The 49,152-nt window shown below is 39.7% G+C and carries 48 protein-coding genes, 1 tRNA gene and 1 pseudogene; 27 read left to right on the top strand and 23 right to left on the bottom strand.

From position 1 onward, the window contains the following. Window positions 1-80 precede the first annotated feature (80 nt). From Q1A31_RS17330 to Q1A31_RS17320, 3 genes are all read right to left on the bottom strand, one after another. Window positions 81-980 carry a DMT family transporter gene (locus Q1A31_RS17330; protein ID WP_299879712.1) on the bottom strand — a complete coding sequence of 300 codons (900 nt, stop codon included), beginning with the start codon at window positions 978-980 and terminating at the stop codon, window positions 81-83. A 100-nt stretch (window positions 981-1,080) separates the two neighbouring features. Beyond that, on the bottom strand, window positions 1,081-1,710 hold the full coding sequence (locus Q1A31_RS17325; protein ID WP_299879709.1) for a MarC family protein: 630 nt from the start codon (window positions 1,708-1,710) through the stop codon (window positions 1,081-1,083). Between the two features lie 213 nt (window positions 1,711-1,923). After that, complete coding sequence (locus Q1A31_RS17320) at window positions 1,924-2,718, bottom strand: inositol monophosphatase family protein (protein ID WP_299879706.1); 795 nt, start codon at window positions 2,716-2,718, stop codon at window positions 1,924-1,926. A gap of 112 nt (window positions 2,719-2,830) precedes the next feature. Here Q1A31_RS17320 and trmJ point away from each other — a divergent pair, with 112 nt between their 5' ends. Together trmJ and Q1A31_RS17310 are read left to right on the top strand one after the other, a co-directional pair. Next, on the top strand, window positions 2,831-3,592 hold the full coding sequence (gene trmJ / locus Q1A31_RS17315; RefSeq protein WP_299879703.1) for a tRNA (cytosine(32)/uridine(32)-2'-O)-methyltransferase TrmJ: 762 nt from the start codon (window positions 2,831-2,833) through the stop codon (window positions 3,590-3,592). A 220-nt stretch (window positions 3,593-3,812) separates the two neighbouring features. Continuing rightward, entirely contained in the window at window positions 3,813-4,391 is a 579-nt protein-coding gene (locus Q1A31_RS17310; protein ID WP_299879700.1) for a hypothetical protein, read from the top strand. 29 nt (window positions 4,392-4,420) lie between these two features. On the opposite strand, the gene glnD is transcribed toward Q1A31_RS17310, so the two are convergent. Further along, window positions 4,421-7,093, bottom strand: a complete 2,673-nt coding sequence (glnD, locus tag Q1A31_RS17305) for a [protein-PII] uridylyltransferase (protein ID WP_299879697.1) — start codon at window positions 7,091-7,093, stop codon at window positions 4,421-4,423. Between the two features lie 264 nt (window positions 7,094-7,357). On the opposite strand from glnD, the gene der reads away from it, so the two are divergent. Then, window positions 7,358-8,809, top strand: coding sequence for a ribosome biogenesis GTPase Der (gene der / locus Q1A31_RS17300; protein WP_299879694.1), 1,452 nt, complete (start codon window positions 7,358-7,360; stop codon window positions 8,807-8,809). Window positions 8,810-8,956: 147 nt separating this feature from the next. Further along, complete coding sequence (locus tag Q1A31_RS17295; RefSeq protein WP_299879691.1) at window positions 8,957-10,555, top strand: hypothetical protein; 1,599 nt, start codon at window positions 8,957-8,959, stop codon at window positions 10,553-10,555. 98 nt (window positions 10,556-10,653) lie between these two features. Here the strand turns inward: Q1A31_RS17295 and Q1A31_RS17290 are convergent, their stop codons facing one another. After that, window positions 10,654-11,556, bottom strand: coding sequence for a LysR family transcriptional regulator (locus Q1A31_RS17290; protein ID WP_299879688.1), 903 nt, complete (start codon window positions 11,554-11,556; stop codon window positions 10,654-10,656). A gap of 195 nt (window positions 11,557-11,751) precedes the next feature. On the opposite strand from Q1A31_RS17290, the gene Q1A31_RS17285 reads away from it, so the two are divergent. From Q1A31_RS17285 to Q1A31_RS17275, 3 genes are all read left to right on the top strand, one after another. Next, a complete protein-coding gene (locus Q1A31_RS17285) occupies window positions 11,752-12,183 on the top strand; it encodes a LexA family transcriptional regulator (RefSeq protein WP_299879685.1) in 432 nt (143 codons plus the stop codon). 13 nt (window positions 12,184-12,196) lie between these two features. Further along, the gene (locus tag Q1A31_RS17280; RefSeq protein WP_299879682.1) at window positions 12,197-13,450 is read left to right on the top strand and encodes a Y-family DNA polymerase; all 1,254 of its coding nucleotides are present in this window, start codon (window positions 12,197-12,199) and stop codon (window positions 13,448-13,450) included. Window positions 13,451-13,842: 392 nt separating this feature from the next. Next, complete coding sequence (locus tag Q1A31_RS17275) at window positions 13,843-14,037, top strand: hypothetical protein (protein ID WP_299879679.1); 195 nt, start codon at window positions 13,843-13,845, stop codon at window positions 14,035-14,037. Window positions 14,038-14,395: 358 nt separating this feature from the next. Here Q1A31_RS17275 and Q1A31_RS17270 read toward each other — a convergent pair. After that, window positions 14,396-14,485 (bottom strand) — tRNA-Ser (locus tag Q1A31_RS17270). Between the two features lie 222 nt (window positions 14,486-14,707). On the opposite strand from Q1A31_RS17270, the gene raiA reads away from it, so the two are divergent. The 3 genes from raiA to Q1A31_RS17255 all read left to right on the top strand — a co-directional run bounded on the left by raiA (window position 14,708) and on the right by Q1A31_RS17255 (window position 16,141). Further along, on the top strand, window positions 14,708-15,034 hold the full coding sequence (gene raiA / locus Q1A31_RS17265; protein WP_299879676.1) for a ribosome-associated translation inhibitor RaiA: 327 nt from the start codon (window positions 14,708-14,710) through the stop codon (window positions 15,032-15,034). Window positions 15,035-15,084: 50 nt separating this feature from the next. Continuing rightward, entirely contained in the window at window positions 15,085-15,552 is a 468-nt protein-coding gene (locus Q1A31_RS17260; RefSeq protein WP_299879673.1) for a TerB family tellurite resistance protein, read from the top strand. 385 nt (window positions 15,553-15,937) lie between these two features. Beyond that, window positions 15,938-16,141, top strand: a complete 204-nt coding sequence (locus Q1A31_RS17255; protein WP_131907012.1) for a cold-shock protein — start codon at window positions 15,938-15,940, stop codon at window positions 16,139-16,141. A 105-nt stretch (window positions 16,142-16,246) separates the two neighbouring features. On the opposite strand, the gene Q1A31_RS17250 is transcribed toward Q1A31_RS17255, so the two are convergent. The 4 genes from Q1A31_RS17250 to crcB all read right to left on the bottom strand — a co-directional run bounded on the left by Q1A31_RS17250 (window position 16,247) and on the right by crcB (window position 20,915). Then, window positions 16,247-17,926 (bottom strand): glutamine--tRNA ligase/YqeY domain fusion protein, encoded by a 1,680-nt coding sequence (locus Q1A31_RS17250; RefSeq protein ID WP_299879666.1) that lies wholly within the window; start codon window positions 17,924-17,926, stop codon window positions 16,247-16,249. A 124-nt stretch (window positions 17,927-18,050) separates the two neighbouring features. Continuing rightward, window positions 18,051-18,902, bottom strand: coding sequence for an ion transporter (locus Q1A31_RS17245; protein ID WP_299879663.1), 852 nt, complete (start codon window positions 18,900-18,902; stop codon window positions 18,051-18,053). Between the two features lie 294 nt (window positions 18,903-19,196). Continuing rightward, window positions 19,197-20,483, bottom strand: coding sequence for a serine--tRNA ligase (gene serS / locus Q1A31_RS17240; protein WP_299879660.1), 1,287 nt, complete (start codon window positions 20,481-20,483; stop codon window positions 19,197-19,199). Between the two features lie 30 nt (window positions 20,484-20,513). Continuing rightward, a complete protein-coding gene (crcB, locus tag Q1A31_RS17235) occupies window positions 20,514-20,915 on the bottom strand; it encodes a fluoride efflux transporter CrcB (RefSeq protein ID WP_299879658.1) in 402 nt (133 codons plus the stop codon). Between the two features lie 65 nt (window positions 20,916-20,980). On the opposite strand from crcB, the gene Q1A31_RS17230 reads away from it, so the two are divergent. The 3 genes from Q1A31_RS17230 to glcF all read left to right on the top strand — a co-directional run bounded on the left by Q1A31_RS17230 (window position 20,981) and on the right by glcF (window position 24,872). Then, window positions 20,981-22,450 (top strand): FAD-linked oxidase C-terminal domain-containing protein, encoded by a 1,470-nt coding sequence (locus Q1A31_RS17230; protein ID WP_299879656.1) that lies wholly within the window; start codon window positions 20,981-20,983, stop codon window positions 22,448-22,450. Between the two features lie 121 nt (window positions 22,451-22,571). Then, window positions 22,572-23,648 carry a glycolate oxidase subunit GlcE gene (gene glcE, locus Q1A31_RS17225; RefSeq protein WP_299879654.1) on the top strand — a complete coding sequence of 359 codons (1,077 nt, stop codon included), beginning with the start codon at window positions 22,572-22,574 and terminating at the stop codon, window positions 23,646-23,648. 18 nt (window positions 23,649-23,666) lie between these two features. Beyond that, a complete protein-coding gene (glcF, locus tag Q1A31_RS17220; RefSeq protein ID WP_299879652.1) occupies window positions 23,667-24,872 on the top strand; it encodes a glycolate oxidase subunit GlcF in 1,206 nt (401 codons plus the stop codon). An 87-nt stretch (window positions 24,873-24,959) separates the two neighbouring features. Here the strand turns inward: glcF and Q1A31_RS17215 are convergent, their stop codons facing one another. Together Q1A31_RS17215 and Q1A31_RS17210 are read right to left on the bottom strand one after the other, a co-directional pair. Further along, entirely contained in the window at window positions 24,960-26,084 is a 1,125-nt protein-coding gene (locus Q1A31_RS17215) for a FimV/HubP family polar landmark protein (protein WP_299879650.1), read from the bottom strand. 189 nt (window positions 26,085-26,273) lie between these two features. Then, window positions 26,274-27,209 (bottom strand): porin, encoded by a 936-nt coding sequence (locus Q1A31_RS17210; protein ID WP_299879648.1) that lies wholly within the window; start codon window positions 27,207-27,209, stop codon window positions 26,274-26,276. A 263-nt stretch (window positions 27,210-27,472) separates the two neighbouring features. On the opposite strand from Q1A31_RS17210, the gene Q1A31_RS17205 reads away from it, so the two are divergent. After that, window positions 27,473-28,294, top strand: coding sequence for a sulfotransferase domain-containing protein (locus tag Q1A31_RS17205; protein ID WP_299879646.1), 822 nt, complete (start codon window positions 27,473-27,475; stop codon window positions 28,292-28,294). 101 nt (window positions 28,295-28,395) lie between these two features. On the opposite strand, the gene Q1A31_RS17200 is transcribed toward Q1A31_RS17205, so the two are convergent. Next, window positions 28,396-29,541 carry a serine/threonine-protein kinase gene (locus Q1A31_RS17200; RefSeq protein WP_299879644.1) on the bottom strand — a complete coding sequence of 382 codons (1,146 nt, stop codon included), beginning with the start codon at window positions 29,539-29,541 and terminating at the stop codon, window positions 28,396-28,398. A 279-nt stretch (window positions 29,542-29,820) separates the two neighbouring features. Between Q1A31_RS17200 and rpsF the strand changes: the two genes are divergently transcribed. The 5 genes and pseudogenes from rpsF (at window position 29,821) to Q1A31_RS17175 (ending at window position 32,614) form a co-directional block, all read left to right on the top strand. Beyond that, entirely contained in the window at window positions 29,821-30,171 is a 351-nt protein-coding gene (gene rpsF / locus Q1A31_RS17195; protein ID WP_131907023.1) for a 30S ribosomal protein S6, read from the top strand. A gap of 12 nt (window positions 30,172-30,183) precedes the next feature. Next, window positions 30,184-30,414 (top strand): 30S ribosomal protein S18, encoded by a 231-nt coding sequence (rpsR, locus tag Q1A31_RS17190; RefSeq protein WP_131907024.1) that lies wholly within the window; start codon window positions 30,184-30,186, stop codon window positions 30,412-30,414. A gap of 26 nt (window positions 30,415-30,440) precedes the next feature. Beyond that, window positions 30,441-31,334, top strand: a complete 894-nt coding sequence (locus Q1A31_RS17185) for a DUF2232 domain-containing protein (protein WP_299879638.1) — start codon at window positions 30,441-30,443, stop codon at window positions 31,332-31,334. A gap of 63 nt (window positions 31,335-31,397) precedes the next feature. After that, window positions 31,398-31,835 (top strand): annotated as a pseudogene (rplI, locus tag Q1A31_RS17180) (50S ribosomal protein L9); the annotation flags it as partial. Between the two features lie 389 nt (window positions 31,836-32,224). Beyond that, window positions 32,225-32,614 carry a DUF3461 family protein gene (locus Q1A31_RS17175; protein WP_299879636.1) on the top strand — a complete coding sequence of 130 codons (390 nt, stop codon included), beginning with the start codon at window positions 32,225-32,227 and terminating at the stop codon, window positions 32,612-32,614. A 34-nt stretch (window positions 32,615-32,648) separates the two neighbouring features. On the opposite strand, the gene Q1A31_RS17170 is transcribed toward Q1A31_RS17175, so the two are convergent. Then, on the bottom strand, window positions 32,649-33,392 hold the full coding sequence (locus Q1A31_RS17170; RefSeq protein WP_299879634.1) for a DUF1461 domain-containing protein: 744 nt from the start codon (window positions 33,390-33,392) through the stop codon (window positions 32,649-32,651). 34 nt (window positions 33,393-33,426) lie between these two features. Next, complete coding sequence (locus Q1A31_RS17165) at window positions 33,427-34,236, bottom strand: inositol monophosphatase (RefSeq protein ID WP_299879632.1); 810 nt, start codon at window positions 34,234-34,236, stop codon at window positions 33,427-33,429. A 69-nt stretch (window positions 34,237-34,305) separates the two neighbouring features. Here Q1A31_RS17165 and Q1A31_RS17160 point away from each other — a divergent pair, with 69 nt between their 5' ends. The 5 genes from Q1A31_RS17160 (at window position 34,306) to Q1A31_RS17140 (ending at window position 36,806) form a co-directional block, all read left to right on the top strand. Further along, the gene (locus Q1A31_RS17160; RefSeq protein ID WP_299879630.1) at window positions 34,306-34,626 is read left to right on the top strand and encodes a DUF3301 domain-containing protein; all 321 of its coding nucleotides are present in this window, start codon (window positions 34,306-34,308) and stop codon (window positions 34,624-34,626) included. 177 nt (window positions 34,627-34,803) lie between these two features. After that, window positions 34,804-35,004, top strand: a complete 201-nt coding sequence (locus Q1A31_RS17155; RefSeq protein ID WP_299879628.1) for a dodecin family protein — start codon at window positions 34,804-34,806, stop codon at window positions 35,002-35,004. A gap of 215 nt (window positions 35,005-35,219) precedes the next feature. Next, window positions 35,220-36,026: an enoyl-ACP reductase gene (locus Q1A31_RS17150; RefSeq protein WP_299879626.1), complete on the top strand. Its 807-nt coding sequence runs from the start codon at window positions 35,220-35,222 to the stop codon at window positions 36,024-36,026. Next, window positions 36,019-36,534, top strand: a complete 516-nt coding sequence (locus Q1A31_RS17145) for a cupin domain-containing protein (protein ID WP_299879624.1) — start codon at window positions 36,019-36,021, stop codon at window positions 36,532-36,534. The genes Q1A31_RS17150 and Q1A31_RS17145 overlap by 8 nt, the downstream gene beginning before the upstream one ends. Next, window positions 36,534-36,806, top strand: coding sequence for a Rho-binding antiterminator (locus tag Q1A31_RS17140; RefSeq protein WP_299879622.1), 273 nt, complete (start codon window positions 36,534-36,536; stop codon window positions 36,804-36,806). The genes Q1A31_RS17145 and Q1A31_RS17140 overlap by 1 nt, the downstream gene beginning before the upstream one ends. Window positions 36,807-36,855: 49 nt before the next feature. Here the strand turns inward: Q1A31_RS17140 and Q1A31_RS17135 are convergent, their stop codons facing one another. From Q1A31_RS17135 to Q1A31_RS17110, 6 genes are all read right to left on the bottom strand, one after another. Beyond that, window positions 36,856-37,749, bottom strand: coding sequence for a hypothetical protein (locus Q1A31_RS17135; protein WP_299879620.1), 894 nt, complete (start codon window positions 37,747-37,749; stop codon window positions 36,856-36,858). 94 nt (window positions 37,750-37,843) lie between these two features. Continuing rightward, the gene (mutT, locus tag Q1A31_RS17130) at window positions 37,844-38,248 is read right to left on the bottom strand and encodes an 8-oxo-dGTP diphosphatase MutT (RefSeq protein WP_299879618.1); all 405 of its coding nucleotides are present in this window, start codon (window positions 38,246-38,248) and stop codon (window positions 37,844-37,846) included. A 14-nt stretch (window positions 38,249-38,262) separates the two neighbouring features. Beyond that, window positions 38,263-39,003: a polysaccharide deacetylase family protein gene (locus tag Q1A31_RS17125; RefSeq protein ID WP_299879615.1), complete on the bottom strand. Its 741-nt coding sequence runs from the start codon at window positions 39,001-39,003 to the stop codon at window positions 38,263-38,265. Between the two features lie 316 nt (window positions 39,004-39,319). Further along, a complete protein-coding gene (gene argJ, locus Q1A31_RS17120) occupies window positions 39,320-40,531 on the bottom strand; it encodes a bifunctional glutamate N-acetyltransferase/amino-acid acetyltransferase ArgJ (protein WP_299879613.1) in 1,212 nt (403 codons plus the stop codon). Beyond that, window positions 40,532-43,276 carry a preprotein translocase subunit SecA gene (gene secA / locus Q1A31_RS17115; RefSeq protein WP_299879610.1) on the bottom strand — a complete coding sequence of 915 codons (2,745 nt, stop codon included), beginning with the start codon at window positions 43,274-43,276 and terminating at the stop codon, window positions 40,532-40,534. A gap of 364 nt (window positions 43,277-43,640) precedes the next feature. Beyond that, the gene (locus Q1A31_RS17110; protein WP_299879606.1) at window positions 43,641-44,555 is read right to left on the bottom strand and encodes a M23 family metallopeptidase; all 915 of its coding nucleotides are present in this window, start codon (window positions 44,553-44,555) and stop codon (window positions 43,641-43,643) included. A gap of 44 nt (window positions 44,556-44,599) precedes the next feature. On the opposite strand from Q1A31_RS17110, the gene Q1A31_RS17105 reads away from it, so the two are divergent. Continuing rightward, window positions 44,600-45,016 carry a hypothetical protein gene (locus Q1A31_RS17105; RefSeq protein WP_299879603.1) on the top strand — a complete coding sequence of 139 codons (417 nt, stop codon included), beginning with the start codon at window positions 44,600-44,602 and terminating at the stop codon, window positions 45,014-45,016. A gap of 126 nt (window positions 45,017-45,142) precedes the next feature. On the opposite strand, the gene lpxC is transcribed toward Q1A31_RS17105, so the two are convergent. Together lpxC and prmB are read right to left on the bottom strand one after the other, a co-directional pair. Beyond that, window positions 45,143-46,057 (bottom strand): UDP-3-O-acyl-N-acetylglucosamine deacetylase, encoded by a 915-nt coding sequence (lpxC, locus tag Q1A31_RS17100; protein WP_299879600.1) that lies wholly within the window; start codon window positions 46,055-46,057, stop codon window positions 45,143-45,145. A 186-nt stretch (window positions 46,058-46,243) separates the two neighbouring features. Further along, window positions 46,244-47,170: a 50S ribosomal protein L3 N(5)-glutamine methyltransferase gene (gene prmB, locus Q1A31_RS17095; RefSeq protein WP_299879597.1), complete on the bottom strand. Its 927-nt coding sequence runs from the start codon at window positions 47,168-47,170 to the stop codon at window positions 46,244-46,246. 82 nt (window positions 47,171-47,252) lie between these two features. On the opposite strand from prmB, the gene asd reads away from it, so the two are divergent. Next, window positions 47,253-48,104, top strand: a complete 852-nt coding sequence (gene asd, locus Q1A31_RS17090) for an archaetidylserine decarboxylase (RefSeq protein ID WP_299879594.1) — start codon at window positions 47,253-47,255, stop codon at window positions 48,102-48,104. A gap of 179 nt (window positions 48,105-48,283) precedes the next feature. Further along, window positions 48,284-48,589 (top strand): hypothetical protein, encoded by a 306-nt coding sequence (locus Q1A31_RS17085; RefSeq protein WP_299879591.1) that lies wholly within the window; start codon window positions 48,284-48,286, stop codon window positions 48,587-48,589. Window positions 48,590-49,152: the final 563 nt, after the last annotated feature.

The raw sequence follows: 49,152 nt of genomic DNA, 5'->3' as shown, positions 1-49,152 counted from the left end.
TAAAGAACTATTGATAGAATTATCTTATGAAAAAACTCTCAATTGATCTTAAGAGTGAACATACAAGGTGGGGGGTGTGTTTATTTATTTTTATCGAACACTATCTGTTTTTGTTCTGCTTTAATCCGACTGATTCGTCTATCGGTCATCGCTAAAACGCCCGCAAAGACAATAATCATGATGCCAATTATGGTTTTGTAATCCAGGACTTCATTCCAGATTATCCAACCGAATAAAGCGGCAAAAGCCACTGATGTATAGGTGTATGGGCCAAGTTGACCAGCAGGTGCGTGGCTATAAGCTTTGCTCAATGCCAATTGTCCAATTGTTGAGAAGGCCGCGATACCCGCTAAAGCACCTAGTTGAACCCAGCTTAAACTCACCCAGTTTACCAGCGCTGGAATTGCTGAAACCAAGGTACCAATAAGCGCAAAGTAAAACACAATGCGTCCTGGGGTTTCTGTGGCAGTCATTTTACGAATAATTACTTTAGCAAGCCCTGCCAACATCGCCCCAATTAATGCCAATAGAACCACCGCGTTGAATTCTCCCGCACCGGGGTTAATGATTAATACAACACCAAGAAATCCAACTACAATGGCGACAATCGTTTTCAAACCAATACTTTCTTTGATCCAGAAAAAGGCGAAAATCGGAATGAAAATCGGTGATGTTTGTTTTAATAACGAAGCCTGTGCAAGCGGCAAATGCCCCCAGGAGTAAAATAAACAAACCATTGCGGTCAAACCAACCAGACTTCTAGCGATGTGGAGCCCAATATGTTTGGTGTGTAGTCGTGAAATACCTTTCTGCATCAACCATGGCAACAATATTAATAGGCCCACAAAATTTCTGACAAAGACAATTTGCTCAATAGATACTTCAGCAGATATGGTTTTGATTATCATTCCTGTGGCGAGTATCGCCAGTTCAGACAGGACGATTAAAAAGGCACCAAGGGCGATATTATGGGATTGCATAGAGCGATTACTTCTCTTTGATTAAGGTGCTTGCTTCTTATTTATGCTTAGTTATATTTTTTATAGAACCAATCAAAGCGAACAAATCAGAATTTTTCAGTTATGAAATCAAACCACTATGTTTGATGCCATCAAACATAAACTGAACGGCTAATGCGCAAAGAATAACGCCAAAAACACGAGTGATTACTTGCAAGCCGGTAACACCAATAAATCTATGCAACTGGCTCGCACCAATCAGTGAAATATAGGTAATTAACATGATGCTTAATAGACCTAAAATCACCATACTTTGCTGTGCAATATCACCTTGAACATTGGCCATCAGTAAGATAACAGCGCCCATTGCTCCAGGACCTGCAATAAGCGGAGTGGCTACGGGAAACACACTGATATCCTGGCTGCTTTCCGCTTCTTCCACTTCATCTTCTGTTGCCGAAGTACCGCCAGAATGTCGGGCAAAGACCATATCAATGCCTATCAGCAACAATAAGATACCACCAGCCACGCGTAATGCAGGAAGCGTTATACCCAGCGAACTCAATATAGCCTCACCGAGAAAAGCAAATGCCAAAAGGATAGTGGTTGCAATCATCACCCCTTTAAAGGCAATTTTACTTTTAGTGCGCGCACTTCGTTGAGACGTTAGCCCCGCAAATACTGCAGCCACGTCGATAGGTCCGACAGTCGCGAAGAATGTTGTTAGTGCAAGAATGTAGGTTTCGAACATAATAAATAGCTACTAAAGAATTGCTTATACAAGCACTAAATAAATCCTGGATACAAAAAACACCCATAAGTAGGGGGTGTGTTTTATTTCATCTATTGTAGTTGGATATATAAATTTTGCCCGTGAATAATATTATTTTTAAGTTAAATATTTTTTAAGTATTCTTTTTAGCCATGCACTTTTTAGCTAAGCGCGCTTTTAAGCTAAGAATGCTTATTTAAGCACACCATGTAGACGTTTGATCATATCTTTGAAAACTTTTGGGTTTGCTGCAACGATATCACCAGACTGCATGTGCATTTCGCCACCTTGCATATCACCCACAAGACCACCTGCTTCTTGTACTAATAGTACACCTGCAGCGATATCCCACTCATGTAATCCGAATTCCCAGAAACCATCGTATCGGCCTGCTGCAACATAGGCGAGGTCTAATGCCGCAGAACCTGCTCGTCTAACACCTGCCGTATTTAGCATCAACGCTTTCATTGTTAGCTGGTAAGTATCAATGATTTCAGATTGATCTGGGCGGTAAGGGATTCCTGTTCCTAATAATGCATTTTCTAACGACAGACGTTTAGAAACACGAATTCGACGATTATTTAAAAATGCTCCGCCGCCTCGTGATGCATAGAACAAGTCATCGCGCATTGGATCGTAAACAACACCCTGATCAATTTTTCCGTTCTTTCTCAACGCGATTGAAACTGCGTAATGTGGCACACCGTAAAGGAAGTTAGTGGTGCCATCCAGAGGATCAATTATCCATTCGTATTCTTTAGAAGTACCTTCAATCTTTCCACTTTCTTCACCAATAAAACTATGATCCGGATATGCTTTTTTTAGAATACCAATAATAGTATCTTCGGCGGCACGATCTATTTCAGAAACAAAATCATTTTTATCCTTGTTTTCGATCTGTAACTGGTCGATCCTATCGGCACTGCGCGCAATGATGTCGCCAGCTTCGTGGGCGGCTTTAATAGCCATATTTAACATAGGATTCATAACAATTTCCGTAAATAGTAGTTCATCAGATCAAAACAATTTTATACTTATCTCAGCAATATCTTAATAGATACTTGCCAAGTTAATTTCAGCCGCGAGAGTCTAACAGAAAATGCTTAACAACAACATATTAGATAACATAAGAATTGTAATGATTCACACGTCTCATCCCGGAAATATCGGTGCTGCAGCTCGTGCCATGAAAGTTATGGGATTATCTGATCTTTATTTGGTAAATCCCAAATCTTTTCCTGATGAACAAGCTAATGCAATGTCTGCGAATGCCACTGATATTCTAGACAATGCCACCGTCGTCTCAACCTTAGCCGAAGCGATAGCCGATTGCCAATTAGTCGTGGGCAGCAGCGCCAGACATGAACGTACTTTGAGCTGGGATATTCAAGATTCTCGCGAATGTGGAGAAACCCTCGCGCAACATGCGTCCAAAGTAAAAGTTGCACTATTGTTTGGTCGAGAGAGTTCAGGACTCACCAACGACGAACTCGCTGTTTGCCAGCATTTAGTACACATCCCTACCAATCCGGATTACAGCTCTTTAAATGTGGCATCTGCGGTTCAATTACTGGCTTATGAATGCCGTATCGCTGCATCAAAAGTTGATTCTTCAGATACACTTAAAGCAAATGAAAAACCAGAAAAAAACAAGGAAGATGAATGGGTTACATCAGACGAACTTGATGGTTTTTATCAGCATTTAAAACAGGTGATGGAAGAAGTCGAGTTCTTAGACCCAGAAAACCCCAAGCACCTAATGACTCGTTTGAGGCGCCTCTATTCCCGATCTAGCATGACGCGAAGTGAACTCAATATTCAGCGCGGATTTCTGGCAGCTATTCAAAAGAAGAATCGCTAATAACTTATTCAAAATAATAGCTTAAAATTATCGTTAAAATTGCTCTCATTCAGCTTAGGCTCAGCCGTTAGGCGTAAAATCCTTGAAATAAGATAGATAATTGTCTATTTTTTAGGTGAAAGAGCGTTGAGTTTTGCATAATTCGCATAGAATTGGCACAAAGAACACCCCAATAAAACGCTCTTAAAAATAAAAATAAAATGATTTGAGAGAATGAGCAATGAATAATCAAAAGCAAACTGTTAACGAAAGCTTTCATGAGCCGAAGGTATACAGCACAACAGGCTTCAAGGACACATTAGCATCACCACTCTTTTATTCTGTGGCGGTTGTAGCCTTAGTTTTGGGGATTGCCTCCATTTTTGGCTTTTTACAAAACCCGTTAAAACTCAAAGCGGTTGCTAACGCTGTACATAACAAGGTACATATAAGCAGCCCTGTACGAAGCAGTCCTCGCAATAATTTATATTCTCTGGAACAGTCTTTTAAAAGCAAAGACGACAGCACAGAAATGCATCCGATTTCATATCAGCAACAATCTTTTGAAATCGAGCAACCAGAGAATGTTGATGGCTTAAGTCGTGTTTCGTTTAACTACGATGTGACAGCAAATGATTTCTGGACTGATCTAGATACAACTCGACTAGAATCTGCCATGGAAGAGAGTGCAAGACAGGATTTAGAAGCCTCATTGATTGGCGCGCCTTTAGAATCTGAATACCATCGACAGCTGGAATTAGAAGGGATGCCACTCAACGATTCTATTTACAGCCTGAATGTAATACCCACTAGTATTTAAAGATTACATTACTTTCAGTAATCTAGAATTTAAGAATCTAGTTTCTGTATCAACGCCGCTTCCAGTTCAGCCTGTTTTTCACTTGAAGTAACAGGCTTTCCACTGTTAGTGGTTACAAGGAAAATATCTTCCGCAATTTCACCCAAGGTAGAAATTCGCGCATTATGTATATTGATTCCGTACTGGGTAAAAACTTCACTAATCCTGGTTAAAATTCCAGCGCCATCTGCTGTAATAATCACAATTTCTGTCTGTTGGTGATTCTCATTAATACTAAATTCTACTGATGTTTTAGTTTCGAAGTGCTTTAGTTGTCGTGGCATTCTATGATGATCAAAATTATAAGAGGGTTGCTGTTGTGATAAATTCTTTTTAATGGTGTTCAATAACTTTTCTTTGTCGTCATAACTTTGTAATGGTTTACCGTCATTATCCAGCAGATAAAAAGTAAACAGATCATAACCATCATTGGTGGATGTAATACTCGCTCCCACTGTATTCAGGCGATGCTGCTCAATTGCCGACGTGATTTTTCCAAACAATCCTTCCCTATCTCTTGTGTAAATAAGTAAAACAGAGCTTTTGGTAATATTACTGTCTGCAATTTTTATGATTTCTTCTTCAGGGTTTCCTGTTAGTTGCTCTTTTGATGTTTGTAATGGGCTAACCCTGACATTTAAAATATTTTTGTTTTCCGCAATTTCCTGAATATGCCAGAACAGTCTTTCTCCTGAGAACTGAACAAAGTAATCATCATCAAAACGCTGCCAGAAGCGCTCACAATTAGCTCTATCCATGCCATTTTTTTCAACTTTGGCAAGTACCGCTTGTTTTTTGCTCTGTATTTCTCGCTCTATTATATCTTCATTACTTGCTGTTTTAACTACGTCGTTTTGTAGGTATTTACGTGTATTCTTAAATAACTCGATTAGCAAAGAATGTTTCCAACTTGTTAATAAGGTTGGGTTTGTTCCTTTGATATCACTAATAGTTAAAATGTGTAGATATTCCAGTCTTTCCAAAGTGCCTACTACTTCTACAAACTCTTTGATTACTTCAGGATCATTAATATCTTTACGTTGTGCGATACTGCTAATCAGCAAATGATTTTCTACCAACCAACTAACCAGTTGAGAATCTTCTTCGCTAAGACTGTGTGATCGACAGAATTCAAGCGCATCAACAGCTCCTAATTCGGAGTGACTTCCACCTCTACCCTTTGCAATATCGTGGAAGATACCTGCCAGAACAAGCAGCATTGGTTTCTCTATATGCTTGAAAAGCTCATGACAAAAAGGTAGCTCTTTTGCGCCTTTTTCAATGCTCAAAACACGAATATTTCGCACCACATTCAAGGTGTGATCATCAACTGTGTATGCATGGAAAAGATCGTATTGCATACGGCCTACAATATTACCAAAAGCAGGAATATAGGCAGCGAGAACACCATAGCGATTCATGCGCCTTAAAACAAAATTCACCCTGTGGTTAGCCGAAACAATATTGATAAACATTTGTTTATTATGCGGATTATCACGAAAATCCTGATCCACTAAGTGCAAATTACGTCGTAGTTCGCGAATCGTGGAAGGTGTTAAGCCTTTTAAGTTCGGTACGGTTTGTAATATATTGAAAACTTCCAGAATTGTATGGGGCTGTTCGCTGAATATATCTTTTTGCACCAAATCCAGATAGCCATCCTGATTGCTATAATAATTGTTAATAGATACAGGTTCAGCCTGATTGGCTAATAAAATACGCTGTCTAAGTAAGCCGAGTAAAATTTCATTAAGACGCTCAAGCTGCGTGATGGTTTTGTAATAGCGCTGCATGAATGCTTCGATCGACTCATTGTGCTCATCATTGGTATAGCCAAAACTATGCGCAAGGTCTCGCTGGTGATCGAATAGCAACCGGTCTTCTTTTCTACCCGTTATCTGATGTAAGGCAAAACGTACTTTCCATAAAAAATCACGCGCCTCAATTAAAGTTTCATATTCTTTAGGATTTAATAAATCGTTATCTTTAGCATCACTCAACGTCTTCAATGAGCCAATACCATATTCACGCAATGCTATCCAACCTATGGTTTGCAAGTCGCGCAAACCGCCAGGACCATCTTTTAAATTGGGTTCCACACGATAAGCAGTATCGCCATAACGAAGGTAGCGGTCTTCCTGCTCTTTGATTTTCGCCTTAAAGAATTCTTCGCTACTCCACATTTTATCAACAGCGATGAGGTCTTTAAGTTGATTAAAGACATCCTCATCACCGCAAAGAAAACGCGACTCAATAAGGTTGGTAATCACCGTTAAATCTTCCGTAGCTTCAGTGACACACTCATCCAGAGTGCGCACGCTATGTCCAATTTCCAGACCTAGGTCCCATAATTGAGTAACAAAGTCAGAAAGCTTTGCTTCATCTTCTGAACTCGGCTCATCAGCCAGCAATACCAATAAATCGACATCGGAAGCCGGATGCATTTCCTCTCTGCCATAACCACCTACAGCTACTAAAGCAGCCGCAAGTCTATCATCGGGATTATCATTGTTTTGCTGAGACCACATCGATTGCAATAATCCATCAATAGTCTGGCTGCGTTGTTTGAGAATATCTTGAATCGCAACCCCATCTTCAAATTGCTGCTGCAATTGTTGATTATTGAGTTGTAAGGTTTCTTTAAGAGAAGGAGTAGAAGTCATGATGGGATTATGCACGAATTAGGGATAACTTAAATACACCCCCCTACTTTTAGGCGGTTTTTTGTAGCTATCACTATAAATACCTAGTTTTTACCCAATAATGAATGAATTAAATAGCAAATAATGACGAATAAACACTGAATAAATACCTTATTACAGCGCAATTTGTTATCCTTGCGCGGCTATAACTATTGAGTTTTGATTACAGCATTGATGCTTTAAACTTTAGTACTACTTTGCTATAAATCTGTTACAAATATCGCTATGAAACCTGTATTCGCCCTTGTTGGCCGACCAAATGTCGGTAAATCCACTTTATTTAATCGCTTAACCAAATCGCGAGATGCATTGGTGGCTGATTTTCCTGGTTTGACCCGTGATCGTAAATACGGTCAAGGAGTACTTGGCACTGATGATGACATGGGTGGTAAAGAACGCGATTATCTCGTCATTGATACTGGCGGTTTGAGTGGCGATGACGCGGGTATCGATGAATACATGGCGAACCAGACCTGGTTGGCGGTTGATGAAGCCAATACCGTTTTATTTATGGTGGATGGTAGAGAAGGACTTACCCCTGCAGATCATTTAGTCGCAGATAGATTACGTAAAGCGGGCAAAACAGTTTACCTGGTAGTCAATAAAACCGATGCGGTTGATCCGGAACAAGCTAAAGCTGATTTCTATCAACTGGGTTTTAAAGATGTATTCGCCATAGCAGCTGCGCATGGTCGTGGCGTTACCTCCATGATCGAAAAGCTGCTTGAAAGCTTTCCGTTTGAAGAAGAAGAGACGATTCCCGAAGAGCATGCAGACAGTATTCGCATTGCATTTGTTGGTCGTCCGAATGTTGGAAAATCAACACTTATCAATCGAATTATGGGTGAAGAACGCGTTGTGGCGTTTGATAAGCCTGGCACCACACGCGACAGTATTTACGTTCCTTATGAACGTGATGGTAAAAAATATACCTTGATCGATACTGCTGGGGTACGTCGTCGCGGTAAAGTAAAAGAGGCGATTGAAACCTTTAGTATTATAAAAACCTTAGAAGCGATCAAACAGGCACATGTCGTCATTATGTTGTTAGATGCACATGAAACGATTACTGATCAGGATGCGCACTTGCTAGGATTGATTCTTGATGCAGGTCGTTCTTTGGTTGTTGCGATCAATAAATGGGATGGTCTGGACGAGTACGCCAAAGATCAAATCAAAGTTAAATTAGAAGTAAAACTACCCTTCCTTGATTTTGCCGATAAACACTTCATCTCTGCGCTTCACGGCACAGGTGTTGGGCATTTATATAAATCAGTCCACGAAGCGTATGATTCTGCAATGCTTGACGTACCCACAGCTCGCATGACTCGAATTCTACAAACAGCGACCGAAGCGCATCAACTTCCGATAGTAGCGACACGTCGTATCAAGCTTCGTTATGCCCATCAGGGTGGCAGTAACCCATTCACCGTGATTATTCATGGTAATCAGACTAATCGCATACCTGGTTCTTACAAACGTTATTTGATGAATTACTTCCGTGAAACGTTGAAGCTAAAAGGTACTCAGGTAAAAATAGAATTCAAAACGGGCGATAATCCATTTGAAGGACGAGGCGATAAGCGCGCCAAACTTTCTCCTTCTCAGATGTTCCGTAAAAGGAAGAATAGTCCTCACACATCAAAAACAAATAAAACCAGTAAAAAGAAAAAATAAGAAGATCCATAACCCGCCTATTAACTAATCCTAATACGGCGGGTTTTTTATTTCGGCCGAAATAGAACCTTTTTATTAAAAACAAAACTAAACACTATACTGCAAATAAAATACTGATAAAAAATACATCAACAAAAAGGGGAAAGCGTGAATATCAAAGGATTGATTAACACACTGCTAGCTACACTATCTGTTTTGCTGTGCAACACAACGCTTGCCAAATTACCCGTCGGCATGAACACCAATGAAATCCAACACGTTGATTCGAGCGCTCCGTTTGTCAATGTGTTCAAAATGGCGATGCCGTTTAAAGACGCCAAAAAACTTACTCATGGACATATTCAATACGATCGTGATGGATGGCCAGTTGACTTAAAAGGCGGAAAGGCAGGCAGCTATATGATTCATTGGCTACCTGCCGGAACGTTACCAGAAGGAAATTATACGGTTCTTTATGATGGCGAAGGCCAACTGGCTTACGAAGGTGATGCTAAAATTGTTCACTCTTCACCCGGCAAAGACATCGTTGAATTTCGCTCTGGCCATGACAAATTCATGCAGGTCTCATTATTAATAAAGCGCTCCGAACCTAATAATTATGTGCGTAATATTCGAGTGATCATGCCCGGTGGTATTTGCGCAAACGATCCCTTTACACGTGTTAACAATGCAAACCAATGCCGTGGCAATTTCCTATCGTTTGAAAAGCATCACAAAAAAATCATCTTCAACCCTGATTACTTAAGATTCATGAAGGATTTTAAAGTCATTCGAATGATGAATATGTCCGGCATCACTCGCAACCCGATCAAACACTGGAAGCAAATGCCCCACATCAGCAAAGCCACTTGGGCAGGCTATGAAGGTACACGTGGTACGCCTTTATCGGTAATGGTTAAACTGGCGAATGTGCTCAACCGAGACCCCTGGTTCAATATCCCACACGCCGCGGATAATAATCTCGTCAGGAAGTATGCATCTTATGTAAAGAAACACCTGCGACCTAACCTGAAAGCATATATTGAATACACCAACGAAGCCTGGAACCCCGGATTTTCGCAAATGCATTATGCTAAAGATATGGGGACAAAACTGCGTCTAGATCCTGACCCTAATGTCGCCGGACAAAAATACTACTCACAGCGCTCTGTAGAAATCTTCAAAATATTCCAGCAGGTATTTGGTAATTCGAGCAGTAATCGTATTGTCAGAGTCATGGGAGCGTGGTCGGCAAATCGTTACATGACACCCGTGGTGATGGAGCATAAAGGCGCGTATAAAAATGTTGATGTGATGGCGATAGCGCCTTACTTCTTTGTTCACCAAAAAGCACTTTCAGGTGTAAATAGCGTACCGAGTGTTTTTGCCCTGCTAAAAGATGATAAGAAAAATCCGTATTCGATGAATAACGTCTACAAGATGATTCAAGTACAAATGGATTTAGCGAAAAAATACGGCGTCAAACTCGCTGCTTATGAAGGCGGACAGCACCTCACAGCTCCTGGAACCAAATCAACTAAAGATCATCCCAATCCATTCCTGATTGGTGCAAACCGAGCGCACCCAATGGAAAAATTCTATATTGAATTTCTACAAAACTGGGACAGAATTACCGAAGGTGGATTGTTTGTAGCGTTCTCCGCACCACGTACTTGCCAGTTTTATGGTTGCTGGGGAATAAAAGAACACCTTAATCAACCACCTGCAAAAGCACCTAAATATAGAGGCTTACAACGATTTTTCTAAGCTCATTAAAAAAAGGCCTATAAGTAGGAGGGTACTTTTTTAAATCCTCCCTTACTTATAGACGTTTTTTTAGTTATTAAGATATATCTATAAATACCTTACTGGTCCCAATAAGGCTTATCACCAAAGCGTTCAACCAAAAAGTCGATTAATAAACGGGTACGACGAGAAAGGGTTCGAGATTGTGGGTAGACCGCATAGGCATTCATCTTTGGTAATGAATAGTCTTGTAAAATGGGCACTAAATCACCAACAGCTAATGACTCCCATGAAATAAAGGTCGGGGTAAAAAGAATCCCGTGGCCAGCGGCTGCCATAAAGGAGAGAAAATCCCCATTATTCGCAATTATATTTCCCTTGGTGGCGACATGATGCTTCTGCTGATCTTTATCAACCAGTGTCAACGTGGTGTTGCTCGCCAATGAATACCTGAGCACTTGATGATTTTTTAAATCTTCGTGGTCTTTGGGTGTGCCATGTTCTTCCAGGTACTTTGGGCTTGCACACAATGCAAAGCTAACAGGAAACAAACGTCGCGCTTTTAAACTCGAATCATTTAGATCACCGATACGAAATGCCAGGTCATAGCCTCCACCAATCAGATCAATATGATTATCTGTAAAGTCTATATCCAGCGTTAGTTGAGGGTGTTCTTTGAAAAAGCTGTCAAGTGCGGGGGATAAGTGGGTTAAGCCAAATGACAATGGCGCTGAGATCCGTATCGTACCTTTTAAATCACATTCCGGGTTTGACGTTATATTATTGAGCTCGCTCATTTCATTGAGAATTTGCAATGCACGTGAGTAATAGTGTTCTCCGGTATCACTCAGTTTTTGAGTGCGCGTTGTGCGATTAATCAGCGTGACACCCAAACGCGCTTCTAGTTCTGACAATCTTCGGCTAACGGCTGACTTTGCAATGCCCATTTGTTCTGCGGCTGCACCTATTCCACCCGCCTCGACAACTCGCACAAAAGCTTCCATATCTTCTAATTGACCCATGCATTACCTATTGTTCTAAATACGAGAATAATTATTTGCAATTATCGGCATTTATCCTTTTTTATTCAATAGTTGATTTCTATATTAGTGAGGGAATTTCGAGAACGCTCGCTCGCCCCCCCCCCCCCGAAAAACTTAAAATAAGTTCGCTTTTTGTTCGCTTTTTGATTATTTTCTGCTAAGCTTATTTTTACTATGACAAACGAAATAATAGAAATAAAGCGATTAAGCCCATCTGCCAAACCTGTAATGATTCCACTCTATGGCAATAAAGTACGCGCAGGTTTTGCCTCGCCTGCAGATGATTTTATCGAGGAATACCTGGACCTCAACAAGTTGCTCATTAAACATCAGGAGGCGACCTTTTTTGTGCGTGTTGTTGGGCGTTCGATGGTTAACGTCGGTATTTACCCAAATGATATTTTGATCGTTGATCGCTCTCTTGAAGCATCCAATAGGGATATTATCATCGCGGTGATTGATGGCGAAACCACGGTGAAACGCCTCATTACCAACCACCCCAATGGCATTTTATTAAAAGCGGAAAGCAAGCATCATAAAGACATTCCCGTGCATGGAGAGTTGCATGTGTGGGGCGTGGTCACCGCGACCATTCATCAATATTAGTTCGGTATAAATCATGTTTGCTATTGTCGACTGCAATAACTTTTATGCCTCCTGCGAGCGATTGTTCAGGCCAGAGTTAGAAGACCAACCGATTGTGGTGTTATCGAATAATGATGGCTGTGTGATTGCCCGAAGTAACGAGGCAAAGGCGCTGGGTATCCCCATGGGTGCGCCAGAATTTAAATTTCGACAAGAAATGAAGCAGAAAGGTATTCATGTATTTTCTTCTAACTACCCACTCTACGGTGATTTATCTGCACGCGTTATGAGCGTATTGGAATACCTGTCACCCAATATCGAAATCTACTCAATCGATGAAGCCTTTGCCGATATGCGTGGTTTTAATCATTTCGATTTAAACACCCACGGTTTGGAGGTTAGAGAGAAAATACTCAAATGGATCGGAATGCCAGTATCGATTGGTTTTGGTAGCACCAAAACGCTGTCGAAGATTGCCAATCGCGTGGCAAAAAAAACGCCTAAAAGTGGGGGGGTGTTTGTTTTTGATAACCAGCAACAAATAGACAATGTACTTAAAAAAATAGCGATTGGTGATGTCTGGGGCATAGGACGAAAATGGTCGATGAGCCTCCAGCATTGTGGTATTCATTCTGCCTACGATTTGGCACAAGCAGATAGCACCTGGATCCGACGAAAATACAGCGTGGTTATGCAACGCACGCAACGTGAACTAAACGGTGAAAATTGCATTTCTATCGAGGAACTACCGGAAAAGAAACAACTACTCGTTTCTCGTAGCTTTAAAAACAAAATCACCAACTATCAACTGTTACGCTCGCTAATCTCCGGCTATGTCGCCAGAGCGTGTGAAAAGCTTAGAAAACAACACAGCGTCGCCAGCAGCATTCAGGTATTCATTCGCACCAGCCCGTTCAATGCTAGCCCGAAATACAGCAATGCAGGAACAGTAAGCCTAAACCAATATTCTGCAGACACTGCCACGTTTATCAAGATGGCAACCTATATTCTGGAGAACATTTACAAAGACGGCTACGAATATCAAAAAGGGGGCATCATGATTCTAGACATTATCCCCGACAGCAAACAGCAACTGTGTTTATTCCAACCCGAAAAATACGACAGCAACGCGCGCCAGCGCATGAAACTCATGGATCATGTGAATAGTAAATATGGCAGACAAACCTTAAGGCTAGGCTCTGAAAGCAAGAAGCGCTGGTATATGAATCAGAATCTATTATCCCCTAAATACACAACGTGCTGGGATGAGTTGCTGAGAGTTGAATGACTTATAGATCTAGCATGGAAAAGCATCGTTAAACAAATTAAGCATATTCAACTATAGTTAGTGTAAATAAGATTTAGGACAAAACTACATAACGACATGGAATACATATACGTATTAGCCGCATTTATCTTTGTAACGGTAATAGCCTTTATATTAAAAGCGAAACGTGAAAAAGACTTAAAGGATAAAGAACGAAAATAACGGTACTTTGTACTGCGCCCTGAGAGTAAAAAACTCAGTCATAAAAACAAATTTACTATCACCCCCCTACTTATAGCCAGTTTTTTACAAGACCAACCAACTGAGATAAGAAAATAGACCTGTACCACCATTCAAGATTAGTACTACATTAGTCACATACTTTAACAATTAATTATCAAAAGGAAAAAGAAATGTCAGAAAACGTAGAAGTAAGAGAAGGTTACTATGAAAAATTGGGAAATATACATTGCGGTGTTATCAAAGGTTTTAAAATAACTTGCGGCCCTGAACAATTGGCAGTTCTTGATGATGGTAATGAACACACATTTGAAATGACTGGAATTACTGCAAAAAGAAATGAGAATGAAGTTATTTTTAGTAAATGATTCTATTCGAATTCTGAGAAAGTAAGGATCACCCCCCTACTTATAGGCACTTTTTTAGAGCGCTTTGGAAATACTCCAACTGTAAGCTATAGATTTGGGCGGGATTGTTAAGAATCGCTTAGGGCGATTCTTAATCCTTCGTTCCTCAGGACCGTCGTCGTTCCTCTGACATCTAACATTGCTTGAGCGCAATGTTTTATCGGGTACGTCCATGTACCCGACCCTTCGGGCTCGCTTTCGCTCGTTCTAAAATATTCCTAATATTTTAGCCAAACCGATCAGGGTTCTCATACCTACTCTCGCAAACAGAATAAAAAAAGCCCGCTAGCGCGAAAACGCTAGCGGGCTTTTTGTAATATGGCGGAGAGGCAGGGATTCGAACCCTGGGACGGTTTAACCCGTCGCCGGTTTTCAAAACCGGTACTTTCGGCCACTCAGTCACCTCTCCATTGTTGTATTCTTTGAAGTTTTTAGTCGATAAACTTCAAAGAGCGCGTAGGATAATAAAAACTGCTCCATGATGCTAGTAAAATATTCTACTTTTTAACAATCAATTGGCTTGAATTTACGATTTCTGAAACTATAGTTAAATTGTAGGGAATATTTTATTCACAAACTACACACGAGAACTTCAAAAATAACGAAAGACCTATCAAGAGGATAATAAAGAATGATCGATATTCAATCTCAAAATTTTTCAGTAACAGAAGCAATGAGAACTCATACAGAAGAGAAACTTGAGCCAATGATTCATAACTATGGCGATAGAATTATCAATGTTCATGTTCATTTGTCTGACGAGAATGGTCCAAAAGGCGGAGAAGCACAACATTGCCTGATTCATGTAGAGTTACAGAAAATGCCGACGGTTGTTGTCGAGGATAGTGAAGAGAATTTATATGCGGCGATTGATAATTGCTGTCATCGTGCAGAACGCGCGGTAAGAAAAGCGATGGAGAAAAGACAGACTCTTTCGCGTAAACCTGCTGAAATCTAATAATACTTAGAAAAAAGTAGAAATTTTATTAGAGAATTTAAATTTAAAAAATGCTACCCAAAATAAAACAATTTTTTGAAAGTCATTTCATTGCAGAATCAAGCTCGTCAGAGCTTGATTCTGAGCATCGCTTACAATTAGCGTTGGCTTCGCTGATGATAGAAGTCGCTGAAGCGGATTATGAAAATGCACCTGAAGAGAGAGTAATGCTACTCAAATTGGTGGAAGAGTCATTTGATCTTGATCAGAAAGAAGCAAAAGAACTGATTGATTTAGCTAAACAAGAACATGCAGAATCCACCGATAACTTTCAGTTTACTAGCTTGATTAATCAACATTACTCGGCAACGCAGCGGATCGAATTAATTGAAAAGCTTTGGCGAGTGGCCTTTGCAGATAATGTGTTAGATAAACACGAAGACCATGTGATTCGTCGAATTGCTGATTTGATTCATGTTTCTCACAGCGACTTTATCGCATCAAAATTACGTATTCAAAAAGAGTCTAGTCTTTCCTAATAAACACTTATGCAGAATCTAATCCACTTGATAGAGCAATATTGAAAATTTTAAACAATAAACCTAAAGCCATTAATTAATTTTATTTTTATCTGCTTTATTTGATTACTTTTTATACTTTTCTTCGTTGCAACCTAACTAAACAGCCAACCATATCAATATAATTTATCTAATAACCTTCGAAAAAATGAGCTCAGTATAGAAATTCTCTGTAGTTATGATATTCTGTTCATGTAGTTTTTAAGGGTAAGTATTTAATATTTGTCCTGAAGCAGTTGAGCGGCTTCTTCTCTAAATAGTGATGTAACCGTTTTTTTGTCGATATTATCGACTTTATTTCTGCTAAAAATCTGCGTTATTTTTTATATTTTAGAGGTTCTTAGGAATGGCTACAGGTACAGTTAAGTGGTTCAACAGTAGTAAAGGTTTTGGTTTTATCGCTCCAGATGACGGAAGTGATGATGTTTTTGTTCACTACAACTCTATCCAAATGGATGGTTACAAGTCTTTAGAAGAAGGACAAAAAGTGAATTTTGAAACAGAAGATGGCGCCAAAGGCCCTGCCGCTGTTAATGTAACTGCTGCTTAGAGGCATTACAGCATTCATACAAAAAAGCCTCGCAATGCGAGGCTTTTTTGTAATTTTGGCGTTAATACTAAATTAGAATTAACAGCTCCAAGAAGACCATAGGAGTTACTTACTCTCCCAGGTATCTCTTAATCCAATTGTTTTATTGAAGATTAATTTTTCATTTTCTTCATGAGCATCAATTACCGAATCTGAATCCAGGAAGAAATACCCTTCTCTTTCGAACTGGTAAGGCACATCTGCCTTCGGATTCATCAAACTTATTTCACCCTTACAGCCCGTAAGTACTTCCAGACTACTCGGATTGAGTGCTTCCATAAAGTCTTTACCACCAGCATCTGGCGCGATGTCATTAAACAATCGATCGTATATACGCACTTCGCAATCTACATTCTGTAATGCAGACACCCAGTGAATAACTCCTTTTGGCTTAATACCATCTTCAGGATTCTTACCCAGCGTGTCTTCAATAATTCTAGCCTTAACTTCAATGATTTCGCCATTACCATCTTTAATCGCTTCATCGGCTTCTATGACGTATGCATTACGTAAACGCACGCGCTTGCCAATCACTAGACGTTTATATTTCTTATTTCCTTCTTCCTGGAAATCCGCCTTGTCGATGAAAATTTCACGATCGAAAATCAACGTACGTGTTCCCATCTCTTCATTTTGCGGATGTAGAGGCGCAGTAAGGTATTCCGTCATATCTTCTGGAACATTCCATAGCGTCACTTTTAATGGATTCATCACACACATGGCACGCGGTGCCACGTTATTTAAATCTTCGCGTACTGAGAACTCTAGCTGACTCACATCAACCACACCATCGACTTTAGTCACCCCCGTACTTTCAACGAAGTCTCGTATAGATTTGGCGGTGAAGCCGCGACGACGCATGCCAGAGATCGTTGGCATTCTAGGATCGTCCCAACCTTTTACAATATTCTCATCAACCAACTGCTTTAATTTACGCTTACTGGTTACCGAGTAATTCACATTTAAACGAGAAAACTCATATTGATGAGGCTCAGACGGAACCGGCAAATTCTCAATAAACCATTCGTATAAAGGACGATGCTCAACAAACTCCAAGGTACATACAGAGTGTGTCACGCCTTCGATTGCATCACCCTGCCCATGCGCGTAATCATAGGATGGATAAATGTGCCACTTGTCGCCCGTTTGGTGATGTTCCATATTCTTAATGCGATAAATAACAGGGTCACGCATTTGCATATTCGGATGAGCCATATCGATCTTAACTCGCAAAGAACGCTTTCCATCTTCAAATTCGCCATCGCGCATACGCATTAACAAATCGAGGTTTTCTTCAACACTGCGATCTCGATAAGGGCTGTCTTTTCCAGCTTCTTTTAAGTTACCACGGTATTCGCGCATCTCTTCCTGATTAAGATCGCAGACATACGCTTTTCCCTCTTTGATTAAGGTAACCGCCCAGTCATAAAGCTGATCAAAATAGTCAGAAGTGAAATGCACATCACCATTCCATTTGTATCCCAACCACTCGACATCTTGCTTGATCGAATCAACGTATTCGATTTCTTCTTTTTCAGGGTTGGTATCGTCAAAACGCAGATTACATTGGCCGTTGTATTTTTCAGCAAGACCAAAATTCAAAACAATCGACTTCGCATGACCTATATGTAAATAACCGTTAGGCTCAGGTGGAAAGCGTGTTTGAACACTTGAAACTTTTCCAGAAGCGAGATCTTCTTCAATAATTTTTTCGATGAAATTTAGTGGTTTTTCGTTTTCATTCATTGCTAAAAGTGCCTTATTTATTTAACGCTTATTTAATAAGAATTAGATCGTTAGGACAAGTAGTTGTCCAGATGATTTATGTTTAATTTAGTCACCCCCCTACTTTAAGGGCTTTTTTATATCGCTATACTGCTTTCTTTTGATTCGAAAGCTCAGCACGACCTTGCTCTACTAACTTGGATTCTAATTGCTCCAGGCGCTTTAAAATCGCCCGGGTATCCTCATGGATATGCTTAATGTCAGAAACATCACCCTCGTCATTTTCTAAATTATAGGCATCGTGCTCTGCCTGCATGCGCTCGATGACGATACCAATCATCATGTTTAAAAACACGAAGGCATTAAGGAAAATGAATGACAGGTAAAACATCCATGAAAGCGGATAGACTTCCATCGTTTCATACATGACATCCGTCCAGTCTTCAAAGGTAACGACACGGAATAAAGTCAGCATGGAAACCGCTATATCACCCCACAGCACTTTATTGATATCTTCAAACAAGAAGCTACCGACTGCCGCGTATATGTAAAACATGATGAACATTAATAGCAATACGTAGCCCATCGGCGGCAATGCTTTGAGTAACGCAGAGATTAATATACGCAATTCCGGGATAATCGAAATGAGTCGCAACACGCGGAAGATTCTTACCAGACGTGCTAATAGCACCATTTCTGAATCTTCTATAGGGATTAAACTTATGCCGACAATCAGCGTATCAAAAACATTCCAGCCTTTCTTAAAGAAAGCCAGCGAATGACCTTCGGCGATAAAACGAACCACAATCTCAAACAAAAACAACAGGGTAATTGCCGTATCCAGATAACCGAGCAAGGTTATATATTGAGGATCAATGTCATACGTTTTCGCCCCAATCATCAATGCCGAAACAACAATGACAGCAATGATAAAGAACTGAAATATTCTATTGTTGTTGAATTCGTTAATTATCTGAACGATTGTTTTGGCTTTCATTTCCTGACTCAAAATTTATAGTAGTTTAGCGCGAAATTTTTATTTCGCGATTTTTCAAAGGTTATACGATTAAAAAACAACAAGGAAAGTTCCCATCAAGGAACAGCTTTACATTTATTTACAACTGAAAAGAATCCAGTTGAACTAGTGTTAAAACCTTACTATCACAACTCAAAGAACGAGGTTTTTATTCATAACGAATAAAAACCTCGTATAAGTAGGGGGGTGATGTTTTAAATAGTTGTTGTGGCTTATCTTAAAAACATTCAAACAAACAGTGTACCAAACGAGTTCTTAAGCCTTAAGCTCGGTCAAACCACCCATATACGGGAGTAGCGCTTCAGGTACTTTGATACTACCGTCCGCTTGCTGATAATTTTCAACAATCGCCACTAAGGTTCTACCCACCGCAAGACCAGAACCGTTTAATGTATGCAGCAACTCTGTCTTATTAGTTTCAGGATTACGAAAACGCGCTTGCATTCTACGCGCCTGAAAATCTTTCATGTTCGAACAAGAAGATATCTCACGGAAGGTTTCCTGAGCCGGCACCCATACTTCAATATCATAGGTTTTATTCGATGAGAAACCGGTATCACCCGCACACAATACTATGGTGCGATATGGAAGTTCTAATTTCTCTAGAATAATCTCAGCATGTCTAGTGAGTCTTTCTAGAGCATCGTCCGAATCTTCAGGTTTTACAAAGTGTAATAATTCTACTTTCTCGAACTGATGCTGGCGAATCAAGCCACGTGTATCACGACCATAAGAACCCGCTTCTGAACGGAAACAAGGAGTATGCGCCGTGTATTGCATCGGCAATTTATCAGCATCGACAATTTCATCTCTAACCAGGTTGGTCACTGGCACTTCTGCTGTTGGAATAAGGTAAAAATCCTTATCACCAAATTCACCTTCTAACTTGAATAAATCTTCAGCAAATTTAGGTAATTGCCCAGTACCGTAAAGACTGTCTGAATTTACAATATACGGCACATAGACTTCTTCATAGCCGTGCTCGGTAGTGTGAGTGTCCAACATAAACTGAATCAGTGCACGATGCATACGCGCCATCGCAGAACGCATCACAACGAAACGTGAACCCGTTAGCTTGGTTGCAGATTCAAAATCCATCCAGCCGTTTGTCGCCCCAAGATCAACATGATCTTTAACCTCAAAATCAAATGAAGCAGGTTCGCCCCAGCGTCTGATTTCTACGTTATCTTCTTCGCTTTTACCGTCAGGCACTGATTCGTTAAGAATATTAGGAATGCCACTTACAATCTCATCGATTCGAGCCTGTAAATCAGAGAGTTGTTGCTCTCCAGCTTTCAGCTTTTCACCCAAGTCAGCAACCTCATCGAGCAATGGTTGAATATCTTCACCACTCGCTTTGGCTTTACCTATCATCTTGGAGCTAGTATTGCGTTCGTTTTGTAATTCCTGCGTGGTCATTTGTAATGTTTTACGCTGATCTTCCAGAGACTGGAATGCCGCTACATCTAATTCAAAACCACGACGTGACAACTGTTTTGCAACTGCATCGATATCACTTCTTAATAATTTTATATCTAACATCTAATTTTCCCAAAAGACTCAACGAGTCATTTAACTGATTGTTTTTCCGATTATAAATCCTAGCCATACCGCTAGTACACTTAACATCACACTGATAAACATATTCAACAAAGCCCGCGCATGCAGCCCTTCCTCGAATAAATTCATGGTTTCCATAGAGAATGTCGAGAATGTGGTAAAAGCACCAAGAAACCCAACAAAAATAGCCAACCGCAACAATGGATCCAGCTCCATTCTTTCAACCAGAACAATCGCCAAAAAACCCATTAAAAAAGAGCCTATTACATTGACCGAAAGCGTTCCATAAGGAAAGTTTCCGCCGAGCTTTTCAGTCACTACTGACGACAGAACGTAACGTGCCAAAGCACCTATTGAACCACCAGCCATAACTGCTAATGCTTGCGAACCAGAAAGAGTGAATGAAAGCGACAAATATATCTCCAAAGACCTAGCATAAGAACTGGGCAATAGTGTATATGAAAGGTTAGAATGGGGGAATGTCTCTAGATACAAATACACGTAATAATTTGCTTTTTCAGATCGGTGAAATTCTCCCAGAAGAATATTTGCTCACCAGCGAAGAAGATATCAAACCCTATGAATGCGATGGCTTATCAGCTTATCAAAAGCTCCCTGTCGCAGTTGTCTTGCCAGAAACGATTGAGCAAGTTCAACGTATTGCCAAGATATGCTCACAACTCAAAGTACCAATTGTTGCCCGCGGTGCTGGCACTGGCTTATCAGGTGGTGCATTACCACACGAAGGCGGAATTATTCTGGGGCTATCCCGCTTTAATAAAATCGAACAGATTGATACTGACAATCTAACTGCAACCGTTCAACCCGGCGTTAGAAACCTAGCCATTACCGAAGCAGCAAGACCCTTCGGCTTATATTATGCACCAGATCCTTCCTCTCAAATTGCCTGTTCTATTGGCGGCAATGTGGCAGAAAACGCAGGTGGTGTGCATTGCTTAAAATATGGACTGACCATTCATAATGTTCAGCAAGTAACCATCGTGACCATCGATGGCGAATTGGTTACTCTAGGCTCCCAGACGTTAGACACACCTGGCTATGATCTTTTAGCTTTGATTACTGGCTCTGAAGGCATGCTCGGCATTATCGTTGAGATTGTGGTTAAACTATTACCTAAACCTCATGCCGTTAAAGTCCTAATGGCGTCATTCAAAAAGGTTGAAGATGCAGGCAATGCCGTTGCCAACATTATCGCCGAGGGTGTCATTCCCGCTGGTTTAGAAATGATGGACAAACCTGCCATTCATGCGGCAGAAGCCTTCGCCAAAGCAAATTACCCTCTGGATGCAGAAGCTATTTTACTGTGTGAATTAGATGGAAGCGAACAGCAACTGGCAGAGCAAATCGAAACCGTTTCAGAAACACTGCGCAACGCAAATGCTGACGATATCGTAATTGCTGACTCCGCAGATGAGCAAGCACGACTATGGGCAGGAAGGAAATCTGCATTTCCCGCTGTTGGAAGAATTTCACCCGATTACTATTGCATGGATGGCACCATTCCCCGAAAGCAGATCGCCTATGTACTCAAAAGAATTAGCGAATTATCTGAAGAATGTGGTTTACGTGTAGCCAATGTTTTCCATGCAGGAGACGGCAATCTTCACCCACTAATTTTGTACGATGCAAACAAAGAAGGCGAGCTTGAGAAAACTGAAAAATTCGGCGCCGATATCTTGACGCTTTGCGTAGAAGTGGGCGGTACTATTACCGGCGAGCACGGTGTGGGCCATGAAAAAATTGACCAGATGTGCGTACAGTTTTCACCCCAGGAACTCACCCAGTTTTTTGCCGTAAAGAACGCTTTTGATCCGGATGCATTGCTCAACCCGGGAAAAGCAGTACCCACATTACACCGCTGCGCTGAATTAGGTGGAATGCATGTGCATAACGGCCAATTGCCACATCCTGAAATTCCTCGTTTTTAGCGTTTTAAACACATAAAAACGAGTAATTATTTTAAAATGACACCCCCCTACTTTTAGCCACTTTTTTAGTAACGCAAACAACTACGAAAAGGCTTTGGGTAATTTATCCTTTGTGACACACATGACAATACAAGATAACGATATTAGTTCTGACCTACAACAACGCGTACTAGAGTCGATAGCAAGCAAACAACCACTCTATATTCACGGCGGAAATAGCAAGGCGTTCTACGGCAATACGGTTGATGCTAAGCCATTGGATGTTAGCCAGCATACGGGCATTATCAGCTATGAACCAACAGAACTCTGTGTAACATTGAGGGCAGGTACTTTATTATCTGATTTAGAAACATTACTCAATAACACCAATCAAATTCTACCTTTTGAGCCACCTCAGTACACAACAGAAACAACCATTGGTGGCGCTATTGCTGCTGGAATTTCCGGCCCAAGACGCGCCTATACCGGATCGGTTAGGGACGCCATTCTCGGTGTAAAGATCATAAATGGTAACGGCGAAATTGTTAGCTTTGGCGGACAAGTGATGAAAAATGTGGCGGGTTATGACTTGTCTCGCATGATGGTTCGCTCACAAGGAACACTGGGTGTAATCCTTGAAGTTTCATTAAGACTATTACCTAAACCCCAAAAAGAAATCACGCTGACCTTCGAATCTGACCAAACATCAGCACTGCAGTTTTTTCGAGAATCCAGATTGCAACAATTACCCATTACTGCAAGCGCCTGGTTTAATGATCAAGTCTATTTACGATTATCAGAAAGTGAAACGGTACTTGAGCATTCCAAAAAGAAATTGGGCTTTGATTTATTGGGCGATTACGATGATTTCTGGACGGATATTCGTGACCATCAACATCATTTTTTCGGACGTACTGACAAGCCGCTATGGCGCTTATCCTTACCGCCAGCGACAAAACAAATCTCTAGTGTCGATGACAACCAACTCATTGAATGGGGCGGTGCTCAGCGGTGGATTAATAGTAATGCTCCTGCCAATATCATTCAGAATATTGCGACCTCAAACAATGGTTATGCGTATATGTTTAAAGGGGATTTACCTGAAACACCTTGTTTCCCCGTGTTAGATAAACCGCTCATGCTATTACACAAACAACTCAAACGTAATATGGATCCAAACGGTATTTTTAGTCCTGGACGAATCTACTCTGGTTTATAACACCTAGGGCTTAACACTATGAAAACTGATATCACACCTTCTTTATTAAATACTGTAAAAGGCAAGCAGGCAGACGACATTCTCAGAACCTGTGTCCATTGCGGCTTTTGTAATGCAACCTGCCCTACCTATCAGTTATTAGGCGATGAGAATGATGGTCCACGTGGTCGCATTTATCTCATTAAGCAGCTTCTGGAAGGCAAAGATGTTACCGAATCAACACAGCTCCACCTAGACCGCTGTTTGACCTGTCGTAGCTGTGAGACCACCTGCCCCTCAGGCGTGAAGTATTCTCAACTACTCGATATAGGTCGTAGCTTAATTGAAGAAAAAGTACCAAGAAGCTTCAAAGAGAGAATCACTCGCAAACTCATTCTGAATATACTTCCTTATGAGAAACGCTTTACCCCTTTATTGAAAGCCGGTCAGTTTTTCAAGCCATTTACACCTAAAGTATTGCGCAAAAAAATCCCAAGAAAGACCACAAAAGGATTACTTCCTGGCAATTCTCATAGCCGTAAAATGCTAATTCTTGATGGCTGTGTGCAACCCGCACTATCACCAGATATAAATACAGCTACCGCACGCGTTTTGGATAAGCTCGGAATATCTCTACTCACAATAAAAAAAGCAGGCTGCTGTGGAGCGGTTAGCCAGCATCTAGGGGAAGAAGAAAAAGCATTGGTGTTTATGAAAAATAATATTGATGCCTGGTGGCCCGAAATTGAAAGCGGCGCCGAAGCTATTGTCATGACAGCAAGTGGCTGTGGTGTAATGGTAAAAGAATACGCACACCACTTACAACACGATTCAGAATATGCCAGTAAAGCTCAGCGTATTTCAGAGCTTTGCAAAGATATCTCCGAGATTGTATTTAATGAAGATTACAAGCAATTAAACGCACCAGAGAAAACCAAAATTAGCTGGCACCCTCCATGCACTTTACAGCATGGACAAAAAATCACAGGAGTGGTGGAAAAAATTCTAGGTGATTGTGGATATGATTTACTACCTGTTGAAAATTCGCATTTGTGCTGCGGATCAGCTGGTACTTATTCTATTTTACAGCCCGTAATCTCAACTAAACTTCAGCAAAACAAAATAGAAAGCTTACAGAAACACTCACCAGAGATGATCGTCACAGGAAATATTGGCTGCCAGACTCACTTACAAGAAGCCAGCAATGTTCCCGTGATTCATTGGATTCATCTATTAGATAACTAAATAAGTTTTAACGTAGATATGTCTTAGAAATAATTAAGACAGAGCACAAAGAACACTCTTTTAGCTAAAGAGCGTTCTAATAGTAAATTAAAGGCTATTTAATATTTTCTGCGCACGCTTTCTTTGGTCAGAACTACCTTCATTAATAAGCTTATTAAGAATAGTGGTTGCTGAATCAATATCTCCTGCATCGATGTAAGCTACAGCCATATCAATTTTTACCGTATCTTTAGATGGCTTTTCTTCAACAGCTTGCGCACTAAGAAAATCTTTATCTTCCTCGTAAGCCTTTTCAATCTCTGACTGTATGTTTACTTCATCAGCAATTAATTTACTCTTATTATTTTTTCTCCAAAGAAGCCAGCCAAAAAGGAATATTAGCAATCCTATTATTGGTAAATAGAACTTCTCCAGCATTACCATAATAGACTTAATACCAGTCTCTTCTGAGCTTACCTCACTCTCAGTAAAACCTGATGGCTCTGTTGATTCTTCCATCTGGTCAACAACATCTGAAATTTGTATTTTTTCAGCATTAATACTCTGAAAAACATCTATCTTTTCTTTCGCTTGTTCACTTAATTTTTTTTTAGATTCTTCTATTTCTTCTTGAGATACTGCTCCGCTTTCAGGTTCACCCGCACCATTTTTATTTAAGGTATTTTGCAATGCCTCTTCAACCTTACGCAACTGAGCGTCACTCTCATTTTTTTCAGCGATAAGCTTGTCTAAGCGCATGCGTAAATCGTTACTTTCTTTCTCTAATTGACCAATTTTTACTGTCTGTATTTCTTGTTTATTTTCTAACACATTTGCTTTCTGGCTTTTGCTCACTACATAACCGTTTGCAATCGGCGAACCAAAATCTCCCGTTTCACCGTTTCTAAAATAACGCGCATGTTTCGCCAGCAATTCTTTTGCCTCTTCATCAGATAGTGTTTCTAAATTTGATTCATCCGGCAATATAAGCTGCTTACCCCGGAGTAAGAAATTAATATTCCCCCCTCGAAAGGCTCTCTGATTCTTAGCCAACACACCTACTAATAATTGAGATCTTGTTAAATCACTCTGCGAATAAAATCTCTCAACAATTCTATTCAAATTATCAGTTGATCTGACCTTGTAGCGAGTTTCTGCAAACGAAATCGACGTTATTGCCAGAGATAATATTGAGCAGATTGCCAGCCAAATTATTTTATTTTTATAAATCATTTTAGTTTTATTTTTTACTTTCGAGGAATGTATTGTACTTAGTTATTTTACTTTCTTAAATGCTAATAATTAGCCAATAAAGATATACGTAAATAAATCTATTATTTTAATAAATATCGAAATTATTTCAGGCATAAAAAAGGACGCCTATAGGCGCCCTTCTTATTATGCATTTGCTATGAGACTAGATTAGAACTCTAGACGCATACCAACACCGTATGAAAGCACATCATCAGTCGCATCATTTCCATCGTCAGCATTTTGCACTGCTGCAAACCAACGGTAGTTCTTGCTTAGTTTGTGCTCATATTCAGCAGAAATAATTAATGGCTCATCATCTGCATCAGTAGTATGAAGACTTACATTAACAGCTTTACCACCACCAAGACCAAATCCTGCAAGAGTCATGATAGACAACTCATCATCTACGCCAGATGTATCAGAAGAGCTGTTAATTAAAGATAGACCTAAATTAGCCATACCGAACTTAGCTCCAGCATGTAAACCAATCTGTGACCCTACATCTGTTACATCGCGGTAAGCAAGACCAAGATTTACAGGACCTGCTTTGAAGCCAGCACCGACTTGAACTTCATCAACTGCATCGTTACCAGCATCATTTTCATCCATTACTAACTGAACATGCATGCCAGTAGTACCGAATTTATTCTTGTAGTTTACTGTATCAGCACGACGGTAAGTAGAGCTATATGTACTAGCACCTGATGTACCACCAAGAAGCTGGAATGGGTCAATTGGGCTCATTACATAGCTGTACATTGGAGACCAACGTGCACCGATAGAAACTTCACCGAAACCACCTTTAAGACCAACATAAGCTAGACGATTAGTTTGCTCGCCGTTTGAAAGAGCACCTTCATCAAGGTTTACACCGAACTCGTATTTACCAAATGCAGTCAAACCATCAGAGATTTCCTGGTCTACTTTGATACCGAAACGTGAAGAACGGTTTTCTAAAGCACAATCAGTATCAGAACCATTGTCAGTACATACAACACCAGCACGCATACGGCCGTATAATGTAGTGTCAGCTATAGTAGTAGCTGTTGTAGCAGCAACAATCGCACCAGCAATTGCTGTTTTAATCATAATATTCTTTTTCATCGAATTAACCCCGAAATTAATAAAAACCCGCAAAAGTCCACTAAGACCTTCGCTAGGACATGGTTACTTTAGCCTAATTTAGAATTTTTGCAACAAATTTGTTTAAAAAAAACAACAGTTACGAAAAAGTGTATCAATTTTACAACAAATAATTTTCTACACAGATAATCGTCTAACTATCAATAAGGCTGATTTACAGCTTATAATAATGCCGCAACTCACTCAACCGATTACAAAAAAGAGTTTTAAAGGATTCAAAGATAATGACACAAGATACTAATAAAATCACATGGATAGCCAGCTTCCCAAGAAGTGGCAATACCTGGGTGAGAGCATTGATAACAGCCTATTCGAACAATGGCGAAGTACAAATAAACAACATTATGCAGACTGGCGATAAAAACCCAGAATACTATGACGACATTATCAAGAAACCTATTACAGAATGGTCAACATCCGACCAGGCTTTAATTAAGCCCGCAGCAATGATGAGAATGCTGGAAGATGCTGGTGGTAACTTAATGCTTAAAACGCATGATTGTAATATTGATCTGTCGGGTGTTGCACAAATCCCACATGACATTACCAGAGCTGCTATTTACATAGTCAGAGACCCTAGAGATGTGGCGCTATCATTTAAAAACCACTACAACACAGCGACCAATGAAATAGCTGTTGATAAACTACTTGATAGCAAGTTTGTAACCCGCTTCCCTAATAAAGGACTTTTCGTTCCACAACTTTCCTGGAATATTCATGTCGCTTCCTGGATGCGCAATCTACCCTATCCTGTTTATGCACTTCGTTATGAAGATCTGCTTTCTAATCCCTTTGAGGTTTTGAGTGAAATAATAAAATTCCTGAATATGGATTACGATGAAGAGCTTGTGCGTAAGAGCATCGATGCCTGCACCTTCGACAAAATGAAGCAGCAAGAAGAAAAAACTGGCTTTAGAGAAACAGTCGGGCAAGAGTTCTTCCATAAAGGCCAGGCGCAACGCTGGAAAACAGAATTAGAACCTGAGCTTCAAAATCGTATTGTCAAAGCTTGTGAAAAAGAAATGAAAATGACAGGTTATTTATAATCCAAAGTGCAAAAACTCATCTTATATAAGGCTTTTATAAAAAAGGCCTCGCAAAGCATAAATTCCAATATCGTTTTAATAAAACAAAAACGATTTGTCATTCAAAAGGTGGGGGGTGCATATTGTTCGTTTAGATAGATGGGTTCTTGTTGCATCGACAGATCAAGCGCTTGCAATGCTCTACCCGGACTTGAAAATCGGTCATCTGGACATTTCGCCATCATCTTATTCAAAACTGGCTGCAAGTGTGAATAGCATTTACTCAAGGTTGGCACAGGCATCATAACGTGTTGCATCATGAGCTCTGTTGGGCTATTCCCTGCATAGGGCTTCTCTCCCATCAAGAGCTCATAAAAGATTACGCCTAAACTATAGATATCAGACGCTTTAGTACAATCTTCTCCAGCAACTAATTCAGGGCTGACATAATGTGGAGAACAATGCAGCTCATCAGCTTTCAAAAAACCCGCATCTAATAAAATCTTCTTTGATACACCATAGTCTGTCAGCGCAAGCACGCCATCACTTCTAAGCATCACATTATCAATTTTCAAATCACGATGAATCAAACCAGCTTTGTGAACGCAATCTAATGCAGAAGTAATTTCTCTAAACCATTCCAATGCATGTAATAAAGGAAGCGTTTTCTCACAACTATTTAAAGCCTGCCTCAATGTACCAAATGGCAAATACTCCATCACTAGGTAGAACGCGTGATTACAAATCCCACCATCATAAAAATGCACTAACCCCTCAGAGCGAATTGCGCATTGTTTTTCAACGCGCTCTAGAAATTTCTGGATCATCTCATCAGATAATTCATTCGGTTTGAATTTAAAACGCTTGATAGCTGCCGATTCACCTTTTTTATTGACACCACGATAGATAATGCAGTCCTGGCTATTATGCAGCACCTCTACCAGAACCCAGTACTTTAGAGTAAGAGGAAACAGGGATAAACATCTTCGCAATTGCATATAAACATCAACTTTCGAAGATAGATCAGAGAGGTTTTTCCAATATAGACACTTATCAGAGGGCAGAAATCGTTTTTTACATTCTTTTTTATTATCAAAGAACACTAAATCAAACTCTTTGAACTTTTGCTTGAGTTGCTCTGCGCTGAGCTGATTTATAGTAGAATAGTCATAATGTACCAATCTAAGCTGAGATATTTTTGAACCAAGCAATATCTTGATATCCTCAGAGACATCGTCATTTTGAATCATCGCTACTGATAAACTCATTCTTATTCATTTTCCTCCTAGGACATAGTCTAGGACATAAGCGATTCATTGACCGGAAAATTCTGCAATAAACATTTTTATTCAGTTGATTATAATCCTATTCAAATTGATAAAACCTACATTACATAAGAAATAACGGGTACTGTTTGACATTTAATTTGGTTTACTGAATAATGCCGCGTTCCGTGGGTCTATGACCCCTCCTTGCTATGATTTTTGCAGTTCTTTACAGAGTAAAAACGCAAATCTTATGGCCAACTTGTCCATAAGGAGATATCTATGAGACATTATGAAATCGTTTTTCTGTTACACCCAGATCAAAGCGACCAACTTCCAGGCATGCTAGAGCGTTACCGCAAGCTTATCGAAGATAATAAAGGCACAATCCACCGTCTAGAAGACTGGGGTCGTCGTCCTTTAGCTTACCCAATAGTTAAATTACACAAAGCACACTATGTGCTTATGAACATCGAGTGTGATTCAGCTACATTAAGTGAGCTTGAAGATCAATTCCGTTTCAATGATGCAGTACTTCGCAATATGGTTATTCGTCGCGATGAAGCTGACACTGACCCTTCAATTCTCAGCAAAGAGAATGAAAAGAAGCCAGAAAGAAAATCATTTAATTAATAGGAGTTAATCATGTCAGCACAACGTTTTCGTCGTCAAAAATTTTGTCGTTTTACCAAAGAAGGTGTTAAAGAGATAGATTATAAAGATCTTGATACCTTAAAAGCTTTCATTACTGAAACAGGTAAAATCGTACCTAGCCGTGTTACAGGCACTAAAGCTAGATATCAGCGCCAATTAGCAACTGCTATTAAACGCGCTCGTTTTCTTGCGTTGATTCCTTACACGGATCAACACAAATAATATTAAGAATAGATAGGAAGAACTAAATGATGGCCGGCTTTATAATGGCAGGCCGGATACAAGCAGCGATATTTGTTGTTTTATCCACCCTGATTTCATTACTATTTCCACCTCTTATCGTTTTCAATAATGCAGCTATTGCATTAATAACGTTACGTAAGGGTTGGCAACAAGGGATCGTTTACACTCTACTTGCTAGTGTCACTCTTTTAATCATTAGTGCCGCTTTAGATCAACAAGCAAGTCGAGGCTTCTTAGCAGGTTTAGCCAACTGGTTGCCTATGGTAGTTATAGCAAGTGCGCTTGCATTAACAAAGTCATGGAGTAAAACCTTACAGTTAATCCTGATAACAGCAACAGCAGGTGTTTTATTGTTTCATTTCATGCAACCAGATGCAGCCGCATACTGGAAGCCTGTATTAGAACAGTTCAAACCCCTGCTTAAACAAGGCTATCAACTTAGCGATGCCAAAATTGATGAGAGTATCAATGATGTCGCAAAGTGGATGACAGGAACATTTGCCGCTGCTTTAGCATTGATATCAATACTTTCATTGATCATTGCAAGGAATTGGCAAGCAGTATTGTTTAACCCGGGTGGTTTTGGTGAAGAATTTCGCCAGATCAATCTGGGTAAGCAAGCCGCTATTGCAGTACTTGTAGGTATAGCAATAGCAGTTCTCACCATGAATCAACTAGTTGTTGAACTCATTATGGTAGGGATTGCAGTTTTTATGTTTCAGGGCTTAGCTCTGGCACATGCCTTGGTAAAAAAACATAACTTGAATAAAGCCTGGTTAATTGGCCTCTATTTAATGATGTTTTTATTGCTGATACAAATGATTGTACTGCTTGCAACTTTCGGAATTATTGACACTTTTGTTGATTTTCGCCGCAAGAAACCAGGCAACCCAAATTAAAGAAACTTAAAGAATACGTTAATTAAATAGATAACCGGCCCAAGGGTCGAAAAGGTGATAACCATGCAAGTTATATTAATGGAAAGAATTGAGAACTTAGGAGCGATAGGCGATATCGTTTCAGTTAAATCTGGATACGCACGTAACTTCCTAGTTCCTCAGAAGAAAGCAAAAACTGCAACGAAAACAAATATTGCAGAATTTGAAACTATTCGTGCTGAACTAGAAAAAGCTGCAGCAGAAACAACTAAAGCCGCTGAAGATCGTCTTGTTGCTATCAACGGTGTTGGCGAGCTTAATATTGAAGTGAGAGCAGGTCAGGAAGGCAAGCTATTTGGCTCTGTTTCTAACCACGAAATCTCTGAAGCAATCATTGCTCAAGGCGTACACATTGAACGTCGTGAAGTTCGTATGCCAGAAGGCCCTATCCGCGCTATTGGCGAGTACGACGTACTTATCCACTTACACACTGATGTAGAGACTACTGTTAAAGTAATCGTTACTCCAGATGCTGATAGTGATATGGAAGTTGTAGAGAAACAGCCTATTGGTACTTTTGTCGACGAAGACGACAGATAAGCACTAAAAAGCTTTTTAGCTTTAAAAGCCTGCAACGATTTATATCGTTGCAGGCTTTTTTTGTTTTTGTCATATAGACATCAAAAGCTGAGATAAACCAGTATAGGTTATCATTAGAACTTTGATTTATATCGCTTTATTATGCATAAATTCAAGCACAAACAGCAAAATGGGTCTAATATCTTTATTTAACACACCCCCCTACTTTTAAGGGGTTTTTTAATATGTGAATTTTTAATTAGCATATCAATTTCCCGCTAAAGTAATTGATAGAATGTTAAAACCAACACTACTTTTAATTAGGAGACAATATGTCAGTTAATTATCCTTCGCTTCATGAGATGGGCATTCAAAACCCAGAAGACATATCAAGATACTCATTACAAAATGTTAACGACGTAGATATTTTACGCGTTGTATATAAACGCCAGAAAGGTTCTTTACTTCCACACAGTAAAAAATTCAGATTTGCTCGCTCAAAGAGAATGGTTGTAGCAGATAGCGGTACGAATTCAACCGAGATCCTGAGTGAAATTTCTCCATTTTTAAACAAGGTTATCGATGAACTACACCAGGTAGTAGAACTGAAACATACTCACCAAGAACACAAAGTGATCATCCTTGATGAGATTAGCAGGCTCGAAGAAGAAGTTCATACCAGAATGACTTACATTAAATCTCTGGTAGACAAGTTAGACTAAAAAAAATAATCAGATTAAATAAAAAGCCTATGCCTTAAACAGCATGGGCTTTTTTATTTTCGCCTAACAAGATTTTAGACTTTAACAGCTTAAGAATTAAACTGGTCAGGATGATTGATAGACACACCCAGATAGCGACAATATAAGCAAAAATAACAGGCGCTTTCATCATGGTACTCATTAAAGAATCTTCATAATAGAAAAACCATTGATGATTATCAGGAAATACCCAAATATGTAATTGATTGAATATTTTCTCCGGGCCTAACAGCATCACCAAACCGATCAATAAAATCATTATCAATGCACTGATCAAAAACTGGCTTGTAGTGGGCAATGCCACTTTCCTGATTTTAAATAGAACGATAATCAACAACCAACAAATGATTAACAAAAGTACTACTGGCTTTAGTTTATCCAGTAGTACTGCTACGTCTTTTAAGTGAACAACCTCAGGGTCAGTGAGCAATGGAATCGATTGAGTGGTACCATTCTGTTTACTCATATAGCTTAGTGAAGAAAGCCCTTCCCCATGAGCGTGTATCGCATCAACAATTCCTAGAAACAGTCGGGATCTTTCTTCTTTAGAAGTGTTCTCGAAACCTAACTTGTTTTTTCTATTCTTAGGCGCATAGCGTGCTATGTGTTTATCGATACCAATAGCATCGTGTAATGCTGGATACAGAAAATTTACTTTAGCTAACACCCCCCAGGTTATAGGCAATGTAATAAGAAACGTTAGAAGTAAGAACCCTCCCCACAATAATTTACTTTTCATAAATACTACTTGCAGCTTTGTGAATTGATCTTTTTCATGGCTTTTTATATATCAAATAATCTTTCCACTGCTCAAAGAGCTTCTTATCAGGAGATATTAAAACCGAACGAGGCTTCATTGATGGCCTAAACACGTCTTCACCCTCAAGTGTGCAAGCATAACCTCCGGCCTCAGATAAAATTAGTGTACCTGCCGCCAAATCCCATAGTTTCATGCCTCCATGCAAGTACAAATGGCCTCTATTCGCTGCCATCCATGCCCATTCAAGTACGCAACTACCCAGATTTCTTTGCGACTTATACGGCGCATCAGAAATTAAGCGTTGAACGAGTTCAGGTTTTAAGCGTTTAAAGTCAACTATCGCAATAGACTTACCAAGATCGAAACCACTATCTCCACATTTAAGTGGCTCGTTGTTTAAGGTGGCACCCTGCCCTTTGACCGCACTGAACATCTCATCTCTAAGTGGATCGTAAGTGATACCAATTTGTACTTCCCCATTTACAAAGAGGGCGAGCGATGTTGCAAATAAAGGGATACCCGCAGCAAAATTACTGGTTCCATCCAAAGGATCTAAACACCAGAGTCTTTCCGAGTTTTTAACCAGCGCTTCTTGCTCCTGTGGCTCCATTTCCTCACTAAGGAAATCAATATCAGGATAGTGCTCTGCCAATGCCAGACGTATGCGCTTATCTGTAGACAAATCAGCTTCGGTCAATAAGCTGCCATCACCCTTAATAACGTAATCAATCTTATTAAAACGAGGCAGAATTTCTTCTCTGGCAACTTCACGAATAATATCTTCTAGTTCTCTTAACTCTGGCAGCTTTATCTCTGATAACATACTTTACAACATTGATTTTTGATTATTCGGCATCATACTTTACCCACAGGCACTAATATATACTAACAAATGACAAGCATATTAATACTACTCTTATTGGCTAGCATCGCCTGGTTTTGGATGAACTCTGTTCGTGCCAAAGAAATTGCCTTGCAAGCATCAGCAAATGCCTGCAAGGAAATTCATGCTCAATTTCTGGATCAGACAGCCTCGCTAAAGTCATTAAAACTCATTCGTACTGAAAATGGCCGAATGGGATTTCAGCGTGTCTATCGATTTAACTTTAGTTTGGATAGAGATAGTCGTTTAGACGGTTATGTCGAAATTAATGGCTATAAAATTAATAAAGTTTTTCTTGATGAAGATGATGGCGCAACGATCTTAAAATAATAAAGACAACGATATTGCATATTCACTTCATCGCAAACAAATAAAATAAATAACTACTCTTAATTTGAACGACTACACTTTAATGGTCTACAAACAATTGCTAACGTCTGCAGGCTAAGACGTAACAAAGTGTTAATGAAAGACTAAAAAAACAAATACCAATCAAAGGAGTTAAATATGTCAGTAGCAAAAGTAACCGAAATCACATCAACATCAACAAAGAGCTTTGAAGACGCCGTAGAAAATGGCGTAGCACGTGCTAACAAAACACTCAAGAACATCACAAGTGCATGGGTTGCGGATCAAAGCGTATCAGTAGAAGGCGGAAAAGTATCTGCTTACAATGTACGTTTAAAAGTTACATTTATTTTAGATTAATAATCTCTTCTTAGTGTTATTTTCTGAATAACACTAAGTTTCTAAAGATTTAATCAAAAATAGGTTCCCATGATTAGTTTTATGGGAACCATCTCTTCCTTAAGTTTCAACTTACCTTTAACTTACCTACAGCTTACCTTCAGCATAAGATTGTAAAAACCTCGTCCGAGTCGTATTATTCCCACTTTCAATTAGAAATAAGCAAAAGGAATTTTATGGGCTTTTTAACCGGAAAACGCGCCATTATTGCGGGTATCGCAAGTAATAAATCAATTGCCTATGGCATCGCACAAGCCATGCATCGCGAAGGTGCAGAACTGGCATTCACCTATCAAAATGAGCGCCTTAAAGGCCGTGTTGAAAAATTCGCCAATGAGTTTGGATCTGATATCGTACTCGAGTGTGATGTGGGTAGTGATGAATCAATCGATGCATGTTTCACCGAGTTAGGCAAAAAATGGGATGGGCTAGACATCCTTATCCATTCAATTGGTTTTGCACCGAAAGAAGAGTTAGAAGGCAGCATTGTCGATAATACCACTCGTGAAGGCTCTAAGATTGCACACGATATCAGTGCTTACAGCTTCCTCGCTATGGCCAAAGCAGCTCGACCACTAATGAAGGGTCGTGAAAATCCATCTATGCTGACACTAAGCTACTTAGGCGCTGTATCTGCTATACCAAACTACAATGTCATGGGTATGGCGAAAGCAAGTCTTGAATCTGCAGTACGCTTTATGGCTTCTGACCTTGGCCCTGAAGGCATTCGTGTCAACTGTATCTCTGCTGGCCCTATTCGCACACTTGCAGCAATGGGAATCAAAGGCTTCCGTAAGATGCTAGAGCAATTCTCTGGTGCCGCTCCGCTTCGTCGCAATGTCACTATTGAAGAAGTAGGAAATGCAGCAGCATTTTTATCATCTGATCTGGCTTCTGGCATTACCGCAGAAATTATGTATGTTGATGGCGGTTACAGCACGGTAGGCATGACAGGGATCAATCCTCCTGCTGAAAGTGAGTAGTATTTCAAAAGATACTCGCAAATATTTACTAACTGCAGCTGACATTGAAGCGTTAGAAGGTCAAGAGATCACCCATTTCCTTAACCCAAATGCAGTTAGATTAAATAAATCTCTGGGAGATGCTGTCGGCATGTCCCAGATGGGTGTTCACATGATCTCTGTTGAACCCAATCACCACTCCACTGAATTCCATAAGCATCAATACGAAGAAGAGTGTATCTATATCCTTGAAGGTAGCGGTGAACTGACTATTGAAGAAGATAAATACAATGTTGCTAAAGGGGACTTTGTGGGATTACCGGCTAATGAAGTCGCTCATAGTCTTTACAATAACGGTAATGAAACTCTTGTCTGCTTGGTCATGGGGCAGCGCTTAAAACACGATATTGGCGATTATCCCAATCAAAATAAAAGAATCTATCGCCACAATGGCAAAGCCGAAGTTGTTGATTACGAAAATATCACTTACCCTAAAACGCATACTGGCAGAAAGGAACCATCTGAGTAATGGCCTATTTACCCATTCAATGCCAATTGTATGACTATATTGAAATCGCCTGCTTAAGGCACTACAAACTCTCAATCAAATTATTGGATGGAGGTGAATTTCTAGGTAGAGCTGAAACCACCAAAATTGAAGATAAACAGGAGTTTTTGCTTGTTAGCGTTGACGTTGAAACGGATCAAGATAAAGAAGAATTACAGATCAGATTAGATAAAATTAAATCCATCACCGCATTAGATAAAAAAGCCGAATTTAAGACTGTTGAAATAAATTAAAAACACACCCCCCTACTTTTAAGGGGTTTTTATGCGGCTCATAACAATACTATCTAAATGGAGTAAATCCACTACCACCAAATGGTGAACCGCCAAAGCCACTCATTGGGCTCATACCAGGCATACCCATTCCCATCGTTGACATAGGCATCATTGGAGAACCTAAACCTGTCATCGGTGAACCTAAACCAGACATCGGTGAGCCTAAACCAGACATAGGTGAACCAAAACTACTCATGGGAGAACCAAAGCCACTACCACCCATAGGTGAACCGAAACTACTCATTGGCGAACCAAAGCCGGACATAGGTGAACCAAAGCTACTCATAGGAGAGCCAAACCCATTCATTCCTTGCATTGGTGATCCAAAAGGTGATCCGCCACCAAAAGATGAAAAGGAACGACCAAAGTTATTACCACCAAAATTAGAAAATGGATTCGAAGCATAGTTCGATCTGCTCGATGAATAAGGCGTCATACCAAGTGTTGCCCTTGGTACATAGCGAAGGCCTTGATATTGACTTTGTGGGTACTGTGCCTGTGGATATTGACCTTGTGAATAATAACCTTGATAGCCATTATTCAAGTAAGCAGGTTGCCTCTGATAGGGATTGCTGTAAGCACTTGAATAAGGATTAGCGCCATAACCATTTAATAGCGCTTGAGGAGGAATATATTGTGATTGATATGGATTTCCATAAGCGCCTCCGTAACGCCCATTATTTCCTAAGAATCGGTTACCATTATTATTGCCAAACATTTCTTCCATCCAGTACATGGGTGTCCATACTGGCCAGTCGTTATAGCTATTATTACCATTATTAGCGCCGAAGAATTTATTATTATTGCCAAACCAGCCATTGGCCTGAACGGAACCTAGACTGAAAAGTAGTGGTAAAAAGAGCACTGCCTTAGGAAAAGTTTTGTAGATAGATTTATTCATAACTCCCTCAAAAAGAAAATGAGCTGTTTTATATATTAAATTGCTTTATTCAATATAACAGAAAAAACTTAACTTAAGCTTAGCAGTTAAATCATCAAATACATTTGATTATGTTCACTATCTCTACATTTGCGATGGGAAATTCGTAGTTATCTATCTCTTCGACTGTTATCCAGCGAATCGGCTGTCCTTCAACACCCTTGGGTTCACCTTGCCATTTTCTCACATCAAACACATCTAGAATGACCGTTTTATTATTTTCAGGATTCTCTTCGATGTATTCATGGGTGATTGATGTCATTTCAGAACTAGACTGCACTTGAATTCCTAACTCTTCCAAAATCTCTCTGCGTAATGCGTCTTCGCTGGTTTCGTTCGCTTCAACTTTACCACCGGGAAATTCCCACTTATTTCCCTGATGCTGATCTTGAGAACGTTTCGCTATCAGAATCTCTTTATTCTGATTAATAATCACCGCAACAGCGACACGAATAATCAAGCCGGTCTCTCCTTCTATCTCTTTTTAAGATTTTTCTTAACATCAATTAATGGAACAAATTCAGCAGCGCATCGTAATTTAGGTATCCAGCGTGCTAGATTGTTAGCCGTAAAAACGCGGCCTTCGTGCTCATTTTCAAACACTCCATCGTGGAATAAAACCACACCATCTCGACCACGGCCTTTACACATTTGACCCATCACATTATCCAGAATTTGATCACCATGCTGGTATTTTTCATTCCAGTCATAGGCCGTCATCTCCCAGCCAAGATGTTCAAAACCAGCTTGCTTAAGGGCTTGCATCACTTGTGGCTGATCTTTCTGATTAAACCAGCCATCGCCATAAGGGAGTCTGAAAATTGGCGGTTGCGTAGTAAAAAACGGCTCAAGAATCTTTTTAGAATCAAGAATAGTCTTATTTAAATCAGCCCAGCTGAGTTCGCTGTGACGGTAATGTTGATAACTATGAGAACCAATATCATGCCCTTCGCTTTTTATCCGCTTAAGTGTATTAAAACGCTGTTTACAGAGATCTAATGACTTGCCCGGCTTGTATTGTTTACAATCGATCTTATTACCCAAAATTAAAAAGGTAGCTTTTATATTTTCACGTTTGAGTACATCAAGTATTTTAGGGGTAACACTGCCGACGCCATCATCGAAACTTAAATGGAGTCTGTGTTTTTTAACAGGACACTGATACTGAGCGCGCACTGCATTACAATCTTCACCCGCAAATACCTGAAACGTCATTAGCGAATTAACCAGTATTAATAAGAAAAACAGGCTAAAAGTGGGGGGGTGTATTTTTATCTTCATTTATTTGTTTGGCCCTAATAATCTGATTGGTTTTAAACTCAAGTAACTCATCAATAAATGAGTATTTTTATTTAAGTACAATAACTTAGTTTGATAAGCGCGACTTTAGTTCATATTCATCGCAACCGAGAATACGTAGCGATATTTACGAGTATTAAATCAACGATAAAATGATGTTAGTAATTTAAAACTCAATATAAGCAAAACGCCCTTAATTGGGCGTTGATTAGTTATTTCTGACTGAAACTACTTAACTTCGGTAGTCAGCATTTATCGTGATGTACTCATGTGATAAATCTGAAGTCCACACATGCGCTTTGGCATCACCCGTATTTAGCAACACACGAATCGTGATTTCTTCTTTATTCATTTCAGCCTGACCCTGCTCTTCAGTATAGCTGTCAGCGGGTTCCCCAGACTCGATAAGTAGTGTGTCACCTAAATACAGTGTCAGCTTACTGATATTGATATTTTCTACGGGCGAACGTCCGATGGCCGCGACAATACGTCCCCAGTTAGGATCACTAGCAAACAATGCTGTTTTAACCAGCGGAGAACGTGCAACCGTGTAAGCTATTTCTTTGGCATAATCATAATCAGGCGCTTGTTCAACGCTGATTGTAACAAACTTGGTTGCACCTTCAGCATCACGAATAATGGCTTGCGCAAGCTCCTGGCAAACATCATTCAATACAGCTGTGATGACATCTTGATTAGTTTCATCCAGTGTCACCCCTGACTTACCGGTTGCCATCATCACAAACGAATCATTTGTTGAAGTGTCACCATCAACACTAATCGAGTTAAAGGATTCTGTGGTTATTTCCTGACAAATTGATTCGAGTTGCGATTGCTTAATAGCAGCATCAGTCGCCACATAAGAAAGCATCGTCGCCATATTCGGTTCGATCATTCCAGAACCCTTGGCAATACCCGTAATAGTAACCACTTCTCCAGCAATCTCTATGCTCTTGCTCACACCTTTAAGTACGGTGTCAGTCGTCATAATCGCTTTAGCAGCTCGCATCCAGTTATTCGAATCTAAGTTCTTTACTAATTCTGGAACCTTTTCAACCACCTTCCAATAAGGTAATTGTTCACCAATAACACCCGTTGAAAATGGCAGTACACAATCAAGATTGCACATACCCTCTTCTGCTACTTCAGCACAAATAAGATCGGCTGAGGTCATCCCTTCTTCACCCGTCCCAGCATTCGCATTGCCAGAATTGATGATAAGGTATCGAATACCGTCAGTGGTTTTTAAATGCTCTCGGCAAATTGTTACCGGTGCCGCACAAAAAGCGTTCTTTGTGAATACACCTGCAACACTAGAACCTTCTGATACTTCAATTAAGGTTAGATCATCACGATCTTTATAACGAATATTGGCTTCTATTGAAGCTAATCTCACGCCTTTTACAGGCGCAAGCTCAGAAGCAGGTATGAAATTAACAGGCATTTAGGCTAGCTTTCCATGGCATTGTTTATATTTTTTTCCAGAGCCACAAGGACACGGATCATTACGTCCTACTTTTTCAACATCACGCTTAAACGGCTTCATAGCCTCAGGTGGTGGCAAATCAGTAGCAGGATCACTTGACCCTAAAGCGCTTTCTGCATCAGCGTGGACAAAATCCAGGTCGACATCATCTTGCTCTTGTAAAAGTCTTTGCTCTTCTTCAATCGCTTCTAAATCTTCAGGAACGGTAATCTCTAGTCGAGTTAAGAAAGTCACCACGTCTGTTTTGATTTTACCCAACAACTCTTCGAACATTTCATAAGCTTCACGCTTAAATTCCTGTTTTGGGTTCTTTTGCGCATAGCCACGTAATCCAACACTCTGACGTAGATAATCCATTGCAGCCAAATGTTCTTTCCAATGCGTATCCACAACATGCAACATCACATCACGCTCTAATTCACGCATACGCTCAGAGCTAATCAAATCTTCTTTGACTTTGATATTCCCCTGAATTGACTGAAGAATTCTCTCTCTCAAGGGTTCTTCGTGCAACTCATCATCAGAATCCAGCCAACCTTGAATATCAAGATCTACTGACATTTCTTCTTTAAGGTACTTGGTTAAGCCTGCAATATCCCATTGCTCATCGATGCTTTGACGTGGAATATATTTATCAATAGTACTTTCAACCACATCTTCGATGAATGAAGCTACCGACTCTTCAACGTCCGCAGCTTCAAGAAGCTCTGCACGTTGCTCGTAGATCACTTTACGTTGATCGTTAGCAACATCATCGTATTCAAGCAGGTTTTTACGAATATCAAAGTTATGTCCCTCAACTTTACGCTGGGCATTTTCAATAGACTTACTTACCATTTTTGCTTCAATCGCCTGCCCTTTCTCCATACCTAGGCGCTGCATAATCGCTTTCACACGATCCGAGGCAAATATACGCATTAAGTTATCTTCCAGAGATAAGAAGAAGCGAGAAGAACCAGGATCACCCTGACGAGCAGCACGTCCACGTAACTGATTATCAATACGACGCGATTCGTGACGTTCTGTACCGATAATATGTAAACCGCCTGCGGCAATTACTGCATCGTGACGCTTCTGCCATTCAGCTTTTGCGGCTTCTTTTTGTGCCTCAGTCGCATCTTCACCTAATTCTCTTAGGTCAGCATCCAGCGATCCACCTAAAACGATATCGGTACCACGACCTGCCATGTTAGTAGCTATTGTCAAAGCACCTGGCTGACCCGCATTTTCGATAATATTTGCTTCACGTTCGTGCTGCTTAGCATTCAATACTTCGTGCTTGATGCCTTTTTCATTAAGTAATCGAGAAAGCACCTCAGATGTTTCAATTGAAGCTGTACCTACTAAGACTGGTTGTCCTTTCTTCTGGCAGTATTCGATTTCTTCTGCGATTGCCTGATATTTTTCTTCCTCAGACATGTATACCAAGTCATTACCGTCTTCACGAGCCAATGGCTTGTTTCCAGGAATAACAACCACTTCTAAACCATAGATTTCTTGAAGCTCGAATGCTTCGGTATCAGCCGTTCCTGTCATCCCTGATAATTTGTCGTATAAACGGAAATAGTTCTGGAATGTGATAGAAGCCATCGTCTGGTTTTCGGCATTGATATGAACGCCTTCTTTAGCTTCAACAGCCTGATGCAAACCTTCAGACCAACGTCTTCCAGGCATTGTTCGACCAGTGAATTCATCAACGATAACAATTTCATTATCAGTGACGATGTAATCTACGTTTTTCTGAAAAAGGTTATGTGCTCGCAGTGCGGCATTAAAGTGATGCAATACTGATATGCTAGAACTATCATAGAGTCCTTGTCCTTCAGCTAATATCCCAGCTTTCTGTAAAAGCTCTTCTGCCGTTTCATGACCATCATCTGTGAGGAATATTTGCTTACCTTTCTCATCAACAGTGAAGTCACCTGGTACGGTGATATTTTCTTCGTCTTCGCCTTCTTGACGTTTAAGGCTGGGAACGATTTTATTAATTGACGCATAGAGTTCGGAAGAATCTTCAGCTGCACCAGAAATAATCAGTGGCGTTCTAGCTTCATCGATAAGGATTGAGTCAACCTCATCCACGATCGCAAAGTTTAATTCGCGTTGAACACGTTCATCTTTTTGATGAGCCATATTATCGCGGAGATAATCAAAGCCGAATTCATTGTTGGTGCCGTAAGTAATATCACATTGATAGGCTTGCTGGCGTTGTGCCTGATCCATCCCATTAACAATGATACCTGTCGTTAAACCAAGGAAACCATATAGTTTAGCCATCCACTCTGCATCGCGTCGAGCCAGGTAGTCATTGACTGTAATAACATGCACACCTTTTTCAGGTAGCGCATTAAGATAGGCAGCCAGAGTAGCAACTAAGGTTTTACCCTCACCCGTACGCATCTCACAAATCTTGCCTTCGTTGAGGACCATTCCACCAATCATTTGTACGTCGTAATGACGCATTCCCATGGTTCTTTTACCAGCCTCACGAACAGTAGCAAATGCCTCAGGCAACAATTCTTCAAGCGTTGCACCGTCTTTCAGTCTTTTTCTGAAATCTTGTGTCTTCGCCTTTAGTTGTTCATCAGTTAAAGCTGAATATTCTTCATCCAGACCTGCGATTATTTTAGTATTTTTGGTATAAGCCTTAACCAGTCTGTCATTACGACTACCAAAGAGCTTTTTGGTAACTTTTCCGAACATATTTATTTTTTTCCCCCGGATAACCGGAATATTTAGGGATCATTGCGCGAAACCATGATGAAATAAAATACGCGTAAATTTCAGATTTTTCTTAAAAACAAGGTGAATAGCACGGCTATCTACCGCATTTTTAGGAGAAATCTGGATGCTTTACACCATTTTAATCCATCAAACATTTCGTGCAAAATCTCATTTAATAACTAATCACTCGTCCCCACGAGAAATTTGCAGAATAGTGTTTGATATAGGGGTTTTTCTACGTAATACAAGAGCAACCCGCATATAAAAAAGCGCATTATATTACAACTAAACAGTTAAGTACCTTAATGACTTGTTTTTATTATTATCTAATTCTGACTATTAGTTATTTTTTAAGGTTTTTCAAAGCGATATTAATAAATCCTTCTGGATTAGTCGGCTTATCATTTTCCCAGACTTCTAAATGTAGATGGGGTCCCGTCGCTCTTCCAGTTTTACCCATTGTAGCGATATTCTCCCCTTTATGAACCACGTCACCTTTCTTTACGAGTATTTTACGTAAATGTGCATAGCGGCTTTTTAAAGCGTCCGAATGGTGAATCTCAACGACATTGCCATAACCACCTTTCCTACCCGCAAAAGTAACAAAACCACTTCCTATGGTATTAATTTCCGTGCCTAGCTTTGCCGCTATATCAATCCCGTTATGATGACGTTGATGACCGTTTATTGGATCGCGACGTTTACCGAAAGTAGATGAGATATAGCCTTTTTTAACAGGACTAGAATAAAATCCGACACCTGAAAATGAAGCTTTTGAAAAGTTATTCGCTTTATTTGAAATTTTATTTAGCTTTTGGAAACTAACTTTCTGTCGTTTTAGGCGACTTTCTATCAATTCGATGCTTCTCACTAAATCAGTTTCATTAACGGCATCTAGATCTAAATTGTCTTTAGTTGAGATATACCCGCCTCTTGCAGGTTCTTTTTCAAGATGAAAAGCCGAAATATCAATATTGCTATTGGTAGCAATGGTTTTACCTAAGGTATTCAGGCGGTCTATTTCTGCTTCCAGAGCTGAAGCTTTTTTTAATAAAAGGTCGAATTTATTCAGTAATCTTTTTTCATTATGAGAAACCTGTAATTTTTCATCACTATATTTAGAATAGTAATTACTTGCCGCAAATGACGTAATAACAAATAGTGTTAATAACGATAGAGGTAAAATAATATGCGACCACAGCTTCACTGTATATTTTTGGTGGTGACGTCCATTGTCACTTAAGAAGATAACTTTCATGATATGCTTCAGTTCTAGATCGTATCCATACGAAAGTCGCTACAATGAAGAATATTAATCAACTCGTTAACTCCCAACTGACCGGAAGTATAAAAAATTACGACAAGCTGTCAGATTTTGTGTATAAACTGATGCACTTAGATAAATCCAAGCATAATCTTTGGGTGATCACCAAACAGCAACAACTCACTTTATTGACAGACAATCCTTACCTGGGGACTCAACTTCAATATCAAATGAATGTCATTTGTGCAGAAATGAATAAGCATTTTTTGCTAGAGCTAAAGAAAACTAAAGTAAAGATAGTTCCACCTTCGGCAGCACCAGTGAAATCAGATAATAAATTGTTTGAAATCGGCGAAAAGTCCAGCAAGATTCTTGCGAATATTGCGGAAGAAATCGATGATGAAGAACTGAGGAAGTCTTTACTTAAACTAACTGAAAATAAGAATAAACAGTAAAACAACCAGAAATATTCAGTATAGAATTTCCTAGCTGAATGATAGTGTTTCAAATAAAAAAAAGTGCCTAAAAGGTGGGGGGTGACTTTAAATCTAAAGAGCTTCTATCTAAACGCCAAAAACTAACTAGGCAAGCAAGCAGTTATCACCAACATATAATTGTGGCGGTTTTTCATCAGAAGTCAGTGTCACAACTTCCCAACTTTCTTTATTTTTTAATAATTCTAATAATAGTAAGTTATTAATTGCATGACCAGATTTATGACCATGATACGCACCGATAATGCCATAACCTAAAGTATAAAGATCACCGATTGCATCAAGCATTTTATGTTTAACAAACTCATCGTTGTAGCGTAGCCCATCTTTATTAAGAACTCGATATTCATCGAGAACCACAGCGTTTCCGAAATTACCGCCTAAACCTAAATTCATTGAACGGAGCATTTCAACATCACGCATAAATCCAAAGGTTCTGGCACGACTAATTTCACTGTTGTATGACTCTATTGATAAATCATGTTCTAGTGTTTGTTTCGTATCTTTTACCGCAGGGTGATCAAAATCAATTTCGAATGAAACCTTGAAACCTTCATAAGGAGTCAGCTCAGCCCAACCAGCGTTGTTTTCGAAGCGAATAGGTTTCTTGATTCTAACTAACTTCTTGGGGCGAGATAAGGTATCGATACCAGCAGATTGAATGAGAAATATAAAGGGAGCAGCACTGCCATCCATAATGGGAACTTCTGCCGCATCAAGATCAACATATACATTATCAATACCTAAACCTGCAAATGCTGACATCAAGTGTTCGATCGTAGAAACTTTAACACCATCTTTCACTAAGGTTGTACTAAGTACAGTTTCACCGACAGCTTCAGGTGTTGCTATGATTTCTACAGGAGGATCGAGATCTACACGTGTAAATACAATGCCCGTATTTGCAGCAGCTGGACGCAATGTCAGATTGACTCGTTTGCCAGAATGCAGTCCTATACCCACTGTATTAACAATGCTTTTTAATGTTCTTTGAGCTAGCACAATGTCCCCTGAGACCGATTGATTTGTCTATTATTTAACTAATGATTAAGCGAGAATAACGCAATATACTTTACTGAATGCTTAACAAATTATTATATCACACTTAATTTAAGAATCTATTTACACTAAAAAGTTCAGATATGACTATCATAACGCATCAAATGATAAGTTGGATCTGAAACACTATTAATTATTGGTAATAAATTCCTGAAGTTGCTTCTTGGTTAACATAAAGACGCCATCCCCCCCTCTTTCAAACTCTATCCATTGAAAAGGAACATGAGGAAACTCTTGCACTAAAGCATGCTGACTATTACCCACTTCAACGACTAGAATACCTTCATCATTTAGATATTCAGAAGCTTGCGCAAGAATTTGACGAGTACAATCTAATCCGTCGTTACCAGAACTCAAGCCAAGCTCAGGTTCATGATGAAACTCATCGGACATGTCATCAATATCATCCTTATCAACATAAGGGGGGTTAGTCACAATAATGTCGTAACGGCGTTCACCTATATTCGAAAAAAGATCTGACTGGATCGCAGTAACCTGCTCCGATGCATCATGTTTTTCTATATTAATTCTAGCCACATCCAAAGCATCTTCAGATAGATCAGCCAAATCTACTTCTGCATAAGGAAATGCATAAGCACAGGCAATTCCAATACAACCACTGCCGGTACAAAGGTCTAATATATTCTCAACTTCATCCGGCATTACCCAGGGTTGAAATTGGTTTTCTACTAATTCAGCTATCGGAGAACGAGGCACTAATACCCGTTCATCAATGAAAAACTGCAAACCGGCAAACCATCCCTCTTTAATTAAATAAGCAGCGGGCACTCTTTCTTCAATTCTTCTTTTTATTAAAGATAGAATTGACTCTTTTTCTGCTGCTGTCAGGTTTGATTGCCAGTAAACATTAGGAGTATCGACAGGAAGGTTTAAAGCTCGTAAAACAAGATAAACTGATTCATCCAAAGGCGAAGACATACCATGCGAATAACTTAATTCAGCATCTACAAATCGGCTCGCTCCCCAACGCATAAAATCGGTCAGTGTTGAAAGCTCTTTGATAGCCGCATCATAATCTGCAATCTGTTTTGTCATCACTATAGTTTCCCTTTAACGAATGCCGTATTATCCTATTTTTATGCTTTATTTCATTAACTAATTAAACGATCTTAACTAAATGAATGCTTCTCTAACGGATTATCTCAAGTCAGGCGCGCTATACGCATTACCGCACCATTTTATTTCACGTACCGTATTTAAATTAACGCGTATTAAATCGCCATTTGTGCCAAAAGCGATCACTTTGTTTAGCAAAGCGTTTGATGTGAATTTAGATGAAGCAAAAAACTCTGACCCTGCTAGTTACTCCACTTTCAATGAGTTTTTTACAAGAGAACTAAAAGAAGGCTTAAGACCGATTGCTGATACTCAAATAGTAAGTCCTGTTGATGGCACAATTAGTGAATTTGGAGATATTAAGGACGGCCAACTGTTACAAGCTAAGGGCATCACATATAGTTTAGAGCAATTACTTGGTGGGAATAAGGAAAGAGCAAAGCTCTATGATAATGGTCAGTTTATTACTATTTATCTATCACCACGAGATTACCATCGCATCCATATGCCATGTACAGGTAAATTGAAAGAGCAAGTACATATCCCAGGTCGTCTATTCAGTGTTGCCAAGCATACAGTTAAAACCGTCAAAAGCATCTTTGCCAGAAATGAACGCGTTGTCGCTAGTTTCGATACTGAGTATGGTTCAATGGCTATGGTTTTAGTCGGTGCAATCAATGTAGCTGCCATAGAAACAGTATGGCACGGGCTAATTACACCGCCAAAAGGCGAAACCATTACCGGTAAATCTTATAAATCAAAAGATATTCAACTCAATAAAGGCAAAGAGATGGGGCGTTTTAATATGGGCTCCACAGTCATCCTGGTTTTCCAGAGCAACGCACCAAAATTAAGTGATTCATTAGCTGTAGATCAGACACTTAAATTAGGTGAAAGACTCTCTATGAGTTAAGTCACCCCCCTACTTTAAGGCATTTTTTTACAAGAGAATACGTTTGAATATTTAGACGCTTGATTTGAAAGACAAAAAACCTATGCAATTTAAAGGTTTAGATCTTCCATAGTTTGAACTCATGGATTATCCTTTATTCTCTTTTAAAATATCTCATTTAATATAATCGGAGGAAACAAGTGATTACCGTTTCAAAAATACTCTTTACTACAGTTTTAACAACAACACTACTTGTAGGATGTAGTAACGCACCTGTTCAAACCAGCAGATTAAATTCAGTTGAAGATTTGATATTAGATGCGGAAAGAGTACTGTCTAATAATGCAGGACCAAACCCGATACAATACGCCAAACAAAATTTAGATACTGCAGGTGCTTATTTATTAACACTAAGAGACAACAAAAAAGTGCTCTCTGACATTCAATTAAAAAGATATAACTCCTTAACCCAGCGTATTTCAACCTTAAGAAAACAAATCAATTAATACGAACCTAATTCACTCGGAAATGCATTCTATTTAAATAGACAGCATTTCCGTTTATTTGAATTAACTATGTCACCCCCTACTTTCAGGCACTTTTTTATAATTTAGTAAATAAGTGCAATATCATTGAGCAATCCTACTCATGTTAACAACCACACTAGATATCTTTTTCTAGCTGTTTGGGCTGTTGATAATCCTTAATAGTCACTAATCAAAATCAACCGTTATTCTTTTTATAAAAATGCGTAAACAGTAAATTCCTCAAGCTTTTATCTATGTGAGTTTCATCTACCTTTATTTATATAGCGTAGTAATCCCTTATTTTAATAGATAAACTCCTTATAGAGTCACGTTACCTCACATATAAAAGCCATAAGTCATAACGTAGGTTTTGGGGATAGTAGATGGTGTTACATGCTCGGTGTATAAACCTGATGTTTCCCTAAATCTCAGGCATAAAAAAAGCCTGTCTATTACTAGACAGGCTTTAGGATAATAACTTGGTGATGACCTACTTTCACATGGGGAAGCCCCACACTATCATCGGCGATGACACGTTTCAC

It is taken from the genome of uncultured Cocleimonas sp. (genome assembly GCF_947495625.1).
Lineage (GTDB): Bacteria > Pseudomonadota > Gammaproteobacteria > Thiotrichales > Thiotrichaceae > Cocleimonas.
The sequence above is the reverse complement of the archived record's forward strand: the minus strand, read 5'-3'. Positions and strand labels throughout refer to the sequence as shown.

What these genes read in the sequence shown, in the direction of transcription:
- Q1A31_RS17330 (WP_299879712.1), bottom strand. Translation starts at nt 980, where the DNA reads ATGCAATCCCATAATATCGCCCTTGGTGCCTTTTTAATCGTCCTGTCT.
- Q1A31_RS17325 (WP_299879709.1), bottom strand. Translation starts at nt 1,710, where the DNA reads ATGTTCGAAACCTACATTCTTGCACTAACAACATTCTTCGCGACTGTC.
- Q1A31_RS17320 (WP_299879706.1), bottom strand. Translation starts at nt 2,718, where the DNA reads ATGAATCCTATGTTAAATATGGCTATTAAAGCCGCCCACGAAGCTGGC.
- trmJ (WP_299879703.1), top strand. Translation starts at nt 2,831, where the DNA reads ATGCTTAACAACAACATATTAGATAACATAAGAATTGTAATGATTCAC.
- Q1A31_RS17310 (WP_299879700.1), top strand. Translation starts at nt 3,813, where the DNA reads ATGAATAATCAAAAGCAAACTGTTAACGAAAGCTTTCATGAGCCGAAG.
- glnD (WP_299879697.1), bottom strand. Translation starts at nt 7,093, where the DNA reads ATGACTTCTACTCCTTCTCTTAAAGAAACCTTACAACTCAATAATCAA.
- der (WP_299879694.1), top strand. Translation starts at nt 7,358, where the DNA reads ATGAAACCTGTATTCGCCCTTGTTGGCCGACCAAATGTCGGTAAATCC.
- Q1A31_RS17290 (WP_299879688.1), bottom strand. Translation starts at nt 11,556, where the DNA reads ATGGGTCAATTAGAAGATATGGAAGCTTTTGTGCGAGTTGTCGAGGCG.
- Q1A31_RS17285 (WP_299879685.1), top strand. Translation starts at nt 11,752, where the DNA reads ATGACAAACGAAATAATAGAAATAAAGCGATTAAGCCCATCTGCCAAA.
- Q1A31_RS17280 (WP_299879682.1), top strand. Translation starts at nt 12,197, where the DNA reads ATGTTTGCTATTGTCGACTGCAATAACTTTTATGCCTCCTGCGAGCGA.
- Q1A31_RS17275 (WP_299879679.1), top strand. Translation starts at nt 13,843, where the DNA reads ATGTCAGAAAACGTAGAAGTAAGAGAAGGTTACTATGAAAAATTGGGA.
- raiA (WP_299879676.1), top strand. Translation starts at nt 14,708, where the DNA reads ATGATCGATATTCAATCTCAAAATTTTTCAGTAACAGAAGCAATGAGA.
- Q1A31_RS17260 (WP_299879673.1), top strand. Translation starts at nt 15,085, where the DNA reads ATGCTACCCAAAATAAAACAATTTTTTGAAAGTCATTTCATTGCAGAA.
- Q1A31_RS17255 (WP_131907012.1), top strand. Translation starts at nt 15,938, where the DNA reads ATGGCTACAGGTACAGTTAAGTGGTTCAACAGTAGTAAAGGTTTTGGT.
- Q1A31_RS17250 (WP_299879666.1), bottom strand. Translation starts at nt 17,926, where the DNA reads ATGAATGAAAACGAAAAACCACTAAATTTCATCGAAAAAATTATTGAA.
- Q1A31_RS17245 (WP_299879663.1), bottom strand. Translation starts at nt 18,902, where the DNA reads ATGAAAGCCAAAACAATCGTTCAGATAATTAACGAATTCAACAACAAT.
- serS (WP_299879660.1), bottom strand. Translation starts at nt 20,483, where the DNA reads ATGTTAGATATAAAATTATTAAGAAGTGATATCGATGCAGTTGCAAAA.
- Q1A31_RS17230 (WP_299879656.1), top strand. Translation starts at nt 20,981, where the DNA reads ATGTCTCTAGATACAAATACACGTAATAATTTGCTTTTTCAGATCGGT.
- glcE (WP_299879654.1), top strand. Translation starts at nt 22,572, where the DNA reads ATGACAATACAAGATAACGATATTAGTTCTGACCTACAACAACGCGTA.
- glcF (WP_299879652.1), top strand. Translation starts at nt 23,667, where the DNA reads ATGAAAACTGATATCACACCTTCTTTATTAAATACTGTAAAAGGCAAG.
- Q1A31_RS17215 (WP_299879650.1), bottom strand. Translation starts at nt 26,084, where the DNA reads ATGATTTATAAAAATAAAATAATTTGGCTGGCAATCTGCTCAATATTA.
- Q1A31_RS17210 (WP_299879648.1), bottom strand. Translation starts at nt 27,209, where the DNA reads ATGAAAAAGAATATTATGATTAAAACAGCAATTGCTGGTGCGATTGTT.
- Q1A31_RS17205 (WP_299879646.1), top strand. Translation starts at nt 27,473, where the DNA reads ATGACACAAGATACTAATAAAATCACATGGATAGCCAGCTTCCCAAGA.
- Q1A31_RS17200 (WP_299879644.1), bottom strand. Translation starts at nt 29,541, where the DNA reads ATGAGTTTATCAGTAGCGATGATTCAAAATGACGATGTCTCTGAGGAT.
- rpsF (WP_131907023.1), top strand. Translation starts at nt 29,821, where the DNA reads ATGAGACATTATGAAATCGTTTTTCTGTTACACCCAGATCAAAGCGAC.
- rpsR (WP_131907024.1), top strand. Translation starts at nt 30,184, where the DNA reads ATGTCAGCACAACGTTTTCGTCGTCAAAAATTTTGTCGTTTTACCAAA.
- Q1A31_RS17185 (WP_299879638.1), top strand. Translation starts at nt 30,441, where the DNA reads ATGATGGCCGGCTTTATAATGGCAGGCCGGATACAAGCAGCGATATTT.
- Q1A31_RS17175 (WP_299879636.1), top strand. Translation starts at nt 32,225, where the DNA reads ATGTCAGTTAATTATCCTTCGCTTCATGAGATGGGCATTCAAAACCCA.
- Q1A31_RS17170 (WP_299879634.1), bottom strand. Translation starts at nt 33,392, where the DNA reads ATGAAAAGTAAATTATTGTGGGGAGGGTTCTTACTTCTAACGTTTCTT.
- Q1A31_RS17165 (WP_299879632.1), bottom strand. Translation starts at nt 34,236, where the DNA reads ATGTTATCAGAGATAAAGCTGCCAGAGTTAAGAGAACTAGAAGATATT.
- Q1A31_RS17160 (WP_299879630.1), top strand. Translation starts at nt 34,306, where the DNA reads ATGACAAGCATATTAATACTACTCTTATTGGCTAGCATCGCCTGGTTT.
- Q1A31_RS17155 (WP_299879628.1), top strand. Translation starts at nt 34,804, where the DNA reads ATGTCAGTAGCAAAAGTAACCGAAATCACATCAACATCAACAAAGAGC.
- Q1A31_RS17150 (WP_299879626.1), top strand. Translation starts at nt 35,220, where the DNA reads ATGGGCTTTTTAACCGGAAAACGCGCCATTATTGCGGGTATCGCAAGT.
- Q1A31_RS17140 (WP_299879622.1), top strand. Translation starts at nt 36,534, where the DNA reads ATGGCCTATTTACCCATTCAATGCCAATTGTATGACTATATTGAAATC.
- Q1A31_RS17135 (WP_299879620.1), bottom strand. Translation starts at nt 37,749, where the DNA reads ATGAATAAATCTATCTACAAAACTTTTCCTAAGGCAGTGCTCTTTTTA.
- Q1A31_RS17125 (WP_299879615.1), bottom strand. Translation starts at nt 39,003, where the DNA reads ATGACGTTTCAGGTATTTGCGGGTGAAGATTGTAATGCAGTGCGCGCT.
- argJ (WP_299879613.1), bottom strand. Translation starts at nt 40,531, where the DNA reads ATGCCTGTTAATTTCATACCTGCTTCTGAGCTTGCGCCTGTAAAAGGC.
- secA (WP_299879610.1), bottom strand. Translation starts at nt 43,276, where the DNA reads ATGTTCGGAAAAGTTACCAAAAAGCTCTTTGGTAGTCGTAATGACAGA.
- Q1A31_RS17110 (WP_299879606.1), bottom strand. Translation starts at nt 44,555, where the DNA reads ATGAAAGTTATCTTCTTAAGTGACAATGGACGTCACCACCAAAAATAT.
- Q1A31_RS17105 (WP_299879603.1), top strand. Translation starts at nt 44,600, where the DNA reads ATGAAGAATATTAATCAACTCGTTAACTCCCAACTGACCGGAAGTATA.
- prmB (WP_299879597.1), bottom strand. Translation starts at nt 47,170, where the DNA reads ATGACAAAACAGATTGCAGATTATGATGCGGCTATCAAAGAGCTTTCA.
- asd (WP_299879594.1), top strand. Translation starts at nt 47,253, where the DNA reads ATGAATGCTTCTCTAACGGATTATCTCAAGTCAGGCGCGCTATACGCA.